The 55,075-nt window shown below is 59.9% G+C and carries 57 protein-coding genes (1 of these 57 cut by a window edge); 25 read left to right on the forward strand and 32 right to left on the reverse strand.

Going from position 1 to position 55,075, the window contains the following annotated elements; translation table 11 throughout:
- The first annotated feature begins 208 nt into the window (after positions 1-208).
- Complete coding sequence (locus tag KBY65_RS05275) at positions 209-520, forward strand: hypothetical protein (RefSeq protein WP_255000762.1); 312 nt, start codon at positions 209-211, stop codon at positions 518-520.
- A 58-nt stretch (positions 521-578) separates the two neighbouring features.
- Complete coding sequence (locus KBY65_RS05280; RefSeq protein WP_094559980.1) at positions 579-1,103, forward strand: LexA family protein; 525 nt, start codon at positions 579-581, stop codon at positions 1,101-1,103.
- A gap of 147 nt (positions 1,104-1,250) precedes the next feature.
- Here KBY65_RS05280 and KBY65_RS05285 read toward each other — a convergent pair whose 3' ends face one another.
- Both KBY65_RS05285 and KBY65_RS05290 read right to left on the reverse strand, forming a co-directional pair.
- Positions 1,251-1,409, reverse strand: coding sequence for a hypothetical protein (locus KBY65_RS05285; RefSeq protein WP_158217038.1), 159 nt, complete (start codon positions 1,407-1,409; stop codon positions 1,251-1,253).
- Between the two features lie 20 nt (positions 1,410-1,429).
- Positions 1,430-1,753: a hypothetical protein gene (locus KBY65_RS05290; RefSeq protein WP_143592853.1), complete on the reverse strand. Its 324-nt coding sequence runs from the start codon at positions 1,751-1,753 to the stop codon at positions 1,430-1,432.
- A 390-nt stretch (positions 1,754-2,143) separates the two neighbouring features.
- Here KBY65_RS05290 and KBY65_RS05295 point away from each other — a divergent pair, with 390 nt between their 5' ends.
- Positions 2,144-2,323, forward strand: a complete 180-nt coding sequence (locus tag KBY65_RS05295) for a ribbon-helix-helix domain-containing protein (protein ID WP_094559932.1) — start codon at positions 2,144-2,146, stop codon at positions 2,321-2,323.
- 151 nt (positions 2,324-2,474) lie between these two features.
- Positions 2,475-2,861 (forward strand): hypothetical protein, encoded by a 387-nt coding sequence (locus tag KBY65_RS05300; RefSeq protein ID WP_255000764.1) that lies wholly within the window; start codon positions 2,475-2,477, stop codon positions 2,859-2,861.
- Positions 2,862-3,073: 212 nt separating this feature from the next.
- On the opposite strand, the gene KBY65_RS05305 is transcribed toward KBY65_RS05300, so the two are convergent.
- A complete protein-coding gene (locus KBY65_RS05305) occupies positions 3,074-3,553 on the reverse strand; it encodes a transposase family protein (RefSeq protein WP_255000765.1) in 480 nt (159 codons plus the stop codon).
- A gap of 300 nt (positions 3,554-3,853) precedes the next feature.
- Here KBY65_RS05305 and KBY65_RS05310 point away from each other — a divergent pair, with 300 nt between their 5' ends.
- Positions 3,854-4,558, forward strand: coding sequence for a hypothetical protein (locus KBY65_RS05310; protein WP_255000766.1), 705 nt, complete (start codon positions 3,854-3,856; stop codon positions 4,556-4,558).
- Here the strand turns inward: KBY65_RS05310 and KBY65_RS05315 are convergent.
- From KBY65_RS05315 to KBY65_RS05360, 10 genes are all read right to left on the reverse strand, one after another.
- Positions 4,553-5,722, reverse strand: coding sequence for a YcaO-like family protein (locus tag KBY65_RS05315; protein WP_255000873.1), 1,170 nt, complete (start codon positions 5,720-5,722; stop codon positions 4,553-4,555). The two genes, KBY65_RS05310 and KBY65_RS05315, sit on opposite strands and share 6 nt — an antisense overlap.
- A 49-nt stretch (positions 5,723-5,771) precedes the next feature.
- Complete coding sequence (locus KBY65_RS05320; RefSeq protein WP_255000767.1) at positions 5,772-6,959, reverse strand: TfuA-like protein; 1,188 nt, start codon at positions 6,957-6,959, stop codon at positions 5,772-5,774.
- Positions 6,956-9,043, reverse strand: coding sequence for an ATP-binding cassette domain-containing protein (locus KBY65_RS05325; RefSeq protein ID WP_255000768.1), 2,088 nt, complete (start codon positions 9,041-9,043; stop codon positions 6,956-6,958). Before KBY65_RS05325 ends, KBY65_RS05320 begins: the two co-directional genes overlap by 4 nt.
- Before the next feature lie 29 nt (positions 9,044-9,072).
- Positions 9,073-11,172 carry a cysteine peptidase family C39 domain-containing protein gene (locus KBY65_RS05330; protein ID WP_255000769.1) on the reverse strand — a complete coding sequence of 700 codons (2,100 nt, stop codon included), beginning with the start codon at positions 11,170-11,172 and terminating at the stop codon, positions 9,073-9,075.
- The gene (locus tag KBY65_RS05335) at positions 11,172-12,578 is read right to left on the reverse strand and encodes a hypothetical protein (RefSeq protein ID WP_255000770.1); all 1,407 of its coding nucleotides are present in this window, start codon (positions 12,576-12,578) and stop codon (positions 11,172-11,174) included. The genes KBY65_RS05330 and KBY65_RS05335 overlap by 1 nt, the downstream gene beginning before the upstream one ends.
- Positions 12,575-14,089 (reverse strand): TolC family protein, encoded by a 1,515-nt coding sequence (locus KBY65_RS05340; RefSeq protein WP_255000771.1) that lies wholly within the window; start codon positions 14,087-14,089, stop codon positions 12,575-12,577. Before KBY65_RS05340 ends, KBY65_RS05335 begins: the two co-directional genes overlap by 4 nt.
- Before the next feature lie 176 nt (positions 14,090-14,265).
- Positions 14,266-14,856 (reverse strand): transposase, encoded by a 591-nt coding sequence (locus KBY65_RS05345; protein ID WP_409996623.1) that lies wholly within the window; start codon positions 14,854-14,856, stop codon positions 14,266-14,268.
- A 2,319-nt stretch (positions 14,857-17,175) separates the two neighbouring features.
- Complete coding sequence (locus KBY65_RS05350; RefSeq protein WP_255000772.1) at positions 17,176-18,615, reverse strand: radical SAM/SPASM domain-containing protein; 1,440 nt, start codon at positions 18,613-18,615, stop codon at positions 17,176-17,178.
- A 42-nt stretch (positions 18,616-18,657) separates the two neighbouring features.
- Positions 18,658-18,873: a hypothetical protein gene (locus KBY65_RS05355; RefSeq protein ID WP_255000773.1), complete on the reverse strand. Its 216-nt coding sequence runs from the start codon at positions 18,871-18,873 to the stop codon at positions 18,658-18,660.
- Positions 18,874-18,957: 84 nt separating this feature from the next.
- Entirely contained in the window at positions 18,958-19,299 is a 342-nt protein-coding gene (locus KBY65_RS05360) for a hypothetical protein (protein ID WP_254988253.1), read from the reverse strand.
- 111 nt (positions 19,300-19,410) lie between these two features.
- On the opposite strand from KBY65_RS05360, the gene KBY65_RS05365 reads away from it, so the two are divergent.
- A complete protein-coding gene (locus KBY65_RS05365; RefSeq protein ID WP_255000775.1) occupies positions 19,411-19,713 on the forward strand; it encodes a sigma factor-like helix-turn-helix DNA-binding protein in 303 nt (100 codons plus the stop codon).
- Here KBY65_RS05365 and KBY65_RS14040 read toward each other — a convergent pair.
- Both KBY65_RS14040 and KBY65_RS05370 read right to left on the reverse strand, forming a co-directional pair.
- The gene (locus tag KBY65_RS14040) at positions 19,688-20,011 is read right to left on the reverse strand and encodes a ribbon-helix-helix domain-containing protein (RefSeq protein ID WP_409996044.1); all 324 of its coding nucleotides are present in this window, start codon (positions 20,009-20,011) and stop codon (positions 19,688-19,690) included. The two genes, KBY65_RS05365 and KBY65_RS14040, sit on opposite strands and share 26 nt — an antisense overlap.
- Positions 20,012-20,196: 185 nt before the next feature.
- Positions 20,197-20,649 (reverse strand): hypothetical protein, encoded by a 453-nt coding sequence (locus KBY65_RS05370; protein WP_255000776.1) that lies wholly within the window; start codon positions 20,647-20,649, stop codon positions 20,197-20,199.
- A 138-nt stretch (positions 20,650-20,787) separates the two neighbouring features.
- Between KBY65_RS05370 and KBY65_RS05375 the strand changes: the two genes are divergently transcribed.
- The 5 genes from KBY65_RS05375 to KBY65_RS05395 all read left to right on the forward strand — a co-directional run bounded on the left by KBY65_RS05375 (position 20,788) and on the right by KBY65_RS05395 (position 24,317).
- Positions 20,788-21,117: an ArsR/SmtB family transcription factor gene (locus KBY65_RS05375; RefSeq protein WP_255000777.1), complete on the forward strand. Its 330-nt coding sequence runs from the start codon at positions 20,788-20,790 to the stop codon at positions 21,115-21,117.
- An 83-nt stretch (positions 21,118-21,200) separates the two neighbouring features.
- Positions 21,201-22,760, forward strand: a complete 1,560-nt coding sequence (locus tag KBY65_RS05380) for a carboxypeptidase M32 (protein WP_254988251.1) — start codon at positions 21,201-21,203, stop codon at positions 22,758-22,760.
- 49 nt (positions 22,761-22,809) lie between these two features.
- On the forward strand, positions 22,810-23,397 hold the full coding sequence (locus KBY65_RS05385) for an inorganic diphosphatase (RefSeq protein ID WP_094559929.1): 588 nt from the start codon (positions 22,810-22,812) through the stop codon (positions 23,395-23,397).
- A gap of 58 nt (positions 23,398-23,455) precedes the next feature.
- Positions 23,456-24,016 (forward strand): L,D-transpeptidase, encoded by a 561-nt coding sequence (locus tag KBY65_RS05390; protein WP_254988250.1) that lies wholly within the window; start codon positions 23,456-23,458, stop codon positions 24,014-24,016.
- A 127-nt stretch (positions 24,017-24,143) separates the two neighbouring features.
- Positions 24,144-24,317: a hypothetical protein gene (locus tag KBY65_RS05395; protein ID WP_198953848.1), complete on the forward strand. Its 174-nt coding sequence runs from the start codon at positions 24,144-24,146 to the stop codon at positions 24,315-24,317.
- Here the strand turns inward: KBY65_RS05395 and KBY65_RS05400 are convergent.
- The 4 genes from KBY65_RS05400 to rpoD all read right to left on the reverse strand — a co-directional run bounded on the left by KBY65_RS05400 (position 24,302) and on the right by rpoD (position 29,022).
- On the reverse strand, positions 24,302-26,320 hold the full coding sequence (locus tag KBY65_RS05400) for a chloride channel protein (protein WP_255000778.1): 2,019 nt from the start codon (positions 26,318-26,320) through the stop codon (positions 24,302-24,304). The genes KBY65_RS05395 and KBY65_RS05400 overlap by 16 nt on opposite strands.
- Positions 26,295-27,257 (reverse strand): hydroxymethylbilane synthase, encoded by a 963-nt coding sequence (hemC, locus tag KBY65_RS05405; RefSeq protein ID WP_254988249.1) that lies wholly within the window; start codon positions 27,255-27,257, stop codon positions 26,295-26,297. Before hemC ends, KBY65_RS05400 begins: the two co-directional genes overlap by 26 nt.
- 80 nt (positions 27,258-27,337) lie before the next feature.
- Positions 27,338-27,736, reverse strand: coding sequence for a DUF1824 family protein (locus KBY65_RS05410; RefSeq protein WP_254988248.1), 399 nt, complete (start codon positions 27,734-27,736; stop codon positions 27,338-27,340).
- On the reverse strand, positions 27,733-29,022 hold the full coding sequence (gene rpoD, locus KBY65_RS05415) for an RNA polymerase sigma factor RpoD (RefSeq protein ID WP_255000779.1): 1,290 nt from the start codon (positions 29,020-29,022) through the stop codon (positions 27,733-27,735). Before rpoD ends, KBY65_RS05410 begins: the two co-directional genes overlap by 4 nt.
- A 456-nt stretch (positions 29,023-29,478) precedes the next feature.
- Between rpoD and priA the strand changes: the two genes are divergently transcribed.
- The gene (gene priA / locus KBY65_RS05420) at positions 29,479-31,713 is read left to right on the forward strand and encodes a primosomal protein N' (RefSeq protein ID WP_255000780.1); all 2,235 of its coding nucleotides are present in this window, start codon (positions 29,479-29,481) and stop codon (positions 31,711-31,713) included.
- Positions 31,714-31,721: 8 nt separating this feature from the next.
- Here priA and KBY65_RS05425 read toward each other — a convergent pair whose 3' ends face one another.
- Genes KBY65_RS05425 through KBY65_RS05435 form a run of 3 tightly spaced genes read right to left on the reverse strand, consistent with a single transcriptional unit; the run spans position 31,722 to position 34,344 of the window.
- Complete coding sequence (locus KBY65_RS05425) at positions 31,722-32,864, reverse strand: DUF3153 domain-containing protein (protein WP_255000781.1); 1,143 nt, start codon at positions 32,862-32,864, stop codon at positions 31,722-31,724.
- Positions 32,857-33,753, reverse strand: coding sequence for an acetylglutamate kinase (argB, locus tag KBY65_RS05430; protein WP_094559922.1), 897 nt, complete (start codon positions 33,751-33,753; stop codon positions 32,857-32,859). Before argB ends, KBY65_RS05425 begins: the two co-directional genes overlap by 8 nt.
- A gap of 42 nt (positions 33,754-33,795) precedes the next feature.
- Entirely contained in the window at positions 33,796-34,344 is a 549-nt protein-coding gene (locus KBY65_RS05435; RefSeq protein WP_094559921.1) for a DUF2854 domain-containing protein, read from the reverse strand.
- A gap of 16 nt (positions 34,345-34,360) precedes the next feature.
- Here KBY65_RS05435 and KBY65_RS05440 point away from each other — a divergent pair, with 16 nt between their 5' ends.
- Positions 34,361-34,561, forward strand: a complete 201-nt coding sequence (locus KBY65_RS05440) for a hypothetical protein (protein WP_094559920.1) — start codon at positions 34,361-34,363, stop codon at positions 34,559-34,561.
- Positions 34,562-34,585: 24 nt separating this feature from the next.
- On the opposite strand, the gene KBY65_RS05445 is transcribed toward KBY65_RS05440, so the two are convergent.
- On the reverse strand, positions 34,586-35,122 hold the full coding sequence (locus KBY65_RS05445; protein ID WP_255000783.1) for a single-stranded DNA-binding protein: 537 nt from the start codon (positions 35,120-35,122) through the stop codon (positions 34,586-34,588).
- Between the two features lie 47 nt (positions 35,123-35,169).
- On the opposite strand from KBY65_RS05445, the gene KBY65_RS05450 reads away from it, so the two are divergent.
- Together KBY65_RS05450 and cutA are read left to right on the forward strand one after the other, a co-directional pair.
- Positions 35,170-35,973, forward strand: coding sequence for a precorrin-6A/cobalt-precorrin-6A reductase (locus tag KBY65_RS05450; protein WP_255000784.1), 804 nt, complete (start codon positions 35,170-35,172; stop codon positions 35,971-35,973).
- Entirely contained in the window at positions 35,970-36,323 is a 354-nt protein-coding gene (gene cutA, locus KBY65_RS05455; RefSeq protein ID WP_094559918.1) for a divalent-cation tolerance protein CutA, read from the forward strand. The genes KBY65_RS05450 and cutA overlap by 4 nt, the downstream gene beginning before the upstream one ends.
- Here cutA and KBY65_RS05460 read toward each other — a convergent pair.
- From KBY65_RS05460 to KBY65_RS05475, 4 genes are all read right to left on the reverse strand, one after another.
- Positions 36,292-37,281, reverse strand: a complete 990-nt coding sequence (locus KBY65_RS05460) for an adenosine kinase (RefSeq protein WP_094559917.1) — start codon at positions 37,279-37,281, stop codon at positions 36,292-36,294. The two genes, cutA and KBY65_RS05460, sit on opposite strands and share 32 nt — an antisense overlap.
- Positions 37,281-38,594, reverse strand: coding sequence for an adenylosuccinate synthase (locus KBY65_RS05465; RefSeq protein WP_094559916.1), 1,314 nt, complete (start codon positions 38,592-38,594; stop codon positions 37,281-37,283). Before KBY65_RS05465 ends, KBY65_RS05460 begins: the two co-directional genes overlap by 1 nt.
- A gap of 116 nt (positions 38,595-38,710) precedes the next feature.
- Positions 38,711-39,145: a photosystem II protein Psb27 gene (gene psb27 / locus KBY65_RS05470; RefSeq protein WP_094559915.1), complete on the reverse strand. Its 435-nt coding sequence runs from the start codon at positions 39,143-39,145 to the stop codon at positions 38,711-38,713.
- 36 nt (positions 39,146-39,181) lie between these two features.
- On the reverse strand, positions 39,182-41,005 hold the full coding sequence (locus tag KBY65_RS05475) for a proline--tRNA ligase (protein ID WP_255000786.1): 1,824 nt from the start codon (positions 41,003-41,005) through the stop codon (positions 39,182-39,184).
- A 171-nt stretch (positions 41,006-41,176) separates the two neighbouring features.
- On the opposite strand from KBY65_RS05475, the gene KBY65_RS05480 reads away from it, so the two are divergent.
- Both KBY65_RS05480 and KBY65_RS05485 read left to right on the forward strand, forming a co-directional pair.
- Entirely contained in the window at positions 41,177-41,656 is a 480-nt protein-coding gene (locus KBY65_RS05480; protein WP_409996624.1) for a hypothetical protein, read from the forward strand.
- A gap of 349 nt (positions 41,657-42,005) precedes the next feature.
- The gene (locus tag KBY65_RS05485; protein ID WP_255000789.1) at positions 42,006-42,521 is read left to right on the forward strand and encodes an inorganic diphosphatase; all 516 of its coding nucleotides are present in this window, start codon (positions 42,006-42,008) and stop codon (positions 42,519-42,521) included.
- An 8-nt stretch (positions 42,522-42,529) separates the two neighbouring features.
- On the opposite strand, the gene KBY65_RS05490 is transcribed toward KBY65_RS05485, so the two are convergent.
- A complete protein-coding gene (locus KBY65_RS05490; RefSeq protein WP_255000790.1) occupies positions 42,530-43,192 on the reverse strand; it encodes a class I SAM-dependent methyltransferase in 663 nt (220 codons plus the stop codon).
- An 82-nt stretch (positions 43,193-43,274) separates the two neighbouring features.
- On the opposite strand from KBY65_RS05490, the gene KBY65_RS05495 reads away from it, so the two are divergent.
- Positions 43,275-43,637, forward strand: a complete 363-nt coding sequence (locus KBY65_RS05495) for a 2Fe-2S iron-sulfur cluster-binding protein (protein WP_094559910.1) — start codon at positions 43,275-43,277, stop codon at positions 43,635-43,637.
- Positions 43,624-44,001 carry a Spx/MgsR family RNA polymerase-binding regulatory protein gene (locus tag KBY65_RS05500; RefSeq protein ID WP_255000791.1) on the forward strand — a complete coding sequence of 126 codons (378 nt, stop codon included), beginning with the start codon at positions 43,624-43,626 and terminating at the stop codon, positions 43,999-44,001. The genes KBY65_RS05495 and KBY65_RS05500 overlap by 14 nt, the downstream gene beginning before the upstream one ends.
- Here KBY65_RS05500 and KBY65_RS05505 read toward each other — a convergent pair.
- Entirely contained in the window at positions 43,952-45,526 is a 1,575-nt protein-coding gene (locus tag KBY65_RS05505) for a hypothetical protein (protein WP_255000792.1), read from the reverse strand. The genes KBY65_RS05500 and KBY65_RS05505 overlap by 50 nt on opposite strands.
- Positions 45,527-45,695: 169 nt before the next feature.
- Here KBY65_RS05505 and lepB point away from each other — a divergent pair, with 169 nt between their 5' ends.
- A complete protein-coding gene (gene lepB / locus KBY65_RS05510) occupies positions 45,696-46,457 on the forward strand; it encodes a signal peptidase I (protein WP_261356042.1) in 762 nt (253 codons plus the stop codon).
- On the opposite strand, the gene KBY65_RS05515 is transcribed toward lepB, so the two are convergent.
- Entirely contained in the window at positions 46,396-47,718 is a 1,323-nt protein-coding gene (locus KBY65_RS05515) for a dihydroorotase (protein WP_255000793.1), read from the reverse strand. The two genes, lepB and KBY65_RS05515, sit on opposite strands and share 62 nt — an antisense overlap.
- Before the next feature lie 3 nt (positions 47,719-47,721).
- Positions 47,722-49,056, reverse strand: a complete 1,335-nt coding sequence (locus KBY65_RS05520; RefSeq protein ID WP_255000794.1) for a histidine phosphatase family protein — start codon at positions 49,054-49,056, stop codon at positions 47,722-47,724.
- An 83-nt stretch (positions 49,057-49,139) separates the two neighbouring features.
- On the opposite strand from KBY65_RS05520, the gene KBY65_RS05525 reads away from it, so the two are divergent.
- The 5 genes from KBY65_RS05525 to KBY65_RS05545 all read left to right on the forward strand — a co-directional run bounded on the left by KBY65_RS05525 (position 49,140) and on the right by KBY65_RS05545 (position 54,600).
- Positions 49,140-50,540 (forward strand): CPBP family intramembrane glutamic endopeptidase, encoded by a 1,401-nt coding sequence (locus tag KBY65_RS05525; protein WP_255000796.1) that lies wholly within the window; start codon positions 49,140-49,142, stop codon positions 50,538-50,540.
- Positions 50,541-50,606: 66 nt separating this feature from the next.
- Positions 50,607-51,080: a hypothetical protein gene (locus KBY65_RS05530; RefSeq protein ID WP_233128524.1), complete on the forward strand. Its 474-nt coding sequence runs from the start codon at positions 50,607-50,609 to the stop codon at positions 51,078-51,080.
- A gap of 9 nt (positions 51,081-51,089) precedes the next feature.
- Complete coding sequence (locus tag KBY65_RS05535; protein ID WP_233128523.1) at positions 51,090-52,877, forward strand: peptidoglycan D,D-transpeptidase FtsI family protein; 1,788 nt, start codon at positions 51,090-51,092, stop codon at positions 52,875-52,877.
- Positions 52,878-52,993: 116 nt separating this feature from the next.
- Positions 52,994-54,163: a transaldolase gene (locus tag KBY65_RS05540; protein WP_255000874.1), complete on the forward strand. Its 1,170-nt coding sequence runs from the start codon at positions 52,994-52,996 to the stop codon at positions 54,161-54,163.
- A gap of 59 nt (positions 54,164-54,222) precedes the next feature.
- Positions 54,223-54,600, forward strand: a complete 378-nt coding sequence (locus tag KBY65_RS05545; protein ID WP_094559904.1) for a Crp/Fnr family transcriptional regulator — start codon at positions 54,223-54,225, stop codon at positions 54,598-54,600.
- 28 nt (positions 54,601-54,628) lie between these two features.
- Here KBY65_RS05545 and KBY65_RS05550 read toward each other — a convergent pair whose 3' ends face one another.
- Positions 54,629-55,075 carry the 3' end of an NAD(P)/FAD-dependent oxidoreductase gene (locus KBY65_RS05550; protein WP_094559903.1) on the reverse strand. The gene runs 711 nt beyond the window's last position, so only the last 447 of its 1,158 coding nucleotides appear in the window; the start codon falls outside the window, past its right edge — the gene reads right to left on this strand; its stop codon occupies positions 54,629-54,631.

Genomic DNA, 55,075 nt, shown 5'->3' on the forward strand with positions numbered 1-55,075 from the left:
CACCACGGCGAAAACGTCCGTCGGGGATGGCCTTGAGAAAGCTGATTAGGTCGTTGGAATCAAGCTGATCAACTGCTGCGCCTGGGATTTGGGGCATGGAGGTGAGCCATTCCCGCCGACCAAAGCCGATGCTGTCAGACCCCGCCAGCACTCCGTAGACACACTTTTAGGCGGCCCTGCGGCGGCGGGGCAGGCTCTCCCGGTTCCCTTGGCCTGGCCTTTGGAGCCGATCACCCCTGGCGAAGTGGTGCTGTTGCGGCTGCGACCCGAGCAGGCCCCGGAGGGGGCCTTTGCCCATGTGCACTTGGTGGGCGCCTCCGCCGAACGGATGGCGAGCACGTCCGCCCTGATCCGCTCCCTCGCTCAGAGCTCCCTGGCCTGGTTGGCGGCCATCGAAGCGGCCCTGGAGGCTGAGGATGTGCCGTTGGCTTGGACTTTGCTGTTTTCGCCGCAGCTGCCCGATGCTGCCGATCTCACGGCCCTGCGGGCTGAGGTGGTGCGGCGGGGCTGCGGCGACTGACGCCCGGCCTTGGTTCAGCTGTACTATTGCACCTGTTGTGTTGCGGAGGGTGGCGGCCATGGCCTATGCCCCCACCAGCGATCTGATTTGGTTGGGCCCCTTGCGCCAGGGGGATGGGCCCCTGCAGCTGCCCCTGGCGGTGGAGTCGGTGGCGGCGGGGTTCCCGAGTCCTGCCGACGACTATGTCGAGGCGGCTATCGACCTCAACGGCATTCTGATGCCCCGCCCGAGCTCCACCTTTCTGATGCGGGTGGATGGTGATGCGATGCGCGGCGACGGCATCCATCACGGTGATCTGCTGGTGGTGGATCGCAGCGTGGCGCCGCGCTCAGGCTCCACCGTGGTGGCGGTGCATGAGGGATGCTTTGTGCTGCGTCGGCTTGAGGGACGTCCCGCCCAGTGGTGTCTGGTGGCGAGTGATGCAACGATCGCCGCGATTGCCCTGCAAGGTGAAAACCCAGATCTGCTGATTTGGGGTGTGGTGATTCATGCGGTGCACCACCTCTCCACGCCGCTGTCGGGATCGCGACGGCGAGGTGCCGTTGCTGGAGGCTCACCAGAAGCCCTGGGAGTGGAGCCATAGCCCCAGCAGTCCCATCGGCACAAACACGGCACCGAGGATTTGCAGCTTGACCGTGCGAGGGGAGGGTTGCTTTTTGGGTGGCATGGAGGCTTAGGGGTGGCCGCAGGTGTAGGAGGGGTGGCCGCAGGCGAATCAACCGGAGTCCAGTTAGCTGAGGGCTTGCTGGAGGAGGCTGGCGAGCTCCTCGAGTTGGTCGTGGTTCAGCATCCAGTCTCCCTGGCCGTCCTTGGTGATGTGCTCAGCTTCCAGCATCCAGCCGTCTTCCAGCTGTTCCAGAACGAAGTGAAGGGATTGGTGGCGAGACATGGCGAAGGAAGGGGGGCGGCTCACGCCGAAGCAGAGAACAGAATCGGGCGGTAGGTGGGCTTTGCGGAGGGTGACAGGCTCCACTTCACCCGGCAGGTAAAGGTGCCGTATTCCCCCCTGATGGCCGTCGAGACGCGCATGGCCGTGACCGTGGCGTTCGGGGGAATGCGGGATTGGGCCTGGTTGCAGGAGTTCACCTCGGAGATGCAGGAGCTGTATTCGGCGGTGCCGCTGGTGGGAGTCTTCTGGGCGGCTGTTGGTTCGGCCTGGACCAGGCCAGGCTGGAGTAGGGCGGTGGCTGCACAGAGGGCGAGCAGCCGGGGGCCTACAGCGATGGGGCGCATGGCCAGAGAAGAAGGTGCATCCGTCCTAGCTGAACATGCCCTGATGTGCCTCTGGCGGCAGGCCGTGCGACTTGCTGGTCGATAGCGCTGGACTGGATTCTGCTGACCAGCTTGGCGGTGGCTTACCGCCATCCTGACTGATCCCGGTTTTCCGGTAGTGGTTGCTACAGCGATTGTCTGGTTTTTGGATTTGGGGGTCAAAGCAATTCATCCGGCCTGATGCCGAGCTTTGGATTGATCCAGATTTCGAATAGTTACAGGATAAAAATACACGAGGAACCGCATGTAGCCCTGCCCTGTTATGCCATGCGGGATTGCTGATCTCTAATTATATTGAGCTCTTGCACTCAGTCTGAGCTGGCTATAGGGTTAGGTGTCTTCCGCATACAGATGGCTGGCTTTGATCGTGATCAATTTGCATTTCTGAAGCCCAACAGACTGTCGGTCACGGTTCCTTTTTCTCTCTATGTCGCTCTGGAGCGGCGGGCCACGATGGAGGGTCGCTCCCTGTCCAATCTGGCGGCCTATCTGCTCGAGAATTCCCTGGGCGGGCCACCGGCCAAGGGCTGACAACCTGGCTGACGGCCTCTGGCGATTGGGCCCTTTCTGCGGGGCGTGCGGCAGGTTTGCGGTGGAGTGGCCGCACGGCAGGCCAGGCCGGTAGATGGGCCCCATCCTTGGACCGGACCGCTGCTGGACGGGCCAGGCAGGAGAACGAGACATGGCCTCCATGGCGGCAATCGAACGCTCCGCCACGGTGCATGCAGCGGCGGCCGACTTGGCTGGCACCCTGACCCGGCCCAACCGTTGCCGCGGGTTGGTGATCTTTGCCCATGGCAGTGGCAGCAGTCGCTTCAGCAGCCGCAATCGTCTTGTGGCGGATCGGCTCGTGGAGGCAGGGCTGGCCACCCTTCTGTTTGATCTGCTCACGGCCGAGGAAGACCAGTGCGATCACGGCAACGATTCTCTGCGTTTTGACATTCCCTTATTGAGCCAGCGTTTAGCGGGAGCCATTGACTGGTCCCTTCAACAGACCGAGCTTGAGGGCTTGCCCGTGGGCTTGTTTGGCGCCAGCACCGGCATCGCCACAGCGGGATCAAGTTCGTGACGCCCCATCAGCGTCACAACGGTGATGCCGTGGAGATCTGCCGTCACCGGGCTGTCGTCTACGAACAGGCACGCCAGAGGTATCCACGCCGCTGGTCACGATCAGTCCGGTGCTGGCGTCAGCCGGAGGTGGTGTGGATCAACCCGCCGCCGCCAGAAATCGAACTCGAGCCAGCTACGTTGTCGATGGCTGCCTGAACAGCAGCAGGGGCGTCATCTTTTCTGGCAGTTACCGCTCAAGCCCCCGGGTGTACTGACGAGAGGGGTGGCATCTTTCCTGAAACCGGGGGCGCCACCACCGGTTGTAGGCACGATCGACCCTCGCAAGGTCTTGCCGGCACACACCAGCTGATCGAGATCCGCTGCGCCACCCGGAATCTGGGCGATCGTCCAATCACGGATCGCCGCGCAAAGGGCTGCCACGTCCACCTGGTGGAAGAAGTAGCGGAACGTGGAATCTGATGGCGGTCGACGCAGCTCCACGCCGAGTGACTCGGTGAGCACAGTGTGGTGGCGGATGGCAAAGCGCTCCAGATCCCGCAGGCTCCGACAACCGCTCAGGATTCCGAGCACGGCCACCAGCAGCAGATACCAAGCCGGAAACCGAACCCCGCGCCGCATCCGCGCGTCTGGGATCGACCTCAGGTAGCTGATCAGATCGAGATCGGTTGCAGCGGAGACGCTTTCAAGCACAAGCAGGGGGCGATTCCGCCGACCTCAACCAATGCTGACAGCACCGGCAAGGACGCCTGTGACAGACTTTGAATTAGCCCTGCCCGCTGCTGGAGTCAACCGGCAGAAGTGTGGATCAACAAGCCAACAGAAGAGCCCGAGCCGCTCCTGGCACTACACTTATTCCAGGCCGCCTAAATGGTAGCCAATGAGTGACAACCTTCCTGAAAGTCACCGCACTCGACAACTTTGCATCTTCTTGCAGCCCTTGCAACGTCTTGGGCTTCTATCTTCAATCAAGCCTTTCTTATTGGGTTCTATATGTTTTACGGAAGCAACAAGCATCCAGAATCGAGTCTCACCTGGATTGGCCTCATCGATGGCCTTTATGGAATCAACATAACGCTCATGCTTGTTGGTGCCCCTGGTTATCTAGGTGAACTCATTCGGGCGAATGCAGCTGGAGATATTAACGATTCTTCATCGTTAAAACTTGCTTGTGAGTACCTCTTTTTTTTAGTCATAATTGCACTTGTATCATTCGACCTTTGGGGACTTCATTCACTCTCTGCGAGGTCTGACTATATTCTGAGGAAGAGAGCATCAATACTTAATCTTACGAGTTTGGCATGCAATGCAGTGATCACACTTTCCTTCCAGATAGCAATGATTAGGAAGGTAGACCTTGCGCAAGATTCGAAGGTATTTATAGGGACTCAGCTAATAGACTTCTTGGCACTTATGTCTCTTGCCACTGCATATACAAGCCATGTATTTCTATTGCGCACTGCCAGGCATGCTCATTCAACAGCAAATGGATCAGAACTAAGTGCCATTAAAGTACATGACGCATCAGTCCATGCCTTTAAAAGTGCAGCGATATTGCTGAGTGCTTGCACCTGTAGCATAATCAATTTTAAGGCAGGGTTCATAGCTCTTGGATGTGGCATAGCATATATATATATATCATTGACGAATATATTAACCCTAAGAAACGCGAAAGAAGAGATGGCTAAATGGCTATAAAGATGTTCTCAATCTATGTAAAGCGCTTCTGAGGCCAGAGAGTCTAGGAGTAAATTGCACAGATCTATTAAGTGGAACTGAATGACGATGAGAGTATGACTGCAAGCCGGGTACAATTACACGAACGACCGATATTTCTTCTACCTCATGCGGGAAGACAAACTCAAAAGCATCTAAGAATCCTTTCTGGCGTAAACGCCGAAGTATATCATCTACAGCGTCAAAGGATTTTAAAAACTCATTACTCAGTGGAGAATGATTTTCGCAGATTAGTCGCTCAAGATATTGTTCATTGATATTCATCTCAGACAATGAATGAAACTTTTCAAGAGTAAGGTCATCACGGGAACCAGCAATAATGACAGTCCTCGACTGTACTGCTTCTGTGATTGCTCTATTTATTGCAATTTCATCAGAATGGTGGCAGCCAAGGCCTTCGGCGAAACGAATTGTTGTGTCATATGGAGAGTAGATTGCGGCACGATATACAGGCAGGCCAAGATCTGAAGCACGATCAAATAGATAGAGCTGGAGGCCTGCCTCATGAATGGCATTAACAAGACCTATTGTGCTTGAATAGCTAATAGTATTAAGATCAATACATGCATCTTTTACCATGCCCCTGCGAATAAGTATCTGCCAAGAAATGACAGCATCACGTTCGATAAGTTCATATAAAGCCGAAAGCCTTGCTTCGTCCTGACTAAAACCTGACGCCAGACCATTAGAGCCCCAAACAAAGGTATTAAGAGGATCTCGTATGAGATGATGAGAAAGACCAACTGAGGCGGCTGGAACATATTTTGTTTTACCTGTATACATGTTTCTACAAGGAAGCCAACTAAATACTGTATCAACATTAAATACACTCGACTCCAAGACTGGAATGTACTCGAGATGCAAGCTTAAATCCTTGTTAATCGTAGAATATGGTGCATGCAATAGAAGTTCGGATGGAAAGTTTTCAGCAACATCTGTTTCAATAGACTCCATTATTGCAGATACAGCACTATCAGCATGAGTAATACCTTTACCACAAGATACAACCAGCGAGAAAGCACGTGGACGGTAAGCTGTATATACAGGAATGCTGAGAAAGTCAAGACCAGTAATATTTGCCACCCTAGTGATCCCATAGGTTTTAAGCCTTGGCAGGAGTAGCATAAGAGCTTCGCTGGAATGAAGCTTTCTCCAATTGTTGGAATAAGCACTATCAGTTGTCAAGTCCTACCTCCAGACACTTGGAAACGATATCCGCAAACTCAGCATTCCCCTCACTCAGACACGATAAAAGACTGGAAAGCTGATTAGAACCAACATTATGAAACTCGTCGAAAACAGATGAAATTACACCAAGATCGGAAAGGGCTTTTTGAATACCAAGCATAGCTGAGTGATTTGCTAAACTAGCATAAAGTGTAAATAAAGTCGCCAGATACGTACTAAGCCTATCGACTTCGGCATGGTCATTTAGAGGTATACTCGGAACTCTCGGAGCTAATAAAATAACAATCTGACGGCATATGCCGTAAAGGTTAGGACTAGGCTTAATACCCAGAGTTCTTGAGAACTGGAGTGCAGCCATGAGGTTAAGTGAATAGAATAAATCAATCAATGAAGCTTCTCTTTGGGGATATGATGGGGTATAAGAGACACTACTATCGCCAGCCTTGACATAACGTCCAGGGTCTGAGTCCATAAAAAAGTTGATCTGATGGGTTCCAAGCGAGATGGTGTCAAGCTTCGGAACATTAGTGAGTTTATAATCATCTAACAAATTAGGCAATGTTCTGACAGCAAGAAGTGCATCATTCATTTTCCAGTCGACGATTAAAGATGAAAGATTTGGACAAAGCTTGCGGACAGTCTCATTTGAATCAATTATCTTAGCTGTACGTTCTGAGAAATGGATTGAAGCTATGGAGCGAAGGATAGAGTCAGCATCAGAAGGCGATATCTTATTAGTGTTAGCCAGATCACTAAGCGTAAGTCTTAGATTAACAAGAGGAATCGATAGGGGCTCGTAAGGAAAAGAATCAGAATGCAGAATAGCAACTTCATCATCTGAAGTTAATGGGTTTGAAGCAAAATAATCGTATACTTTACCAATGCCAACCATACCGTAATCGGCAAGCTCGGCAGCACGTAGAGCCCCCATTGAAGAAGCACCAAACACCGGAATACCTTGCTTCAGTGCATAGATAATCTCTTTATGGCGAACTGACAAAGTCGAGTAGAAATATCCATCAAGAATAAGAATGCAAGATGGGCGCGGCAGGGAAGCTGAAAGCAAGAGGCTCAAAATATCTGCTGCACGAATCGGTGGAAGCACAGTAACATAAGATAAACTAACTTTTATAGCTTTTTCAGAAATTGACGGACCTGCGAATACGTATATCATTTGATTACAAGTTCACAAAGATCAGAATCGGACCTGTTTCCGGCTAAGACAGTAGTTATAGAGTTGGCACCCAAGAAGGTCAGTATTGAAATCTTCATATCCATAGAAAGAGCAGACATAGAATTGTCAATCATCAAGATGGTTGGCTTACGAGACACTGCATTAGCCAAAGATAACAGTTGGCGCTGGGCAACTGAAAAACACCCAGCTCCAGGAGGAATGGGTGTATCGAGACCCATCCTAAGACCTTCTATCAAGCTTGTTAGATGAAAACTCTTTATAAACTCGATAAGCTGGTCATCAGATTGAGCTAGTGGTCCATTAAATATCTCACCTAAAGCACCAAATGGGACGAATGGAGACTGTGGCGCAAGAGAGACTTGCCTTCGAAGAGATATTATATTTATGGTATCAATACTATGATTGCTATAGAAGATATGTCCTTGTGAAACTGGATAAAGACCAAGACAAAGCTTAAATAAAGTACTGCAACCGGATCCAGATTCCCAATCTAGAAAGTGAGATTTACCAGCCTTAATATCTATAGTGATATGGTTTAATACTGGCTCAAGATCTTTTGCGTAAGAAAAGACCAAGTCTACTATATCAATATTACCAGTAAGTGGCACATCAATGTTCGAAGGGTTGTAACCCGACTCAATTGGTGCAAAAATTAAAGGACGCGATCTCTTCCAATAAGCGAGAACATTTACGAGGCTATTAGCTATAGTAATTGTACCCGAAGATAGATTAGTTGAAAAAAGAGTCAGGGCTGAAGTGTATCCCAGTATAGAAAAAAGTTCAAGGGATAAGCCAGATGACTGTATATTAATGGTCGGAAGGATAGCAGCAAGGCTCACACAAAATGCAAGAGACTGAAAAGACTTTGACAATAAGTCAATAGAATTATCACGGGTTCTATAGTTCATCGTGGCTGCTTGAGCCTTGCTCAACAGCTCCACGAAACCCGACTCCCATTTAGGTACAATACCACGAGCACTCAATTCGGGAAAAACTGATAAGAACTGGTACGTATAACCAGAAATTTCAGCAGAAATGTCTAGGCTTTTTGCAAGTATTTTACCACCTTGATTTGCCTTGATGACAAGTATAAGCATATAACCTATGATCAGGGGAAGAACCGCTACCGTCGCGGTGGCCGAATAGCCAAACATGATAAGTACATAGACGAATGAAGACAGGAGATTTACCAGTGATATTATATTAGAACTGCTTAGCAGAGTTCGAATCTGACTGATCGCAGAGGCACGAAGCATTAGGTCGCTGTTGGTATATTCTGATAGTTCCGATAACTCTATTTTCATAAGTCTATCCCAGACTGAGGTCTGCGCACGCTTATCAGATTCTGTTTCTAGTTTGTTTACGAACTGAGATTGTATAAAAAGACTTACTGAACTGACAATGCCTAACAGCAAAGAAAGAGCGCCGATCTGATATGCATAACCTTCATCACCAAGAGAAATTACATTTGATGTAACATATACAGTAAGCGATGGGAATAATAATTGAAGACTACAGCCAAGGAGGGAGAATAAGATTACATACCCAAAATCAGAACGAAACTCATTGAAAATAAACGAAATGAACGAACCAATTGAGTTTACTGTGTAAGGAAGCGAAGGATATACCTCAAGAAAATAAGCATATTCGCTGACGGTAATGCTCATTGGCTTGGAAAAGACAATAAGACTGCTGTTATCCGTATTCTTGCTGATTCTGTATTTGTTGGTTACAGTTTGCAATCTGAAAAAAACATCATGATAAGAGTCATCTAGACCTTGATGGGATGGTATTCCGATTAGCACTCCGAAATCAAAAGTATCAAAATGATTTTCAGGAAAAACCATCCTAAATCTTATAGCATTTGCTTCAAGAATATCTTCAACAGAGGCATTATCCGAAGGAACAATTAGTTCAGATTCTGGAACTGCTTTTAGTAGAGAAAGGGCTTTACAACAGGTTGCGAGAGGATATGCTCTGTAATCAATATTTGAGATATCTTTCCCAGCATCTAAAAATGACTTGTACTGTAAAAGAATAGAGCTGTCAGAGTTTGGAGGCACTCCCGATGGATTAAGTGAGTGTGTCATAGCTAGGAATTAGGTGTTGAAGATAGACGATTTAAAGAAGTTAAATCTAGAATATAATCACAAGCTGCACCATCAGCGCCATCTAAAACAATGAACAAGCAGCAATAAAGACTCCTGAACCTCTCAAGATGTATAAACAACTCATCTCGATTTAATTGATCAAAGCAATTATCTACTATTAATATTCTTTCTTTTGATGCTGAGGCATAAGCTCTTGCAAGAAATATTCGTTGTTGAATAGTAATGCTAATAGAGTTTCCACCAAAGTCCAGTCTAGTCGCTGCAGATAAAGACTTAGAGCCTCGCGAAGACGTCAATAATCCTGATTGTCGCAAAGCATTTATACTGTTTTCGTGAGTTATACTGTCGTCTTTCAGTACTATATTGTCCAATAGAGAACCTTCAATAATAACTGGTTGCTGCGGAAGGTAAATACAACCAAGGCAGTTTGAAGATGAAGAAAAGCCATCTTTGCTTTTCCACATTATTTCTCCATCAGTAGGCTTGTAGAAACCCACTAACATCTGCAGTAAAACGCTCTTCCCAATTGCAGGTGGACCTATAATTCCTATAACCCCGGAAAGCTCAGTCTCAAACTTGAGTTTATTAAAGACCTTGTTATTTGGCGAAAATTCAAATTCAACATCCTCAAAAACTAAGGTCGAAATGTTAGAACCGCAATCTTGCGGGTTAATGGTTGATAAATCTTTATCATCAGAAGCAGCGTCTGGAGCTTCGAATACATCTTTTATTCGATCAACCGGTGCAGCTATTTCCTGCAGAGAAGCTAAAATGCTAGGTACTGAAATGATACCAGAGCTTATCATGCCCATCAAGTATGAAACGCTTATAAAGTCACCAAGTGACATAGAATGATGGATAATAAGAATTGGACCCAGAACAAGAAGTCCTACATTTAGAAAGTAGAAAGCGCTATTGGCAATTAGCCCTATAACACTCAAGCTATTTGAAACTGATATTTGAGAGTTAACGAAGTTTGTATAGTAACCTGCCCAAGTGGCAAACCGTTGATTTTCAAGACCTGCAGTCCTTACCAGATTGATTTCGGAAAGAGTCAATAGAGCGAGGCCTTGCTGTTTACCTGATTCGATTGAGATAAGCCTGTTCTGATTGTCCACAGAAAGATTTATAGTTATTGCAAAATAAAATGTAATTACTACAACAAAAAGACAAAACAACCCAATCTGCCAACTGGCAAACATCAAGAATATTATGACAAGGACCGTTGATATCAGCGTCGCAATCTGCGCTGAGAGTTCATAAATAAAGGTAGAGACACTTTTTGAGGGAACCATTATACGAGTTGCAAGCTCAGTAACCTGGCGATTTGCGTACCATGTAAATGGTCTACTGACCATAGAGCGGAGAAACTCTACCGTCTTAGTGATAGATGAAATATATGCAACCTGACTAGAAATGCGAAATGATAAAAAATTAACAGCTGAAATGACTCCCGAAAGCAGAAATAGGAGCCATAATAAAGGAAGTGCTGCAAGAAACTCGGCTTGTCCAAGAATAGTGTCAATAAAATATGATGTAATCTGAGCAGATAATACGGAAGGAACTACACTAGAAACAGATAACGCAATGACAAGATGAACTGGCTTTAAAGATGAACCAAAAAAGAACTCAAACAAAGATCCATTAGTGATTATGTTGGGAGACGTGTAGTTACCCGTAAAACTTGGGTCAACTGGTCTTATGACGACGCCAGTAAACTGGTTTGTAAAATCTAGTTCGGCCAGCTCTCGTCTTCCGATTGCAGGATCATTAATAAAGAAAGTCTTCTTACGTGTACCTTCATATACAACAAAATGATTTGAATTCCACCAAATTATACATGGTGGAGTGACAAACCAAATTTTTTCCTTCTCAATACGTGAAGCTTCTAGCTCAATACCAAGTAAACTTCCAGCGCGTTTGATATCGCCAATAGTTGAGCCGTCCCTTCCTATACCAATTGAAGTGCGTACCTCTTCTAATGTATGTTTCTGCCCATAAGAGTCAAGTATCATTTTTAAGGATGCTGCCCCGCAATCAGCGGATTGCATCTGTAAGGTTGTGGGTACGGCTTTATACATTAATTGATGCCTGTAAAACTTCTCATAAAAGGCAAAAGAAGGCTTGCAGGAGCAATATGGTTAGATATAATTGTAACAGATGCCGGAGTTGATATCGGTATCTTATAGTTAGGACCTATTGATGTATTCCACTGATATCCCGAATATGTCTTCGCGGATCTCAGCTTAATTGTAGCTATAAACATCGTACCCGACTGCTTAAAAGCTTCATCTGTTAGACTCTTGTATCCAACTATTGCACTTGCAGAATCGCTTGCAATTGAGACAGAAGATAAACCCTTTATAGTTCCCATGATTGAGCCGAATTGATTTGTATCAACATTACTTGGATTGACTAGTACTTCCATTCCAGAACGCAATCCTTTAGCAGCACCCGGAGGTATAAATGCAGTAATGATATCTAGACCTGAAAGATTTCTTTTGTAGCTTACGAAGGCTATTGTCTGACCTGCTTTAGCTTTAATTCCAGACCTGACAACTTTTGCGATAATTATACCTTTGTAGGGCCTTGTTACAAAAATGGGTTGTGCAGCGTTGGCTACACCTGTATTAAGGGTTACTTTATTCTGTATAAGTTGACTTTGTGCCTTTTTCAGTTCAAGAACAGAATTCATGTTTTGCGTAGAAGCATTAAGCAGATCTTGTTTCGCGCTTAATACTTGGGTCCGGGGAACTATCCCCTGTTTTTCTAGCGCAATTAACTCGCGTTGTTGATGCTTTAGCTGCTTTACGATATCACTTGACGAGGAGGTAACATCAATGTTCATATTCATCTGACGTTCAACTGCAGACTGAGATAGCCTATAAGTGTTAGCGGCTTGCCCAAGGCTTGCCGCAGTAATAGGATTAAGTATGTAAGCAAATGGGACGCCCCCGTTTATCAACGTTGAATCGAGAAGATTAGCATTCTGAAATTCATCTTCAATTTCGCGATCGATACCAACGCGAAGCAGAGCACGAGGCTCACTAATCGATAGCTTTGTGGCTCTGCTATAGAAGTCAATGAAATCAAGCAGTAAATAAGAGTTTGTGTTGGAGAAACTACCTTTACTTGCAAGAGTCGATGAATCAACTAAACCAGAAGATAATGTCTGATTGAATTGAATAATTTCATTGAGTACTGATGGCTCTAAATCATCATAGAAATATACGTTACCGTCACTTTCAGCTTTAACCTCAGTCAGAGTTTCAGGAGAAATAAATACTGCTGGAGCCTTTACTGTCTGAGGAAGAGATCCAAGAATTGACCAAATAATCAATCCTCCGACTGAACCGAAAGAAAGTATTGAAAATAAAAGTGTTGGGGGGGTTATTATCTTTACAACTTCATTTAGTTTTTCGGGATTTACGCTTCCACGATGAATCTCTGGCTTCGAGTTAGAAGTCCTCTTAATTTGTTTATTCATTGATCTTTGTTAGACTGATTGGTGTACTCGACAAGCTGATTATCTGACGCAGAATCTAAAAATCTACTGATAATCTGTGAGGTATTCGGCAGGACTGGATAACTAATAACTTGCTGTGCTTGGAAATAATTGACCGCAAAGCTTGCCTCTGTCGTTACTTTTGTATTCATTGCAGCAAATGTATTTTGTGCACTTGTTTGCATATCAAGATAAGTACGGAAACCTGCTTTGTAGGCGATCTCAATCAGTTTACCTGCTCTGACGGCGTCTTCAATACTTCCTTGTGCTACAGAAATATTTTGCCTAAGAATCCTATCGTTAACAAGTGAATATTTGTAAGTCTCTACAACGGACTGCATTGTCTGCCTAGCAGAAGATTTAAAGCCTTCGGCTGTGGCAAAGCTTGCTTTGGCTTTGGCATAGTTCTGACCGCCGTCGTAAAAATTCCAATTACCTGAAAGCATAACAAAGTTTGTGTATGCATTTGAATATTGGCGTCCCGGTTGAGAAGAACTCTGACCGAGAATATTACCTGTTTCATTGGTTAGTGAGGCATTTGCAGACAAGCTAAATGTAGGCAAATATGTACGCATCAGACTCTTTCCTTGAAAATAGGCTGCTCTTTCACTCTGCAAGAGGGCAACGTATGAAGGATTGCTCCGAAAGAGATTGAGGATGGAATCTAAAGTGTCGTCCAGTGATTTTTGGGCGAGTTCGTCATATGAGACTTGATATTCGCGTAAATTGCTCGGACTATTGCAAACTGGCTGCGATGTTAAAGTATTAATAACTTGGAGCCTTGATTCTACACTTGTCAGGTTTGTCAGGTATGAATTTCTATATGACGCATACTGTTGCCTCATGCTTATCTCATCAATTAAGGAGCGCTGACCAGCTAGCCTTAGGGCAGTGATAACTTCTAATTGTTGCTTGACAGAAGAGAGGACCATCCAAGATGTACGGACTAAATTTGCAGACTGGACGAGTGAGATGTAATTATTAATACCTGATGCAACTGACTGGAGCATCTCGGCCGCAGTATTGTACTTGGTTGATTTGTAAGTATAATCTTGCGACCTAATAAATGACTGCTGCGAGAGATTAAAAAAATTCCAGTTAATACTCAGAGTTGGTTCGTTGCTCAAATACGATGGATTGACATACGAACTGTTGGACCCTCCGGCGAAGACACCGGTCTCAGGATTGTAATTATAGCTTCCTTCGAATGTAGCGGCAATGGACGGAAGGAAATACCGCTGAGCTGACAGAAGCTGCTTATACGAGGCAATTGTATCAAATATATTCTGAATGTTGCTTCCGTTTGTTGCAATGGAGCTGGCAAGAATGTCAAAGTCTCTTATTGTTCCATCGAACTTCAGCGCAATGCATTGCTTGGCGCTAGAAATTTCCCCGATGGTGCTATTCTGTGCTGTAACCGGTTGGGCTGTAGCATAAAAGATACACAGTGCATTGAACCCAGCGATTGCGATGCGCTTTATTGACCTTATCATGGGGCTTTCAAGTCGCTGATGATGGAGTAATGTATACCAGTTAGTTTTATGTCTTTTGGTTGCACAATAAATTCAGTTGTGCTACATATTCCCATGCGTCACCCCCGAGAGGTACCCGATGGTTGCCAAACTAAACGCTTTGGGTTTCGGTTTTGTATGTAAGTCGAATCAAGCTGTTAGCGGCCGTCGGCATTGACGCCCATGGCGATCACAGCAGCTCTGGAGCAGACCTGCTGGCCCAGGCCAAGCCGGCCGTGGAGGTAGGTGGCATCGAGGAAGACGTAGGCGTAGCCGCTCTCCTGCAGGGGCCGGTTCAAGAAGGCCTGCACCAGCACATCGATGCCTGCGCAGATGCGGCTCACCTCGGACTTGGAGATGCCACTTCCAGAGCCGAGGGAGGCCACCAGGGCATCGACTTTGCGGGTGGAGATGCCACCGATGTAGGCCTCCATCACCACGCCATAGAGGGCCTGATCAACGCGGCGGCGTGGTTCGAGGATCGAGGGAAGGAAGCTGCCCGCCCGCAGTTTGGGGATCTGTAGGTGGATGTCGCCCACCTGGGTGGTGAGCAGTCGGGGCCGGTAGCCATTGCGGTAGCCAAGCCGGTCGTCGCTGCGTTCATGGCGCTCCGCGCCGAGCACGGCGGCCACCTCCAGCTCGATCAGCTGTTGCAGTTCGTGGCGCACCAGCTCAGGGATCAGCTCCCCAGCAGTGCTGCCATCCAGTAGCGGCGCCAGGGCAGAGGCGCCAGAATTAGTCGTGGGCATGGTTCGTCTGGTCTGAGGTGGTACTCGAACCAGGGAAGCGGGCCTGCCCACCCCTTGCAACGACTGGCGTCTGAGGAGCGGTCTGCCAGCCCCGGCTACGCCGGGGCTGGGCTCTCAGCTTTTACACCAATAGAGGGGACGCGGCTAATTCATCCGCCATCAAATTTCTACGCTGAGACCGATGTCAAGCCCTCGTTGACCAGAGCTTCCCTAGTTAGTCGCCGCTCAGAATCATAATTTCGCAATATTTAAATTCATCCAATACAAACTCTATATAAGTGATCCAACACAAGATACCCCGCCCTCCTCTATCTGTTGCTATTGGCGGCGCATTGCGCATATTTGTGGACAACTATGAACTCAGTCCATAATAGAGAGAAGGAAGACCGCTTAAAATAGCGTAATGCCCACGCCTATACAAGATTATATCAAAATTCACTACTCCCGTACGTAGCCTTACATCTAGCTGTTGTCTGATGACAACTTATCGAGCTACTATCTCCCCCCTGCGGATAGCCATAATTAAAATTTCATGTAATTTACAGAATTGATCCCCTATGCCTTTGACATGGTACCGACGATTAAGGTAGTATTGAGGGTATGTTGGCTTAATCTGAAGGGATGACTGCGAAGCATGGGGATATAAATACCGTGATTTCCCAATTACAGCTCGATGATCAGACAATTAATGAACTTCTAAGATTTGTTCCACGACCTCTCGTTAAGTCAAGAAGGCCTTTCAAGGGATATACTAAGTCGCGTCAGACTGATATCATTTCTAGCAATATGACTGCAGGAGAATACTACCCAGTCGAGGCTACATTTCTTCCAGACCAGTTTTGGTCTCAATGTCTTGATCTTATATCCAGCTCCTTCCATCTAGATATTTCTAACCTTTCCGGGGTCCGCTGCCAGCTTAATTGTATTCCTTTTCACGCTCTTTATCATCCACTATCGATAGCCCCTCATTCTGATAGTATCAGCAGGAATGTCGATGTTGCAGCAGTTAACATACCTCTATCTTCCCAGATGCCATTTCAGACGGCTTTTTGGTCTCATAGAGTCTGGGGAACAGGCCTGGATAATTTTGATTTGCTGGGCGCCGAACATAAAAATAGCCTCATCGATGACTGCGGACCATTCTCAGCGTCAAGACTACTCGCAATACTTGATGACAATCCTGAATTTACCACGAGTAGCGAAATTAAACTAAGGGACTGGACCCTTCAAGAAGTAGTAGAAACAAAGCTCGGCGAACTTTGCGCTTATAATGGTCGCACTTTTCATTCCCCATACCTTCTTCGCTGTAAAACCAATACATCTGCTTTTATCGGTCCGTTTAGTGACTTAAGAGTATCGTTGGCAATATTTATCATCTTCTCGAGAGCAGGTAGATCTGGCTACGCTTCGTACGCGCAAGACGAATGGCTTTCGGTTGAGCTCCTACATCACAAAGTCAAAAAAAGCCTGCTTCAGCTTGACAACTCTTATTCTACCTACAAGTCATAATTGCAATTAGTAATTATTTCGGGCGTGCACCCAGACGAAAATCTTTTTACAGCCCATCTCGCATCATGGATGGAGAGAATTATCGGGATAATTGTTTGTCGCAATCTCTCAAAGGTATCTCGGTATTCATTGTACCCACAACACCCCGAAAGCGGGAATCGCCTTTATCAATACAACGGACTTTACTTTGATCTTAATCGAGTGTTCACTACGCAGATTCAGGCCAAAGTACGCGATCTCTCCAAAGCGGTAACTGTACTCGACTCCTTCTCTGGATTACCACGCCAGTTCGCTCAATATTACATTGATACTTCTATCTCTCTGGGAATAGATGTTCCATCCATCTCATTCGGATCTCAATCGGATTATAATGGATTCTTTGGGTTTACCAATGTCAACATCAGGGAGATATGCTCTGCTGAGGTCAGGCGGCTAGGTGATGAGATACTTTTAGGATGTCCAGCTAGTGAAAAGATAGTTATAATCGACGCCCATGCTGGAATGGGCAAAGAAGGATGTATTAGCGCAGTGTACTCTAAAGAGCATTCTGCAAATCAATCTAATGGGTTCTTTTGTGAAGAACTCCAAAGATACATCTATTTAAAGAAAGGTGTCCAATCCATTCTGCATGTCCTCGAAGTGGGGATCCAATCGACAGAAAATCATTTTAGTAAAGTACTTTACGAGATCTATTTCACTAGGAGGCAGCTCGCTGGTAAATACATTAGTGTAAAAGCAAGCGAGCAGGATCGTGATCAAATATTGCCTTCTAGCTTATTCAATGGCCAACAGATTAAGGAGGTACTGGACTTAAGTTGGCTTAACGCCTTTAAGGCTAACGAGATCAGGAACCTGAATACAATCAGAAGGATATTCGAAGCTTAGTGAAGATAGTTTCGTAGGCGACAGAGTCTCATCCCAATCATCTTTGCTGACTAAACCATTGTTAATAGCTCTACGAAAAAGATGCTCATTAAAGCAAAGTTTAGATGTTGGACAATGCATTCCCATGTCTTCGTGTGGCTTTGAAACGAAATGAAGAGGGCAGCCACCACGACAAGAACCAACAAGCCGACACTTCTTACAATATTCGTCATTAAAAGCTGTCCATGAGTTCCATTTACGAAATGTATCGGATTCTTTTGCTGCATCAAAGTCGGATACATCCCCTAATTTAAAAGTTGGATTTGAGATTGGAATGTAACACTTAAAGAGATCCCCGTATGGATTTATGGCAAAACTGTTGTGACGAGTCACCAGACAGTCGCCCATATGCTCATCAATATCAAGAGCCGCTTTGATATGATGACTGTCGAGGCATCGAAGGAAGGAGAGCTCAGCATCTGCATACTCTTGGTATTCAGAAATGATATCTGTCCCGACATCACCAGCATCCTCAAGCTGACTATTCGATGGATCATAAACCAGGGCAAAATACATCGAAAATCTTTCACATGGAATCTCACGTCGACTAATATCTTCAACTAACTTAGGAATGCCATCAATATTGCGCTTGCTAACGTTCACCCTGACAACTATGTTCATGCTTGTAGCTGCAAGGACGTCTTTAACGTTGTCAAGAATCTTGTTGTACGATCCTGTATGCTTACTTGGAAAACGACTGCTGTCGTGAGAATCAACATAACCATCCATGGATATCTGAGCATTTTTGACTCCTGCATCCAATAGCTTCTGGGCTTTTTCAGGACTCAAAAGGTAACCGTTGGATAGTACTGAGGATGAATAGTAAATCTTTTGGGCCTTGCAGAAGCCTTTGAACTGGGTTGAGAATTCAACTATCTCTTTAAACGCTAGGAGTGGTTCTCCTCCATACCAAGAGATGTGAAGCTTTCTTAAATCTTCATGACGTGAAACATACGACAGAACCTTCGAGACCGTTGACTGATCAATTTTTTTTGGGTCCTTGTCTAAGCCCTGATTGCAATATGAGCACGAGAAATTGCACCCTTCGGTCATCATCAGTGTTAAACTCATTGACCTAGAAAATATCTTCTTGTCAGCGAGATCAGAATTGATTAGATGTTGATACTGCTTTGGTGCAGATTCGCAAACCATCCCTTTGCTCCTGAGCATCAGAAGCAATGGGTCGTATATGCTGTCAAACTGACAGGTGTTTAATTTGGCGAGTTCTAAGGGATTTAGGCGTAGCAACTGCTGCGTAGCTGAATTGTAGACCAATGATTCTCCATGCTTTAGGGGAACCTTGACGTTGAAAAAAGATGTTTCCATAAAAAAGGGCGCGCGTTTAGAGCGCGCCCATACTTGGGAAAATCAGACAGCAGCAACAACGTCGTTGAAGTAACAGGAGCCACCACCAGCAGCGTCAAGGGACGCATCAGTATGCGCATGATCGTCAAGCTCTTCGCGGGTCACCTCATGACCAAGCGACTGGGCATGTGAGATGATCTCGCTTGGAGTGGACGCCTTTGTATCAAGACGTGCGTCAGGATTGGCTTGCAAGTGGTCGATGTAGGTTTTGAGAGACATGATTGAGACTCTTGAGACTTAATGCGTCCAGAACTGACGCATATATGCATTATAGGAGGTAGCGCCCAGGGCTGATTCAAAGTCTTAATCCGGGCCGGGCTCTGGTTGGCGCCGCGCCATCGCCAGCAGCGCCTTGATGTCATGCATCACCGCCTGCATGCCGGCTCGGATCGACTGGAAACCGGCCAGCCTCAGCAGGTTCATAGCCGCGGTGCGCAGCGTGCCCATCGCGCCGGCGCCATTGCCCCGGTAGCGGTGGGAGTCCTCATGCAGCTGTGTGTCCCTGATCCAGTGCCAGCCCTCAATGCTCCAGCGGTCGCGTACCAGTCTCAGCAGGGCTTCTGGGGTGGTGCGTAGGCTCGTGAGAAACAGGTGGGTCGCCTGAAAGGGCTTGCCGTCACGGGTGCCGCTGGCCGTGACTTCCATGATCCAGCTGGTGCCGACGGAGGAGCATTCAAGGTCGAAGATGTTGTTAGGATTAGCGGTGAAGATGAGAAGCGAGTTCCCCAGGCTAACTTATTGTTGTATTACAATAATATGGTTTCGCTTGGCCAAGGCGTGTCGGGTGCGGAGGGCGGTGAGTTGACGCTAAAGGATACGATTCCTTCGGTCGATAAAAATGTGGTAGCTGACGATTATGCTTGGCTTGAGCGGTATGTAGCCCAGCTTTCCCCGTTTGAAATACAGGTGTTAAGCCTTCGGTTTTTGAGTGACAAAAAACTGTCACTCGTGGATGTTTCTCGCTTAACGGGGAAAACCAGGCATCATGTTCAGGTTGTCGAAAGCAGAGCGCTTGGAAAGTTAAGGCGAAATGTTATGCCCGCTTTGAATCCTGATTGAAGAGTCGGCATCGGCACCTCTCGGTTTTTGGCCTTCTGAGGTGCCCGTTGGGGGCGGGATTGATGCCGAGCAGCTGCTTGGCCTGCACCGCGCGGTGCCCGTTGCCTTCGAAGCCTGAAGGCTGAGCCATCGCGGGCTGTTGTTCCCTCAAGGCGTCCTCCAGCAAGAAGGCGCAAAGGTTGGAGACGGAGCGGCCTTCGTTTTCGGATCGGCTCAGCAAGGCCTCATGAACGTGGTAGCTCAAAGTGATCGAGATCCGGCGGGGCTGACGCTGAAGAACGCGAAGACGGTTGTTCATTGTTTCGTTCCTCTAGGTGAAGCGTGATGGGTTTCTGGTGTATTCGATGTCACATCCGTGCATGTGCCATCTGCGTCGTAATAGCACTACTCTTTGAGCCCTCCTCGCGGTTTGCGCTCTAACCGGTTCGGTTCCGATGTGGCCTGCCGCAGTGGCGGCGCAGAGCTCAGCAAAGGGCCTCAGTTTCAAGCGTCCCTGCGCCACCAGCGCCAGCCCTCCACGTTGATCAGCAATCCGAACACCGTCAGGGCAGCCATCAGCACGATCTGATCAGCACGGGCATCGGGCACAAGGATGTCGGCGACCAGATGGGGCACGTTGGTGACCGAGTAGACGATGCTGAACCAAAAGTGCAAACGTCGCCAGGGCCGCCAGCGCAATGCCGGTTCCGATGCGGTGTCGGCATAGCTGATCAATACAACCGCGATCAGCGGCAGCAGGAAGTAGCCGAGCATGGCGCCGAACAACAGCGGTAGGGCGCTGGTGGGGAGCTGGCTGTGGATCTCAGGCGACTGACCGTGGAACAGAGGCATCAAGCCCAGATCCACATGGAACAGCATGGCCAGCATCCAGGCGATCCACAGGGTGATCAGCCGCTGGGCATGGTTGGTGGCTTGGCGCATGGCCTTTGCCCGCATGCCGGGCTCTTGCTTGGGTTCAGTGTGGGGCGGTTGCAGCTCAGCCGGCTGGTTTGCGTCCGAGCACCTGATCCACGACGTCGCTCCTTCAGGATCAGCAGCCTGCTGCATAATGTCTTTATTGTCATACTCACTTTCATGGCTGCCTCCGGCTCCATGCCCTCTCCTCAGTTGCTGGAGGAGTACAGCCAGTTCTTCCGACTGCTGAGTGAGCCGGCCCGCCTGCAGTTGCTCTGTCAGCTGAAGCAGGGGCCGATGGATGTGGCCGCGCTCATTGAGGCCACCGGCTTTTCCCAGTCGCACATCAGCCGCCAGCTGGGCCAGCTGCAGCGGGCCGGCCTGGTGCGGTGTGAGCGCGATGGAGTGCGCACGATCTGGACTGCAGAAGGCGAGCTGGTCAACGATCTCTGCACCCTGGTGCAGACCCGGCTGAAGCAGCGCCTAGAGGACCAGCTCTCCCAGCTGTAGTCGGCCTGAGCCTGCTGCTTGGGCGGCTGGTGGGTAGCCGTTGGTGGGGGCCATGCTTGATGCGTCATCGCCCCGTGGTCTCAATGGCTCCATCCGATTCGGCCCTTGCGCGTCTCCGGAGCCACCTGCACCAAACGCGCCTGCTGGGCTCGATCAGTAGTGCCCTCTACTACGACCAGAACACGGTGATGCCCGCGGCTGGCGCCGCTTGGCGGGGAGACCAGCTGGCCCTGTTGGCCGGCCAGCTGCACCAGCGCCAGAGCAGCGCGGAATACGCCGAGCTGGTGGCAGCGGCTGAGGCCGAGCTTGACGTCGATGCGCTGCCTGAGCGCCGCCGCAACCTGCAGCTGCTGCGGCTGGAGCTGGAGCGTCAGCGCTGCCTCGATCCAGCCCTGGTGGCGGCCCTCGCCAAGGCCCAGTCGCGCGGCAATGCCGTCTGGCAGGACGCCCGCGCCCGCAACGATTTCGCCGCCTTTGCCCCGGCCCTCCAGGAGCTGATTGGCCTGCGCCGCCAGCAGGCCAGCCAGCTCGCCGCCGCTGAGCCGGTGGCCCGCAGCCCCTGGGAGGTGCTCGCCCAGCCCTTCGAGCCTGAGGTGAGCAAGGCGCGGCTGGACGAGTTGTTTGCGCCGCTCAAGGCTGAGCTGCCAGACCTGCTGCAGCAGGTCGCGGGACCGCCCTCAGTCGAGCCAGTCTCCGCCAGCCGCGGCGCTGTTGAACCGCTGGATTGGCCTGAGGCAATGCAGGAGGAGCTCTGCACCGCATTGCTTGAGCGCTGGGGCTACGACCCAAGCCGCTGCCAGCGCTCCCGTTCTGCCCATCCCTTTTCCTGCACCGTGGGCCCCCAGGACTTCCGCATCACCACCCGGGTGGTGCCGGGCCAGCCCCTCTCGGCCTTTCTGGCCACCGCTCACGAGTGGGGCCACTCCCTCTACGAGCAGGGGCTGCCACGCTCAGGTGATCACTATTTCCCCTGGCCCCTGGGGGAGGCCACCTCGATGGGGGTGCACGAATCCCAGTCGCTGTTTTGGGAATGCCGCGTGGCCCGCAGCCGCGCCTTTGCCGAGCGCTGGCATCCCCGCTTTTGCGCGGGGCTGTGCAGCGCGCCGGCCAGCGATCCCTGGGGCGGTGCCCAAGGCTTCTGGCGCGCCCTCAACCCGCTCAAGCCTGGCCTGATCCGGGTGGAGGCCGATGAGCTCAGCTACTGCCTGCACATCGTGCTGCGCTACGAGCTGGAGCTGGCCCTGCTGGAGCAGGACATGCCGGTGGAGGCTCTCCCTGAGCAGTGGAACCAACGGATGCACAACCTGCTGGGCATCCAGCCGGACAGCGATGCCCAGGGCTGCCTCCAGGACATTCATTGGGCGGAGGGCCTATTTGGCTATTTCCCCAGCTACGCCCTCGGCCATCTGATCAGCGCCCAGCTGGCAGAAGCCATGGAGCAGGAGTGGGGTGATGGCGCCATCGAGGCGGCGATCGGCGCGGGCCAGGAGAGCCGCTTGCACGACTGGTTGGCCCAGCGGGTCTACCCCCTGGGCCGAAGTGTCGATGCCGAAGGGCTGGTGGAGCAGGTGAGTGGTGCCCCTCTGAGCGCAGCCCCGTTTCTCCGTTATCTGCGCCACAAGCTCGAGCCGTTTCAGGCCTGATGACCCCACTTCTTAGGATGCGCCCCGATTCCGTTTTGAAGCCGCGCCCATGGCGAACATCGACCACGCTCCCAGCCGCACGATGCTCAACCTGCTGCACGTGCTGCCGGCCTTTGCCGATGAAGCCGAGCTGCGTCTGAACGCCATCGTGGAGCTCAACTCCATGACGATCAACAAATACGAGCTGATCACGGAAACCGGCCACCTCAAGCTCGACCGCGTCGGCTATTCATCCCTGGCCTACCCGTTCGCCTACGGCTGCATTCCCCGCACCTGGGACGAGGACGGCGATCCCCTCGACATCGAAATCGTGGGCGTGACCGAACCCCTGGTGCCCGGCTCCCTGGTGGAGGCCCGCATCATCGGCATCATGACCTTCGACGATGGCGGTGAGGTGGACGACAAGGTGATCGCCGTGTTGGCCGATGACAAGCGCATGGACCACATCACCAGCTACACCCAGCTCGGTGCCCAGTGGGTGAAGGAAACCGAGTACTACTGGGAGCACTACAAGGATCTCAAGAAGCCCGGCACCTGCAAGGTGAACGGCTTCCTTGAACCCGCCGAGGCCGTGCCCATCATCAAAGAGTGCGAGCAGCGCTACCGCGACACCATCGATGCCAAGTTGGTGAACTGAGCCAGAGCTCGAAGCCGGCGTTTTCAGGCTGAGTTCGAAGTTTGCGCGCGAATTGCCGATGACTGCCTCCTTCAAACCCCTCTGGCTTGCGGCTGCCGCTCTCCTGGTGGCGCCGGTCTGGGCCCAGGACAGCCCTGTGCCCCCGTCGGTTCAACCGACAGCGTCCACCGCCACGGCTGTTCCTGGGCCTCAGTCAGCTCCCGCCCCCCAGGTCAGCACCCGTGAAATCGTGTTGCAGCTGAGCAAACGCACGATCAGCCTGCGTGAAAACGGCAAGGTGATCAGCAGTTGGCCCGTGGCGATCGGCGATCCCAGCACGCCCACCCCAGTGGGCCGGTTCACGGTCCAGAACAAGGTGGTCAATCCCAAGTACCAGAGCACCAAGAGCGGCAAGATCAACGCCACGGTGGGACCCAATGGTCCCCTGGGCGACCGCTGGCTGGGGTTCCAACAGAGCGGCCCGAACCAATACGGCATCCACGGCACTCCGTCTGCCTGGTCGTGGACGGTGACCTCCCGCGCCGCTGTGACCAACGGCTGCGTGCGGATGCTGCACGAGCATGTGCGCAAGCTGTTTGATCTGGTGGATGTGGGGACGCCGGTGATTGTGCAGCGCTGATCGGTTTAGCGCTGATCGGCCTAATGGAAAACATTCTGGAGATCGACAGCTCTCCGGCTAAACGTCGCATCAACACAAGTACTTTGTAAGGCCTCATCGAGGCCATGGGCCTCCCGCGGCCCCGTTCATGTCCCCGGCTTCCTCGTCCCACCAACCTGCCGATCCCCAGGCCAGCACCACGCTCAAGTGGGCCAGCGATGGGGAACTGTCGTCCCTCGATCTCGAGCGGATCCTGGAGCGCTTGTGTGCCGTCGATCCGGCAGCCCAGCCGCTTACCGGCGCCCTTCAGGCCCAGTCCTGAGCTGACTGCAGGTGCCGTGCCAAGGCCCGGGCCATGCCATCGCGACTGGCCAGACCCCGCAGCGCTTCGACGGGGAGGCCAGGGTTGGGCAAGCCATGGGGGAGGGCCGCCGCCACGGCCGCCGGCACATCGAACACCGGCACTTGGCGTAGGCCATTGGGGGTGAGCTGGTCCTCAAGCTGGGCCATTTGGGCCGATAGGGGCAGCCACACCAGATCACCGCGGCGGCAGTCCATCAGGCTGGGCATCAAGGCCGCGCCACTTGGGCTGCGCGAGGGCTCGGCACTGAGGGCCCGTTGCAGATCCGCCAGGGTCACCAGTCCCACCACCCAGGCCCCGTCGGCCACCACCAGGCAATGGCCGTGGGCCTCTACCAGCTGACGCAGGGCCAGGTGGGCCGGCAGCTCAGCCGGCAGCACCAACGGGGCTTCCGGCTCAAAGGCTTCCCCCACCGGCAACGCCGCCAGCTGGCGACGGCGGTGCTCCTCCAGGGGATCGGGGCCCAGCAGCCCAGGATCCGCTAGCCCCTGCCAGCGCTCCACCAGGGCGGCGCTGAGGCCGGCCGCCGCCATCAATGGCAGCACGATGCGGATGTCGCGGGTGAGCTCAAACAGCAGCAGCAGCGCCGTCAGTGGTGCCCGGGCGCTGCCCGCCAGCACGGCAGCCATGCCCACCATCGCGTAAGCCGGCGGTTCGGCCACCGGCAGATGCAGGCCGCTGGCGCCGAGCAGCTGGCCGTAGCAGTTGCCCAGCACAGCCCCGAGAAACAGCGAGGGTGCAAATCCCCCTCCCACGAAGCCGGTGGCGTTGCTGATGCCGGTGGCCAGCAGTTTCACGCCCAGCAACACCAGCAGGGTCAACAGCGGCACCCCGCCGTCACTGCCGAGCAGGGCTTCGATCGTGTCGTAGCCCACCCCCAGCACCTGGGGAAACACCAGGGCCATCAGGCCCACACAGGCTCCGCCCAGGGCAGTGGGCAGGCCAGGTGGCAACTGGGCTAGCCAGCCCTGAAGCCGTTCACTGCGGCCGGCGGCCAGCAGGCTGATCAGGGCCCAGGACATCAAGCTGGCCACCAATCCCAGCCCGAGATAGAGGGGCAACTCCAGTGGCGAGCGCACCTCGTAGGCCGGCAGCCGCAGGATTGGTGTGTCGCCGAGCAGCAGCTGGGTGACGAGCGAGGACGCCACCGCCGCCACCAGCACGGCCCGCAGGCTGGGTCGGCCCTGGACGGCGCTGAAGCTTCCCTCGAAGGCAAAGAACACCCCCGCGATCGGGGCCTTAAAGCCTGCCGCTAGGCCGGCGGCCACCCCGGCCGCCACCAGAGCTTTCTGGCTCTGGGGGGAGAGCCCGCCGCGCAAGGCCACCCAAAGGCCAAGGTTGCCGCCGCTCTCCACGCTGGGGCCCTCGGGGCCGAGGGAGGCGCCGCTGCCAAGGCTCAGGGATGCGCCCAGCAGGCGCTGAAGCGGCAGCCTGGGCTGGGCCGGCATCGCCCCATCCGCCATGGCCATCAGGCTGGGTAGTCCCGGACCGAGGTCGCCGCCGTAGCGGCGCAGCAGACCCACGGCCAGCCCCCCCAACGTGGGCACCACCACCACCGGCCAGAGGCTGATCCAGTCGGGGAGCGACGAGACGGGTAGGGGCAGCGGCTCGGGCGCTGCCGGCGGTGGCGGCAGAAAGCCCAGACCCCCCAGACCCACCTGCAGCAGGGCCCGCAGGGGGGTGCCCGTATCTGGGGGCAGGGCGGGCAGTTCGGGCGGGAGCTCGGGCGGCTGGCTGCGGCCGACGGTCAGCAGGCCCTCGACGAACGGGCCAAACAGCCCGTTGTTGATGAAGCCGAGCAATTCATGGAAGCCCACCACGGCCAGCCCGGTAAGCACGCCCACCAGAGCTGCCCAGGCGAGCAGATTCCACTGGTACGGGAGGGCGCGGGCCTCGGCTTCTGCCGGGGCCTGGTTCTCAGCGGGTTCGGATGTGGTTTCAGGCTTCAGGCCGGACCGTTGCAAAGATCTCCTCCAGGATTTCTCCTGCTCCCTGGGCTTTGAGGGTGTGGGCCAGGGCAATGCCGATGGCCTCGGGATCCGCCTGGGGGCCGCGGGCCTCATCGCGGATCAGGCGCTGGCCATCGAGGCTGGCCACCATGCCGGTGAGGATCAGCTCGCCGGTGTTGTCGGGGCCGGCAAAGCGGGTGTTGACGCCGATCGGCACCTGGCAGCCGCCTTCCAACTCCCGCAGGAAGGCTCGCTCCGCCAGGCAGCGGCGGGCGGTGGGGGGGTGTTCCAGCACCTTGATCTGCTCCAGCACGGTGCTGTCGCCCTCGCGGCACTCGATGCCCAGGGCCCCTTGGCCCACAGCGTGCAGGGAGATGGAGGGATCGATCAGCTCGTGGATGCGGTCGCCCAGCCCCAGCCGCCCCAGGCCGGCCGCCGCCAGGATCAGACAGTCGAATTCACCGGAATCGAGCTTCTCCAGGCGGGTGATCACATTGCCGCGCACGTCCTTGAAGGTGAGGTGCGGATAGTGGTGGCGAAGCTGGGCCAGGCGGCGCAGGGAGCTGGTGCCCACCACGGCACCGGCGGGCAGGGTGGCGAGTGTTTTGTCGTTGTGCTTGGCGTGCACCACCAGGGCATCGGCGGGATCTTCCCGCTCGGTGATGCAGCCCAGCATCAGGCCTTCAGGGAGGTTGGTGGGCAGGTCCTTGAGGCTGTGGACGGCGATGTCGGCCTGGTCGACCAGCATCTGGGCCTCGAGCTCCTTGGTGAACAGTCCCTTGTCGCCGATTTTGGCCAGGGCCACATCGAGGATCTTGTCGCCCTGGGTGGCCATCGCCTCGATGCTGATCTCCAGGCCGCTGTGGGCCTTGGCCAGCTCATCGCGCACCCAATGGGTCTGCACCATGGCCAGTTGGCTGCGGCGGGAGGCGATGCGCAGGGGATTGGCCATCGGTGCCAGATAACAGCCGCCCAGCCTAAGGACTGGAGCTCTCGAGTAACGCCTGCGCTGTCACAAAAGCGCGGGATCGCTCAGGCGGCAAACAGATCGAGGGGGAAGGGCCCCCAGGTGTCTTCGGCGTCGGGATTGACACTGCTGTGGCCAGTGATGAGAAGCCCTTCCCCCAGCCCCGTTTCACGACGCACCAGAAAGCGGCCCGTGTTCTGGTTGGCCTTGAGAAACACCGGCCCCTCGATGGCCTCCAGGGCTTCGCAGGCCGGATCCAGCTCCAGGGGGCTCCAGCCCAGGGCCGTCTCCAGCTGGCGCAGGCAGGCCAGCGCCCTGGCCGCTGTGGGAGCCATCACCCCCACCGTGAACCAGTCACAGGCGGCAAGACAGGGCTGCAGTTCCGTCAACAGCGCAGCACGCTCAGGGGCCTGAAGCATCGGCGCGCTGCGCAGCTCCCGCAGGGCCGTCAGGCCCTCACTCACTTGATGTACTCCTTGAGCACGCCGTTGCGGTTGGGGTGGCGCAGCTTGCGCAGGGCCTTGGCCTCGATCTGACGAATCCGCTCGCGGGTGACATCAAAGATCTGGCCGATCTCCTCGAGGGTTTTCATGCGGCCGTCATCCAGGCCGTAGCGCAGGCGCAGCACGTCGCGCTCGCGGGGGCTGAGGGTGGCCAGCACGCCTTCGAGGTCTTCGCGCAGCAGGTTCTTGGCCACGTCCTGCTCGGGGTTCTCGATGTCGGCTTCGATGAAGTCGCCGAGGCGAGAATCCTCCTCCTTGCCGATCGGCGTTTCCAGGGAGATCGGCAGCTGGGCGCTCTTGGCGATGAAGCGCAGCTTCTCGATGGTCATCTCCATCGATTCGGCGATCTCCTCCTCGGTGGGCTTGCGGCCGAACTCCTGGGAAAGGGTCTTGGTGGTTTTCTTGATGCGCGAGATCGTCTCGTAGAGGTGCACCGGCAGGCGGATGGTGCGCGACTGGTCGGCGATAGCGCGGGTGATCGCCTGACGGATCCACCAGGTGGCGTAGGTGGAGAACTTGTAGCCCTTCTCGTGGTCGAACTTCTCAGCGGCGCGGATCAGACCGAGGCTGCCCTCCTGGATCAGGTCCTGGAAGCTCAGACCCCGGTTCATGTATTTCTTGGCGATCGACACCACCAGTCGCAGGTTCGACTGCACCATCTTTTCCTTGGCCCGGCGGCCCAGCATCAGCCGGCGGCGGAACTTGATCGGTGGCATCTCCACCAGAACCGCCCACTCCCGGTTGTCGGGCTGGCGGCCGTTGTCAGCCTCGAACTGAGCAGCAATCTCCTCGAGCTGCAGCAGATCAGCGATCTTGCGGGCCAGCTCGATCTCCTCGTCTGGGCGCAGCAGCCGGATCCGGCCGATCTCCTGCAGATAAACGCGGATCGAGTCTTCCGTGTAGACACCCTTCGGGCCCACCTTGATGCTGGCCAGGGCTTTGGCAGCCTTGTTGTCCTTTTCGGCTACCGCGGCGGCGAGGGCTGGGTCTGCCCCGTCGGCGGCGGGGGCTGCATCCGCAACGACAACCTTGGCTTTGGCAGGGGCCTTGGTGCCTGCAGCCTTGGCTTTGGCTGGGCTGGATTTAGCGGTTGTGGTTTTTGGGGCGGCAGACTTGCTGGAGGCGGCCTTGGGCTTGGCAGCAGCCTTCTTCGCTTTGGGCTTCACAGCCACCTCTTCACCGGCCGCCGTGGCCACGATCAGGATTTCCGGGGTTGCTTTCAGCTCGGCAGCGGCGGCGGGGCTCATGGGATACGGAAACGAAGAGAGACAGAGCGTTGGGGAGGAAGCGGGTTTCCAGGGATTGCCCGGCGGCATTCAGCACGACTGCACAGTCGAACGGGGTTGGAAACGGCGATGGTCGGTCGGGTGGCTGGACTTCGAGAGGCCTCAAGGGTTTGAGGAGAGTCGACAGTGATGTTGAACAGCGGGGTCTACGGGACACCTCACGACAGAAAACGACCTGATGGAGCAAAAAGGTCGGCGGCGGAAGCCTGATTGGATGGCCGAAGCCAGGAAATTGGCTGGAGCCAAAAAATTGGCTGGAGCCAAGCAGTGCTGTCAGGGGTGGTCGCAGACCAGGAGGCCGAATGGTGGGAGGCTGGCTCCCGGGGTCTCTCTTCAGGTCTTCCCGCTGGACGGAATTCTGCTCGGTTCCGACGGCAGCCATTGGACTGCCCAACAGACACATTCTATGAATGGGCTGTGACCTTTGCAAGCTCGACGCCCCCGTGGCTGCAGATCTGGCTTGAGGCCGGCCGCGAAGGCCAGGTCTTTACCTATGCCAACAGCGCTGAGACCCCTGCTGGCATCGGTGATCTGGTGCGGGTGCGTCTGCAGGGCCGCCTGCACACCGGGCTTGTGGTGGAAGCGCTCGATCAGCTGCCGGCCAGTCTGAGCGGCAAGACGATCCAACCGATTCTGGCGATCTGGCAGCGGGCCGCCGTCGATCCCCAATGGCAAGGGTTGATTGAGAGCGTGGCCGAGTCGTGCCACACCAGCCTGTTCAAAACCCTCAAAAGCGCCCTGCCCCCCGGTTGGCTCGGCCAGCGCAGCCAGGGGCCAAGTCGCACCAGCCGTCCAATCTGGTTGGTGGAACGCTCTGCCGCGCCGCTCCCCATCCAGCCCATTACCCCCCGGCAGCAGCAGCTGTTGGAGCACCTGGAGGGTCAAGCCGCTGCGGTGCCCCTGCGCCAGCTCTGCGGCGAGGCGGGCTTCAGCCGGGCTGTGCTGAAGGGCCTGGAATCTCGGGGGTTGGTGGTGCGGCGCTCGGAGTCGGAGCCGGGCAGCAGTTCTGCGGGCCTGCCGGCTGCCGCCTGGCCTGCTCTCACCGAAGCCCAGGCCGCTGCGGTGCACGCCCTGGCCGGGGCGGATCCGGGCGCTGAATTTCTGCTCTGGGGCGTCACCGGCGCCGGCAAAACCGAGGTGTATCTGCAGGCGGCTGCCCGGGTGCTCGCCGCGGGGGAGGGCTGCTTGCTGCTCACGCCGGAGATCGGCCTGATTCCCCAGCTGCTCGACCGTGCCCGTGAGCGCTTTGGCTCCCGGGTGGTGGAGTTTCACAGCGGCCTCGCCGATGGCGCCCGGGTTGCCACCTGGCGCCGCTGCCTCGAAGACGAGCCGGTGGTGGTGGTGGGCACCCGCTCGGCGATCTTTTTGCCGATGCCACGCCTGGGCTTGATCGTGCTGGATGAGGAGCACGACAGCTCCTACAAGCAGGACAGCCCGATGCCCTGCTATCACGCTCGGGATGTGGCTCGGCAGCGGGCCCGGCGCAGCGGAGCCCGGCTGGTGCTTGGCAGTGCCACCCCATCGCTGGAGAGCTGGCTAGCGTGCCAGGGGCCCCAGGCCTCCACCCGCCTGCTGCGGCTACCGGAGCGGATCGGAGCCCGGCCGCTGCCTGCTGTGCGGGTGATCGACATGCGCCATGAGTTGGCTGAGGGCCACCGCCGCCTGCTCAGTCGGGCCCTGATGGGGCGGCTTGAGCAGCTGCAGGAGAAGGGAGAGCAGGCCGTGGTGCTGGTGCCCCGCCGCGGCTACCGGGCCTTCCTGAGCTGCCGCAGCTGCGGCGAGGCGGTGCTGTGCCCCCATTGCGATGTGGCCCTCACGGTGCACCGCTCCAAGGGTGGCCAGGAATGGTTGCGCTGCCACTGGTGCGATCACCGCGCCGAGCTGGGAGACCGCTGCGGCCACTGTGGCTCCACCGCCTTCAAGCCCTTCGGGGCCGGCACCCAGCGGGTGATGGAGCAGCTGGCCGCCGAGCTGGAGGGTCTGCGGTTGCTGCGCTTCGACCGCGACACAACCCGGGGCCGAGATGGTCACCGCCGCCTGCTCGACCGTTTTGCCCAAGGTGAGGCCGACGTGCTCGTGGGCACCCAGATGCTGGCCAAGGGAATAGACCTGCCCCGGGTCACCCTCGCTGCGGTTCTCGCGGCGGATGGGCTGCTGCATCGCCCTGATCTGCGCTCCTCGGAGCAGTGCCTGCAGCTGCTGTTGCAGCTAGCGGGCCGGGCCGGGCGCGGTGAGAAGCCGGGGGAGGTGCTGGTGCAGACCTACAGCCCGGATCACCCCGTGATCCGCCATCTCGTGGATGGTCGCTACGGGCAATTTCTGCTGGAGGAGAGCCAGTTGCGTCGCCAGGCCAGCCTGGTGCCCTTTAGCCGGGCCTGTCTGCTGCGCCTAAGTGGCCCCACGGCCAGCGGCACCGCCACGGCGGCAGCGGCTCTGGCGGAGCGGATTCGCGGCGACCTCGAAGCGGCCGGTTGGCTGCTGATCGGTCCCGCCCCGGCCCCGGTGGCCCGGGTGGCGGGCAAGAGCCGCTGGCAGCTGCTGTTGCACGGACCCGCCGGCCAGCCGTTGCCCCTGCCCAGCGAGGCCGTGTTGCGCCAGGGGCTGCCGGCGGGGGTTGGGCTGGCGATCGACCCCGATCCCCTCACCCTGTAAGGGGTGGCTTAGGCCGGTAGCTCGGGCAGGCCGAAGCCCAGCAGCCGGCGCAGGCGCTCCAGTGCCAGCACCAGGGCCAGGCCCGCTGCGATCAGAAGGCCGCCCAGCCCCAATCCGCTCCAGCGCCAGCAGGTCAGCTGCAGGGTGTTGCGAGCCCCGAAGCGCAGCGGCCAGCGCAGGGTCTGCCGGCCTGGAAGAGCCTGGGCCGGCTCCGGGCCAGCGCGCTGCACGGCCCTGCTGCCGGCGGGGCTCAGCTCAACGGCGGCGCTGAAGCCCGGCAGGGGTTGCACCTCCCGCAGGTCTACGGCCAGCTCGAGGGTCTGGTGCACGCCCACCAGCCAGTTGCGCTCCTGCAGCGCGAGCTCCGGAGCCGGCAGGGTCACCCCGGCGAGCTGGGCCGCATCGCTGAGGTTGCGGGCCAGCAGCTCCAGGGCCCGGGGTGCCGCCAGCACCTGGCTCTGCAGCCGTTGTTGCCAATCCCCAGGGCCCGGTGACGCCGCGCCGGTGGGGGCAGGCCGAAAGCCCTGGCTCTGCAGGAGCTGGCTGAACTGGCGCCCCCAGGGGGGCGGCTGCGCGCCATTGCTGATCAGTGCATGGGTGATCTGCAGCCGGCCCGGTCCCTTGAAGTTGAGCTCGGTGCGCACCTCCATGCAGCCGCCGAGCAGCACCGTGAGCAACAGCAACACCACCGCCAGCAGGGCAAAGCCCACCGGGGCCCGGGTGGGCCCAACGGGCGGTGGCGGTGGCGGCGGCGGTTTGTTGGCGCGGCGGCTGCGGGCCAGTTGCTGCATCTGGCTGCCCATCGCTTGGGCTGAGCCCAGATCAGGCAAGGTGATCGACCAGTCGCGGGGCCGCTCCAGGGCGGGGGCTTCCAGCACGGTGAGCAGGTCCTGGGCCTGGGCCCGCAGGGTGGCATCCCGGCAGCGCTTGATCAGGCGGCAGCACACCATGGCGCGAGTGTTGTCACCCTGGCCCATCCAGGCCGTGGCCAGCAGCAGCTGGATCTCGGCCCCTGCCTGGGTGGTGGAGGGGTGTTCGCGGGTCAGGGGCTCGAGCAGCCGCACCACCCGCCCGTAGTCACCCCGCTCCAAGGCCGCGCGAGCTGCGGCCAGCTGTTCCTCCAGGGACGCATCCAGGGGCGCATCAGCCATGGCAAGCGCGTTGGCTGCCCACCACCATCGTGCCGATGCCCGCGTCGGTGAACACCTCGAGCAGCAGGGCGTGGGGCACACGGCCATCAACGATGTGGGCCGCCGCAACCCCCTGGGCTAGGGCGCGGATGCAGCACTCGGTTTTCGGGGTCATGCCGCCCTCTACCACGCCGTCGTGGATCAGCTGCCGGGCTTGCGAGAGGCTGAGCTGGCGGATCAGGGAGCCGGGGTCGTGGCGATCCTGCAGGATCCCCGCCGTGTCGGTCAGCAGGATCAGCTTCTCGGCCTGCAGTGCGGCGGCCAGTTCGCCGGCCACCGTGTCGGCGTTGATGTTGTGGGCCTGCCCCTCGCCGTCGGCCGCCACGCTGGAGATCACGGGGATGTAACCCGCATCGAGCAGAGGGAACAGCACGGAGGGGTCCACCGCCGCCACCTCCCCCACCAGGCCATTGGCCCCATCGGCGTAGGTGCGGGCCCGCACCAGGGAGCCATCGCTGCCGCACAGGCCCACGGCCCGCCCGCCCACGCGGTTGAGCCCGTTGACAATGTGTTTGTTGACCCGGCCCACCAGCACCATCTCCACCACGTCCATGGTTTCCGGGGTGGTCACCCGCAGGCCGTTGCGGAAGGCCGGTTCGATGTTGAGGCGGGTGAGCCAGTCGTTGATCTCCGGCCCGCCGCCGTGCACCACCACCGGTTGCACGCCGACGGAGGCCAGCAGCACCAGGTCGCGGTAAACGGCATCGCGCAGCTCGTCGCGCACCATGGCCGCACCGCCGTACTTGACCACCACCCGGCGGCCAGCAAAGCGCTGGATGTAGGGAAGGGCCTCACTGAGGACCGACACCCGCAGGGTGTCCTGGCTGCTGATCAAGGGTTCGGAGCTCAAGGCGGGGCGCAGAAACGACGGGGAATGGGGAACAAGCAGGTCTTAGCTCGCTGCAGCCGCGGGCACCAGGGCGAGGCTGAAGCTGTCGCGGCGCTCCGGTTGAATGTCGGCCTGAAGGCCTGGCCCGAAGAAGCGGCCGAGGCGGTCGGCGCGGGCCTGCCAGCGCTCGAGGGGCACCCCCTCACAACGAAACCGCAGTCTGAGTCCGTAGCGGCCGTCACAATCCAGCTCTTCGACGCTGATCAACTGGGGCGGGGCGTCCTCATCCCAGAGCTTCAGCACCTCCAGCGAGCTCTCCAGATGGGCTTTCTGGCCGTAGCGCCAGCGGTCTACGTCGGCGAGCAGCTTGCGCAGCGGTTCGCTCTCTGGGAGCTCCCGCAGTGCCTTGTACTGGGCGGCGGGGGTGAGGCGCTGGGGGGGCGGCAGCTCTGAAGATTTCAGGGCCAGACCGCCCAGCAGGATTGGAATCCCGTAGAAAATCGTCGGCAGGCTGAGGTTGGGGATGTCGGTGGCGTAGGCGATCGAGCCGATCACCGTGAGCACCGCTCCCGCAATCGTGACCAGGCTTCCGGGGGAAAGGAGTGCTTGCATACAGCCATCTTCCTGTATGCCCATGGCCCCCGAAGCCTCCAGCACGGCCACTGAGCCCAGCACAGCTGCTTTGATCGACGCCCTCAAGGCCGATCGGCTCTGGCTGTTGCGTCAGATCGATGCCGGCCGTTGGCCCCAATGGCGGCTCGACCTCGCTGCCCTGGAGCGCGAACTCGGTCAGCTGCTCGACCAGGCCAGTGAGCGGGTGGGCGAGTGAGCAGGTAGGCCGGTAGGGCTCAATTCAGAAGGGAATGTCGTCGTCGTCGGGCAGATCGGGCACCAGCGGCGAGGTGTTCCAGGTGGGGGGCTGGGCAGCCGGCTGGGCTGCGCTGGGGGGCGCCGTGCTGGGAGAGGCGCCGCCTGGAGCTGGTGCCATCCCGGAGCCGGTGGCGCGGCGCACCGGCGGCGCAGTGGCACTGGCGGCGGGGGCCGTAGTCGCGGGGGAGGGGGTGCCAGGAGTCATTCCGGAGGGTCCAGCATCCAGGGGGTGGAGGCGGGCCAGGGTGAATTCGGCGCGCTTTTCCTTGACCCCGTCCTGCCGTGTCACGGTGTTCATGCGAAGGCGGCCTTCGAGCATCAGCCGCTGGCCCACGTGCACGCTGTTTTGCAGCTCCTGGGCCAGATTGCCCCAGCCCACCACCTTCAACTGGCCCGGAGGATCATCGGGACGCAGACCGTCAATTTGGACGGCCATTTCCGCCACCGGCGTCTGGTTGTCCTGGGTGTAGCGCACCTGGGGCGCTTCCAGCACCTCGACCTCGAGCAGACAGTGATTCACTCCCCGGAAACCATTGGGCGACGCCCATCCTGATGCACCGACCCGAGATGCACCAGGATCGCAGCTACCAGGTCTGCCGGCGCCTGTGGTTGGTGGCTGGCACCGGCGAGGGCCCCGAGCTGGCCGAGAGGCTGCTGGCCCTCGGCTGGCAGCTGACGGTGAGTGTGGTCAGCGCGCCTGCGGCCCTGGCCTACCGGCCCCACCCGGAGCTGACCCTCAGGGTCGGCGCTCTCGGTGGAGAAGCGGCTGTGGAGGCCGAACTGACGGCCGCCGCATCCAGCGGCCGCCCCTACGCGCTGGTGGTGGACGCCAGCCATCCGTTTGCCTGCCAGGTGAGCCGCCAGCTCATGGCGGGTTGCGCCCGTCAGAGGCAACGTCTGCTGCGCTTGCAGCGCCCCACTCTTGAGGGCCCGGCCACCTTGCTTCCAGCGCTGGAGACTCTGCGGGCTGTGCCGCTGGCGGGTCAGCGCCTGCTGCTGGCCATCGGCGCCCGGCAGTTGGCGGCAGCCGTCTCCCTCAGCCCCGGTGCCCTCCACCATGCCCGCCTGCTGCCCAGCGTCAGCTCCCTGCAACAGGCCATGGCAGCGGGCCTGACAGCTGAGCGGGTTGCCTGCCTCAGGCCCGGGGCGGCGCTGGCCGTGGAGCGGGCTCTGGTGCGTCGCTGGCGCATCAACACGGTGTTGGCGCGCCAGTCTGGCGGCTCCACCGAGGAGCTCTGGCGCAGGATTTGCTGCAGCGAGGGTCTGAACCTGCTGCTGCTGTGCCGCCCCCAGGAGCCGGCCGGGGTGGAGAGCCTCGATGCAGCGGCGCTGCTGGCGACACTGGCTGGCTGGACGCCCCCCCGCCCATGACGGACGCCAACACCAACCAGCCCTTGCAGCTGGTGCTCACCACCGAGGCCAGCCCAGAGCGCGCCCGGGCCTTGGCAGCGGAGCTTCTGGAGCGGCGCCTTGTGGCCTGCGCCAGCCTGTTGCCAGTGCAGTCGCACTACCGCTGGCAGGGGCAGATCACCTCCAGCGAGGAAGTGCAACTGCTGCTCAAGACCAGCCCCGAGCGGCTGGAAGCCCTGCGTGAGGCGTTGCTGGCGCTGCACAGCTACGACACCCCGGAGTGGATCCACTGGAGCGCCGTCAGCGCCGGTGCCTATGGCCAGTGGCTGGTGGAGAGCCTCAGCCCAGATGCTGGGCCACCAGGTCCTTGAGGGATCCCTGGGGCCGGGGGCCGAGCTGGGTCACCACCTGACCAGCGCAGAGTGAGCCGAGGCGACCGCAGGCCTCCAGGTCCTGGCCCTGGGTGTAACCATGCAGGAAGCCGGCCGCATACAGATCGCCGGCGCCGGTGGTGTCCACCAGGGGGCCGAGCCGGAAGGGCACGATGGCGTGGCTGCCCTGGCCATTGAGGATCACCGAGCCCAGTTCGCTGCGGGTCAGGGCCGCCACCTTGCAGCGCCCCCGAACCTGGTCGGCGGCCTCTTCAAAGCTGTTGGCTTTGTAGAGGGCCGTGATCTCCATCTCGTTGGCAAACAGGATGTCGACGTGGCCATCCACCAGCTCTTGGAAGCTGTCGCGGTGGCGCTCGACGCAGAAGGCATCGGAGAGGCTCAGGGCCACCTCACCGCCATGGGCGCGGGCCACTTCGGCCGCGGCGATGAAGGCCGCTTTGGCCTCGTCGCTGTCCCACAGGTAGCCCTCGAGGTACAGCACCTTGGCCTGGGCCACCAGGTCCAGATTCAGATCGGCAGGATCGAGGCCCACCGACGCCCCTAGGTAGGTGCACATGGTGCGCTGGGCATCCGGGGTAACCAGGATCAGGCAGCGGGCCGTGGACGGCCCCGTGGTGGCGGCCGGCGTGTCGAACCGGGCGCCGACCGAACGGATGTCGTGGGCAAAGATGCCCCCCAGCTGGTCGTCGCGCACCCGGCCGATGAAGCCGGCCCGCCCGCCCAGCTGAGCCACCCCGGCGAGGGTGTTGGCGGCTGAGCCCCCGGAGGTTTCCAGGCCTGGCCCCACGCTGGCGTAGAGCGTTTCGGCCTGGTGCTCATCCACCAGGGTCATGGTGCCCTTGGTGAGCTCGAAGTTGTCGAGCAGGTCGTCGTCGGCCTGCACCAGCACGTCCACGATGGCGTTGCCGATGCCGACAACGTCGAAATGTTTGGTCATCAGACGCTCAGCAGGGCTCGCTTGGGACCGTGGATGGGGTCTTCCACCACGATGGTCTGGTCGCGGTTGGCGCCCAGGGAGACGATCGCAATCGGCACTTCCATCAGGTCGGCCAAAAAGCGCAGATAGCTCATCGCCGTGGCCGGCAGTTCTTCGAGGCTGCGGCAGTTGGCGGTGGAGGTCTGCCAACCCGGCAGAGTTTCAAAGATCGGCTGGCAGCGGGCGAAGTCTTCCGAGCTGCTTGGGAAGTACTCAATGCGCTCGCCGTTGAGCTCGTAGGCGACGCACACCTGAATCTCATCGAGCTCATCGAGCACGTCGAGTTTGGTGATGGCCAAACAATCGAGACCGTTCACCTCCACGGCGTAGCGGCCAATCACGCCGTCAAACCAGCCACAGCGCCGGCGTCGACCGGTGGTGGTCCCGAATTCGCCGCCGCGGTCGCAGAGGTGATCGTTGAGGCTGCCTTCGAGCTCGGTGGGGAAGGGACCCTCACCCACCCGGGTGGTGTAGGCCTTGGCCACGCCAATCACCCGGTCGATCAGGGTGGGACCCACGCCGGCACCGATGCAGGCGCCGCCACTCACCGGGTTGGACGAGGTGACGTAGGGATAGGTGCCATGGTCGAGATCGAGCAGGGTTCCCTGGGCACCCTCGAACAGGATGTTCTTGCGGGCCCGGGCGGCTTGGTGAATGGTGCGCGTGCAGTCGACGACGTGGGGTGCCAGGCGCTGGCCGTAGGCCACGTATTCGGCCACCACCTCCTCAAACACAAGCGGTTCGAGCCCGTAGAGCTTCACCAGAATCTCGTTCTTCTCGGCCAGCGGCCCGGCCAGCCGGTCGCGCAGGCGGCCTTCGTCAAGGATGTCGAGGATGCGGATGCCATTGCGCTCCGACTTGTCGGCGTAGGTGGGGCCGATGCCCCGGCCGGTGGTGCCGATCCGACGGTCGCCGCGGCGCTGCTCCATCGCCTGGTCCAGCAGGCGGTGGTAAGGCATGGTCACGTGGGCCGTGGAGGCCAGCTGCAGGCCCTCCACGCCAATGCCGTTCTCGGCCAGCATGTCCAGCTCGCCGAGCATCACCTTCGGGTCCACCACTGTGCCGGAACCGATCAGGCAGACGGTGTCGGGATAGAGGATGCCGGAGGGGATCAGGTGCAGCTTGAGCACCTTGTCGTCCACGACGATGGTGTGGCCGGCGTTGACCCCGCCCTGATAGCGCACCACAACGTCGGCGGAGCGGCTGAGAAGATCTGTGATCTTGCCCTTCCCCTCGTCGCCCCACTGTGCACCGATGACGACAACGTTGGCCAAGGACGCAGCGGCCCGCAGCCGCTTCTGAGCACAATGCGAGAGCCTCTCAGATCGCGGTGCCGTTCGTCAAAGTCGGAACGGCACGGCTCGCTGTCCAGGCGCCGAGAACCAAGTGCTCAAGCCCCCCGGACGACGTTGGTTTCGGCCTTTTTCAGCTCTTTGCTGATGCGCACCCTGAGGGCTTCAGGCACCGGCCGATTCGGGTAGTTGGTGTAGTGGCCGGCCAGGGAGTTGAGGGCGGTCTGCATGGTGGTGAAGGAGCCGAGGCCGTTCACCGCGCTGCGGGGGCGGTAGCGGGCCATGTAGCCGTTAATCAGGCTGCGGGCTTCGGTCTCAGCTTCAGCGCGGCCGGGATCATCAGCCCCCAGGTTGAGGGTGGCCAGGAGGCTGTCAGCAACCGCCACGGTGTCGTCGACGTAGTTGCCCGTGAGCCCGCCACTGGAGGAGCTGCAGGCCGTCAGGGTCAGGCTCAGGCAGAGCACCAAGGCGATCGCCAGCCGCGAGATCAGCAGCCTCAGCCGCTGGCTGAAGGGGGCGAGCACAGCGGCCATGGGTGGGATGCAAGTGATTTGATCCTAGAAGCCGCCTCAGAGGAGCCCCTGGCGCTGGCTCTCCAGGCTGGGCAGCAGGGCCGCGAGCAGCTCGCTGGCGGGGAGCTCCCGCTTGTCGCCACTGGTGCGTTCCACCAGTTCCACCAGGCCGGTTGCGGCGCCGCGGCCTACCACCACCCGCCAGGGGATGCCGATCAGGTCGGCATCCTTGAACTTCACCCCAGCCCGCTCGCCGCGGTCATCCAGCAGCACGTCCACGTCGGCCTGCTGCAGCTGGCTGTAGAGATGTTCGCCGAGGTTGGATTGCTCAGGGTCGGCCCCGTTCGCCACCACCACGATCACCTCAAACGGAGCGATCGATACGGGCCAGCAGATGCCGTTGCCGTCGTGGTGCTGCTCCACCGCCGCCTGGGCCAGCCGCGAGACCCCGATGCCGTAACAGCCCATCCACAGGGCTTCCTCAACGCCAGCTTCGTTGGTGAAGCGGGCGTCGAGGGCTTCCGAGTATTTGCGGCCGAGCTGGAAGATGTGGCCCACTTCAATGCCACGGCTGGCCTCCAGCTGCTGGCTGGGATCGTGCTGGCAGCGATCTCCAGGTTGGGCGGCCCGCAGATCCACGCTCTCGGGAGCGGGGCATAGCGATCCCCAGGCAGCCCCCACCAGGTGGCTGTCCATCGTGTTGGCCCCACACACAAAGGCCTCGAGCGCGGTGGCGGTGGGGTCGGCGAGCCGCAGGAAGCGCGGCGACCAGCTGCGGGCGGCGGCCAGGGCGCCATCGCTCAGCTGGGGTCCCATGAAGCCGAAGGGGATGGGCTCCAGGCCTTCCTTGGCGGCTGCTTCGGCGCTGAGGGGGCTGATGTCCAGCAAGGCGCCGTGCTCGGCGGAGCCTCGGGCGGTCACCGCATTGGCCAGCTTGACCTCGTTGAGCTGTTGATCCCCCCGCAGGCTCACCAATAGGGGCTGCTGGTGGCCGCCTTCGAAGCGGGCCAACAGCAGCAGCACCTTCACCGTCTGGGTGGGATCGAAGCCATGGGCGGAGCAGAGGTCTTCGATGCTGCTCTGCCCAGGGGTGGCGAGGGGTTCACCCTGCCCACCGGCGCGCACGCCGCCCAGCAGGGCCACGGCTTCAGGTGCCAACGACACGGCCCGTTCCTGGTTGGCGGCGTAGCGGCCGTCGCCGCTGGCCAGGATCAAGTCCTCGCCTGCCTCGGCGGTAACCATGAACTCCTGGCTTGCGGATCCGCCGATGGCACCGCTATCGGCTTCCACGGCCACGGCTCGGAGGCCGCAGCGGGCAAAGATGCGGCGGTAGGCCTGGTCCATCTCCGCGTAGGTCTGCCGCAGGGAGTCTTCATCGGCATGAAAGGAATAGGCATCCTTCATGATGAATTCCCGTCCGCGCATTAGCCCGAAACGTGGACGGATCTCATCGCGGAATTTGCTTTGAATCTGATAGAGATTCACGGGCAACTGCCGGTAGGAGCGCAGCAGGTCGCCGGCCAGTGCCGTGATCACCTCTTCATGGGTGGGTCCCAATCCGAGCTCTCGGCCCTGGCGATCCTCCAGGTGAAACATGATGCCCTCGCCAGCGGTGTAGCCGGCCCAGCGGCCACTGCGCTGCCATAGCTCTGCTGGCTGCAGCTGGGGCAGCAGAGTTTCGAGGGCACCGGCCCGATCCATCTCCTGGCGCACAACCCGGGACACCTTCTGGAGCACCCGCCACATCAGCGGCAGGTAGGCGTAAATCCCAGAGGCCACCCGGCGGATGTACCCCGCACGCAGCAACAGCTTGTGGGAAGGGATCTCGGCCTCGGCCGGATCATCGCGAAGCGTCACCAGCATTAGGCGGGAGACGCGCATGGCCGCAGATTTCAGAGGATCGCGGAACCTATCACCGACCCAAGCCCAGGGACGCAGTCGTCAGGGTGACCATCGCTGCAGCGGAGCCTCGCAACCGCTGCTAAGGTCTACGCCCAATCCCAGTTGTCCTAGGTCCGTCTCATGTCTCTCCACCCCGGTGCCGCACATGCAATGGGGTTGGGTGCAGCGGGATTAGGTCAGAAGGTGGCACTACCGCAGGAGGAAGCCGCTTCAGCCGGATCTGTGGAAGTGGGGTCGGAAGCCAGCGAAGGTTTGATCGGTATTGATGAGGTTCAGAAGGCTCTCAATCGATCCCGCGCCTCGGTCTACCGCTACACCAACACCGATCCGCGCAATCTCAACCCTCCGTTCAATCCGCGCAAGCTGAATCCGGAATACCGCAGCGATCAGAAGGATCCGCTGATGTTCCACCCCAACGAGGTGGCTCGCTTCGCCCGGGACGTCCTGCGGATCAAGGAGGTCACGGTGGAGGTGCTCAACTCCCCCTCCACAGCCACCCAGCAGTTGCTCGGTGCCATCCTCGAGGAGTTGCGTGTCATCCGCACCCGTCTCGATCACCTCGACGGTCGCCCAGCCGACCTCAGTGCCCGTCGCGATCAGCACGATCAGGGTGCCCGCCCCGCCGCCTGAACAAGACCGGCCGCCTGGCGGAACTCGCCTGGCGGAAAAAGTGTCAGAATTGTTGAAGTCTCTTGTGTCGTTACTGGTGGATGAGGTGCCTGCACCCTCCACAGCCCCATGGATCGTGTTTCCCGAGATTCCCCGTCGACCCTCAGGTCCATCAGCAGGCCCGACTGCCCCACGCCGATTCAGTTGGCCAGTCAAGAGCCCTTGGGCGACGATGGGGATGACCCTTTCAGTCCGGGCCCCCAAGCCCTACCGCTGCTCCTGGGCAGCCTGATTGCCTTGGCCACAGCCGTCGTGCCACTGACCACGGTGGTAACCGGCCGATCGTTAAACCCCATCCCGCCGAGCTTCGATGGATCTGCGCCATCTGCCGGCCTCCCCGGCGCCTGGGCTGGTGAACCTGGCGGTGGAAATCCCCGCCGGCAGCCGCAATAAATACGAATACAACGAGCAGGCGGGGGTGATGGCTCTCGATCGGGTGTTGCACTCGTCGGTGCGCTACTCGTTTGATTACGGCTTCGTTCCCAATACCCTCGCCGAGGATGGTGCCCCCCTCGACGCCATGGTGATCATGGAGGAGCCCACCTTTGCGGGCTGCCTGATTCGCGCCCGACCGATCGGCATCCTCGCCATGGTCGATTCCGGTGCCCACGACGGCAAGTTGCTGTGTGTGCCGGAGGCCGGCTTCCGTCACAAGGAAATTCGCTCGATTCGTCAGATCGCACCCAACCAGCTGGAGGAAGTCGCGGAGTTTTTCCGCACTTACAAAAACATGGAGGGTCGGGTCACCGACATCAACGGTTGGCTGGATGTGGAGGCGGTGCCGGCCCTGCTGCAGAGCTGTATCGAGGCCGCCAAGGCCAGCTGACACTGGCCTCAGGGACGGCGCTGCAGCAGGAAGCCCTCGTAGCCGAGAGCCTGGAAGATCCGGGCCGGGTCGCTGAAGCCGGCCGCGTTCACCAGGGCGGTGAGCCGGGCCTCACCGATGGGGTGGAGCCCCTGGGTGAGGGGCTCCAGGTCGTGCGGCTCCGCCTCCAGCCCGCTGGCCCGCTGAAAGCCCAACCAGGCCGCGTCCACCTGGTTTTGCAGAGGGGAGCGTTCCGGCGCCATCAGATCCACCAGCACCAGCTGGCCGCCCGGCTCCAGGCTGCGGGCCAGGGCCGTGAGGAAGGCCAGCTTGGTGCCGTCATCCGGCAACGACTGCAACACCAGCACCGACAGGGCCCCGGCGAAGCAGGCATCCGCCTGCAGCTCCTCCACCGTGGTTTGACGCCACTGGATGCCCTCACTCCCCAGGCGCTTGTGGGCCGCGGCGAGCATCTCTGCGGAGGGATCAATCGCGGTCAGCTGCCAGTCGGGGCGCTGGGCCCGGGCTTCCACCAGCTCAGCCCCCGTTCCGCAACCTGCCACCAACACACCGGCACCGGTGCGGCTGGCCAGCGGTGAAGCCGCCAGCAGGGCCACCGCCAATCGGGCCAGGCTGGCGTATCCCGGGATCAGCTGCTGCACGATCAGGTCGTAGCCGAGGGGAGCTGACAAGGCTTGAAGACGTGGACTCTGATGCTAGGCATCGGGACGGGCGTGGCTTAAGTTGGGCGGCGCACTTTGCCCCAGCTCGACCGTGCCCACCATCCGTTTTGAACAGGAAGGCCAGCAGGTCGGTTGCATCGAGGGGGCCAACCTGCGCAAGGCCGCTCTTGATGCGGGCATCAACCCCTACAAGGGACTCAACAACGTCAACAATTGCGGTGGCCTCGGCCAGTGCGGCACCTGTGTCATGGAGGTGGTGGAGGGCATCCAAAACCTTTCCCCCCGCAGCGATGTGGAAGAGGTGTACCTGGCGGATCGCCCCGCCAACTTCCGCCTCAGCTGTCGCACCACCGTCAACGGCGACGTCACCGTGCGCACCCGGCCCACCAATGCCGTGGGCAAAGGGTCCAACAGCCTGGTTGGGGCGCTCAAGTCCTTGATTGGCAGGGGCTAGGCCGCTGAAGCTCTACAGCTACCCGCGTTGCAGCACCTGCCGTAAGGCCATCGCTTGGCTGGCCGCCCGACAGCTGCAGCCTGAGATCCTCGACATCACCGAGCAGCCCCCAAGCCCTGTGGAGCTGGAGCAGGCCTTGGCGCAATTGGGGCGCCAGCGCCTGTTCAACACCAGTGGCCAGAGTTACCGCGCCCTTGGAGCTGCTGCGGTGCAAGCCCTCGACGATCAGGCGGCCCTCGCAGCTCTGGCTGCTGATGGCAAGTTGATCAAGCGGCCCTTCCTGATGACCGACGCCGGCCGCATCCTCACTGGCTTCAAGCAGCCGGAGTGGGTGGCGCTTCTAGAGGCCCAGGCTCCGGGTTAGGTGCCTGCACGTCTTCGGGTTTGACCGGGGCGGTGATCAATTGATCCAGCTCTTGGATCAGGGCCTCGATGCCGGCCCGGTTGATCTGGCTGAGGTAAGTGCCCTTGGCGCCATCGATCAGGGCGCAGAGGAGCTCCTGGGAACGCTCCAGGGCGGGCCCGCTCTCAAGGGCCGCCGCTAGTTCCTCCCAGAAGCGATCGATGAAGCGCTGCAGCAGGTCCAGCTGTACATCGTCGCGGCGAGAGAGTCGATTGCCGGTGTTGCGGGAGAGCTCCAGCAGGCTGTCGACCATGCCTGAGGCCAGCTGACGACTGATGCCGGTTTCCACCTGCAGCAGGGGTTGCAGTTGGCGCAGCGGCGGCGGCACCACGGTGCGATCAAGGCTTTGGCGCAGGCTGTAGCCCAACAGCCCCTGCAGCTCCGGGGCCAGCCGGGGGGCCACCCGGCTGAGCAGCAGCGGCGCCCAGATGCGCACCAGCTCCACCAGCGCCCGCTCATCGCTGCTGCTGGCCACGCTCTGGTGGCTGCGTAGGGCACGCAGCCGTTGGGGCCAGCGCCGCGAGCGGATCACCCCCTGGGTGCCGTCGAGGATCTGCAGCGACAGCACCTCGAACAGCTCCACCGCCAGCAGTGCCACCACGCCGCGACTAACCACGGCCCGTAGCGGCTCGAAATTGACCAGCCCCGACGTCTGCAGCCGCTCCAGCACCGGCACCACCCGCAACCAGCGCCAGAAGGGCAGCAGCAGGGGCAGGTCACTCCAGCGCCGCAACAGGGCATCGCCCCAGCTCAGCCCCGGCAGGCGCCGCCGCAGCCGGATCAGTCGCAGCAGGATGTCCAGGGCGAAGACGCTCTGGAACAGCAGCAGGTCGATGCGCCAGAAATGGTCGGTGGGGCGACCGTTTTCATCGATGGACCGCCAGTAATTGGTGGCCACCAGCGGCAGGATCTGGCCGTTCCAGAAGCGGCGCTCCTGGATCCAGCCCTTGCTCTGGATCCAGACCGGATCCAGCAGCACGGCGGCTGCTTGGCGGGCGGAGTCGCGATCGGCCCGCTGCCGTATCCGATTTTTGATCTTTTCGAGGGTGCCGGAGGCCTCCGAAGCCAGGAATGGGTTGCTGTCGATTAGCTGGGCGGTGAGCTGGGCCTGACGGTTCAACAGGGTCACCTGGCTCGCCTGGGGGACCTGGCCGGCGGGTAGAGCCTGTAGGGACAGATCCAATTGGCGAAACTGCTCGAGGTAGGCCTGGGTTTCGCGATGGGGTTCGATGCCCTTGATCGGATCCACAAGCGGTGTGACATCGGGGATCACGGTGAGCGGCACCACCAGCGGCACCGAGGGGATCGGGTAGAGGTTGCGCTGCAGCCAGAAAGTGCGCAGCGGCACGTAGGTGATGTCGAAGGCGACCCACAGCAGATTGACGCTGGCCCACGCCGCCACAAAGCGATCCCAGCTCCGCGCCCAGCGCCCTGATGACGCCGCCCTTGAAGCAGCTGTTTGAGCTTGCCAGCGGGGGCGCGCCATGGAGCCGGGCGGGTGGTGGAGTGCCTAACCTGCCGAGTCTGGCCAGGGGACCCTGACTCCGCAGGGCCCGGGGGCCTTTGCGTCAACACAATGATGCGGCCGGGCCTGCTTGGGCTCTGCTTCCCCAGCGTCCTCCCGTTTCTGAAGGCCCCACCTGTTGAACAGCCCGTTGAACACTCCCGAAAGCCTGGATCAGCCCTCCCCGTCGCCGGCTGAGCCCCCCGCCGAGACTCCCGCTCAGGCCCTTGCGGAGACACCTGAAAGCCCCTGGGCCTTCTGGCGCAGTGTGGTGATCACCCTGGCCGTGGCGTTGGGCATTCGCCAGTTTCTGGTGGAGGCCCGCTACATCCCGTCGGGTTCGATGCTGCCAGGGTTGCAGCTGCAAGATCGCCTGCTGGTGGAAAAGCTCAGCTACCGCCAGCGCGCTCCCCGCCGCGGCGAGATCGTGGTGTTCCAGTCTCCCCACCATTTCGACCCGGTGCTCTCGGCTGGTGCCAGCCGCAACCCCTTGCGCTGCCTGGTGGTGAATCTGCCTCTGATCGGCAGTCTGCCCGGGGTGGCCAGCCCCGCCTGCGATGCCTACATCAAGCGGGTGGTGGCTTTGCCGGGCGAGCGGGTGATGGTGGATCCCAGGGGGCATGTGTTCATCAATGGCCAGCGGCTGCCCGAGCCCTACGTGCAGAACGACTGCCCGGTGGACAGCCAGGGGATGGGGCCCTGCCGCACCCTCAATGCGGTGGTCCCACCAGGCCATGTGCTCACCCTGGGTGACAACCGTGCCAACAGCTGGGACGGACGCTTCTGGCCAGGGGGCCCTTTCCTGCCCCAGGACGAAATCATTGGCCGTGCCTTTTGGCGCTTTTATCCCTTCAACCAGACAGGGGCGCTGGGGGTGACAGGCTCCAGTGATCAGCCGGCGTCAAGCCGGTAGCGCGCACCCCACCCTGGATGGTCCGGCCTCCCAGGGGTTGGTTGGCTGCGTACGAGAGCGAATGGCTTGGTTCCCAGGCCCATTGCTGCTGCGGGTCGAACAGCAACCAGCGGCGCGACCCCACGCGGAGCTGTTCGGGCGGCAGCCCCAGCAGCGCGGACCCGCCCCAGCTCAGGGCCTGCCAGAGTTGCTCCACTGGCCAGCTGCGGCGGCCCACCAGCTCCTGCCAGAGCAGCGGCAGCACCAGTCCGCGGGGGGCGCCGTGGCCGGCCAGCCCAGGCCGCCGCTGGTCGAGGGGCAGCAGCTGCTCCTCCGCATCAAGCGGCAGGTGATGCACCGCCACGGCGGTGAGCACGCCATCGGCCAGGGCGGTGATCAGGGCGTGGCGATCGTCCGCTGTGCCCAGGGAGGGGTGCAGCCGCCAGCCCTCAGCGGTGGGATCCAGGTTGCTGCTGTCGGCCAGCAGGTGCCACCAGCTGACGCTGGCCAGGGGGCGGTGCTGGGCCGCCCGCAGCAACGCGACACCTGCGGCGGTGGAGAGGTTCATCAGCCGCAGGGCTGCCTCGGAACGGCTGGCGGCCAGGGTGAGCAGGCTCTGCAGAGGCAGGGTTTCGCTCAGCACCGGATCCGGCGGCCAGCCGGCCCGCAGGGCGTCGACGCCCTCGCGCACGAAGCCTCCACCGGTGAGGCTCCCATCCCTGGGTGCCACCAGCACGGGCCGCGGGCCCATCTCGCCGAGCAGCAACCCCCGCTCCAACAGGGCCAGGGGGGGCAGCTGGTCGTGGCAGGCCAGCCCGATGGCCCCTGCAGTGATCTGATCGGCGTGGGGGGCCAGCTCCTGATCGGCCCCCTCCAGGCTGAAGCTGCCCCAGCGCTCCAGGGCCAGCGGCTCCAGTCCGGGCGGGTTGAGGTTGAAGCTGAGGTTGAGGCGCTCGGGCCGGTCCCGCCAGGGGCTGGACCAGGGCAACAGGGCCACGGTGCCGTAGCCCCCCGCCGCTGCGGCGGCAGCCAGGCTGGTGAGGTTCTCAGCCCGCCCATCCCAGGGCTGCTCCAGCGCGCTGTGGGGATCCACCAGCATCGGCGCCAGCAGCCACCCCTGGGCAGCCGTGGGGGAAAGCCCGAGGGCTTCGGCCTGCTGCCCGGCCGGCTCTCCCCAGCTGAGCAGGGCACCGCTGGCATCGATCAGGGCATCGGCGCGGTGGAGGGGCTGGCCTGGCCCTGTGAGCAGTTGAACCTGCTGAAGCCAGAGGGGGCGCGTCAAATTTCAGAGCGCACCGGCGGCGGTGCGGTCCAACACGCCGCCTAGGTGTGGGGTGAGGTTCATGGCTGCCACCAGCGGGCGCCCGCCGGCTCCTTCGGGGTAGTCGATCACGGTGACGCCACCGTTGCCCTGCTTGATGGCCCAGATGTCGGCGGGCTGCAGGCCCAGCAGGCCGCAGAGAATGGTTTTGTTGACGGCGTCATGGGCCACCACTAAGGCGGTTTCGTCGTCGCTGAGGCTGGCGGCGATGCGGGCCCATGTGGCCAAGGAGCGGTCCCAGACCTGCTGCAGGGTTTCCCCCTCCGGCATCTGCACCGTCTGGGGCGCCCGCTTCCAGTCTGCGAGCAGCTGGGGCCAGCCCTCGGCGATCTCCTGCTCAAGCCGGCCTTCCCAGAGCCCGTGGCCGATTTCCACCAGGCCGGTGCTGCTGGTCAGGGGCACGCCAGGGTGGGAGGCCAGGATCGCTTCGGCGGTCTGACGGGGGCGGGCCATGCAGCTGGTGTAGGCCCGGTTGATCGTGACCGGCGCTAGGAAACGACCAGCTGCTTCGGCCTGGGAGCGCCCGGTGGCATTGAGGGGAATGTCGATCTGCCCCTGGAAGCGGCCTTCGCGATTCCAGTCGGTTTCGCCATGGCGCACCAGCAGCAGGCGCGGCCCTGGCCCCTTGGAGGGCAGGGGGTCGCCAAGGTGGGCCAGCCCGTTGAGGGATTCCACCTGCACTCCGCCGCCACTGAGGTTGAGCACTGATAGGGAGCAGTTGTCGACCCGCAGCCGGCGGAAGCCGGACAGGGGCAGATCCAGCAGCGCCAGCAGCAGGCAGCGCAGGATGGCGTTGTGGGCCACCACCAGCACCGTCTGGGGTGGACCCTGCTCGTCGGTGATTGCAGCCCCATGGCGCTCCAGCAGCTGCTCTCGGAATTGCTGGGCCTGGGCCATCAGCTCCTGCAGGGGCAGGTAGGTGTGGCCATCGGCCCGCTGCAGTTCGAGCCGTTCCGGTGCCAAACGCCACTGCCGCTCTAGCTCGGCGTGGTGCTCGCGCAGCTCCTGGCGCAACAGCCCGCTCCAGGGGGCCAGGTCAATTTCCAGCAACAGCGCATCGGACGTCGCCACCAGGCCCTGACCCTGCTCGGCCAGCAACAGCTGGGCGGTGTCGGCGGCCCGGCGCAGCGGCGAGGTGTAGGCCGCCGTGAAGGTCAGATCCCGCAGCGCGGCCCCTGTGGCACGGGCCTGGGACTGGCCGGTGTCGGTGAGGGTGGAGAGATCGTCGCGGCCCTGGATGCGGTGCTCCACATTGAAGCTGCTCTGCCCATGGCGCACCAACACAATCCGAAGGGGCACGGGCTTGACGCTGCTCTCCGCCCATCGTATGGGAGGGGGTGTGGGCAGAATCGCTCCACTCGTAAGCCCCGGAGGGCCTGCGCTTGAACGCCAGCCCCCCCCCGCAACCCCGTCCGAGCGCAGGGTGGACTGCTGGCCTGGCCCTGCTCAGCCTGGTGCTCAGTGGCTTGCTCTGGCTCAATGGCCTGGTGGACAGCCTGCAGCGCCCATCGGTGGGCAATGCCCTGGAGCTGCGCCAGCGGGAGCTGACGGCCCTGGCGGCCCCTGCCCTGCCCGCCAACTTGCGCCCGCTGCTGGCCGGGGATCAGCCGCTCCAGGCCTTGCAAAAGGAACTCCTGCAGCAGGTCAACGACGCCCCCCTGCCCCCTGCCCCCGAGCAGCAGCTGCAACTGGCTCTGCTGCAGGGTCAGACGGGGCAGCAGCAGGCGGGCCGGCAACGGCTGCTGGATCTGCAACAGCAGGTGCCTCCAGAGCAGCGGCCCCTACTGGCGGCCCTGCTCGCCCCGCCTGCGAACCGTGCCCCTGGGCCGGCGGAGGGGCTGTGGGCGGGCTGGCACCCCTCGCCCCTCACCCGTGCCTTGGCCTGCCAGGCCCTGGGCGGGAGTGTCGACGCCTGCAGCGATCAGCCGGCCCAGCGGGCGGTGGTGCTGCGCCTGTTGGGCACGGGGGTGGTGCCGGTGCTGTTGTTGCTGCTGGGCATCGGCCTGCTGCTGCGCGAGCTCTGGCTGCGCTGGCGCGGCAAGGCCCAGGCCCGGGCGCCCCTGCAGGGGCCACCCCTGACCCTGGCGGAGGCAACGCTGCTGATCGCCGGTGGCTTTGTGGTGGTGGGTGAGTTGTTGGTGCCGCTGCTGCTGGCTCCCCTGCTGCAGGGCGGACTCGGGCCGCTGGCCGCCCAGCCCGCCCTGCAGCAGGGGGTGTTGGTGCTGGGCCTGTACCTCGGTTTGATGGCGGTCCCGCTGGCACTGCTCTGGGGCCAGTTGCGGTCCCACGGTCCGCGGCCCCTAGGAGGCTGGCTGCAGTGGCACTGGCGACCACTGGGCGGCACCCTGCGCCGTGCTCTGGTCCAGGTGCTGATGGTGCTGCCCCTGGTGGCCCTGACGGGCTGGCTTCAGGAGCGGTTGGTTGGCGATCCTGGCGGCAGCAATCCCCTGCTCGAGCTGGTGCTGACCAGCGCCAACCCCCTGGCCCTGCTGTGTTTTGCCTTCACGGCCCTGGTGCTGGCACCACTGTTTGAGGAAACCCTGTTCCGCGGCGTGCTGCTGCCGGTGCTGGCCCAGCGCTGGGGCGGCCTCTGGGCCGTGCTGATCAGTGCCCTGGTGTTCAGCGTTGCCCACCTCAGCATCGGCGAATTGCCGCCCCTGTTTGTGCTCGGCTTGGGCCTGGGCTGGCTACGGCTCCAGAGCGGCAGGCTGGGGGCGAGTGTGTTGATGCACAGCCTGTGGAATGGCCTCACTTTTGCCAATTTGCTCTTGCTGGCAGGTTGAAGGCTCCAGTCCCCTTGCTGGTTCGCATCAGGGGTGGTTCAATCGCGCAGTGCTCGGGCCGTCCCTTTGGTTGCCTCCCTCTCGCCCCGGCAGGCTCCCGAAAGTCGTCTGATGGCGGGGAAACACGCCAGCCGACGGGCTCAGCGGCGCACCCTTCAGCTGATTCAGGGCTCCCTCTCGGGCCGCAGGTTGGAGCGCCGAGCTCCCTGGATCAGCAACCTCCACCGCGCCACCGACGGCACCCTGGCGGGCCTCGGCATCTGCATGCTCGCCCTCAGCGCCCTGACCCTGCACTGGCAGAACCGCTGGGGTGTGAGCTACCAGCAACTGGAGGCCTCCCAGGTGTTGGAGCACAAGCTGCAGGAATCGTCGGCGCTGCTGGAACAGCACCACCTGGGCGCGGTGAAGCGCCCGGGCTGGCTGGTGCCGACCAGCAGTGAAAAACTGGTGTACCTCCCGCCCCCTAAGTCCGCTTCCCTCTCCGTCGGTTTGCCCCTGCTGAGCAGCATTCAGTTGCGTCAGATCCGCTCGGGTTACTGATTCATGTCGATGACGTCCAGTCGTCGCCGCGGTCCCAGCCGCAGTCGCAGCAGTTCTCCCCAGCGGGTCGTGGCGATCCAGCCGGTGCCCACCGGTCGTTTGCTGGCGGTTTACGGGCTGTTGTGCGCGGGCCTGGTGGGGCTGGCCGTACGGCTGGCCTGGTTGCAGGTGGTCGATGCGACCAACCTCCAGAACCGCGCCCACGCCATCCAGACCCAAACCACCAAGCCGATCGGCAAGCGACGCACGATCGTTGATCGCAATGGGCGCCTGGTGGCCCTTGATGAACAGCGCTTCACCCTCTGGGCCCATCCCCGTTATTTCAATTTCCCGGGCGACGACCCCCAGAAGATCCGCAGCGTCGATGAGGTGGCCAGCAAGGTGGCGGCGGTGTTGGCCCTGCCGAAAGCCGGGCTTCTGCAAACGATGGCGGGCCGCCGCAGTGGCATCAAGCTGCGCACAGACCTGGATCCGGAGACGGCTGAGCGGGTGCGGCAGCTGGGAATCAGTGGCCTGGATCTCGAGGCCTACCCCCACCGCATCTATCCCCAGGGCCCCCTGTTTGCCAACGTCGTCGGCTTCCTCAACCTGGAGCGCGTGCCCCAGGCCGGCCTGGAGCAAAGCCGCGATGGCGACCTCAAGCGCCAGGAAACGGCCCTGCAGATGCGCCGCGGCGCCGACGGCACCCCACTGCCCGCTGGCCTGACAGCCGGCTCTCTCTACGGCGACGACCTGCGCCTGCAGCTCACCCTCGATGCCCGGCTGCAGCAGGTGGCCCAGCAGGCCCTGGTCAAGCAGGTCAAGAAATGGAATGCCAAGCGCGGTGCGGCCCTGGTGATGGACGTGCGCAACGGCGAAATGCTGGCGCTGGCTTCCACCCCCACCTACGACCCCAACGCCTTCTGGAAGTTCAACCCCGGTCTGTTCCGCGAGTGGTCGGTGCAGGACCTCTACGAACCGGGCTCCACCTTCAAGCCGATCAACCTGGCCCTGGCCCTGCAGGAAAAGGCGATCCAGGCCAATGGTCGGGTGGCCGACACCGGTCAGCTGACGATCGGGGGCTGGCCGATCTTCAACCACGACAAGCGGGCCAATGGCCTGATTGATTTCCCCACCGTGCTGCAGGTGTCGAGCAACGTGGCGATGGTGAAGGCGATGGCTCAGGTGAAGCGGGACCGCTTCTGGCAGTGGCTGCGCACCTTCGGGATTGATGAAAGGCCCGACACCGACCTGCCGGGGGCGGTGGCCGGGGAACTCAAGCCCCGCAATGCCTTTACCAGCCAGGCGATTGAGCCGGCCGTGGCTGCCTTTGGCCAGGGCTTCTCCTTGACGCCGCTGAAGCTGCTGCAGCTGCACGCCATGTTGGCCAATGGGGGCCGGCTGGTGAGCCCGCACATCACCCGAGGTCTGCGCTCAGGAGATGCACTGGCCAGCGCTCCGGGTGGGAGCGGGATGCCGTTGCTCGATCCCGCCGTCACCCGCACGGTGATGGGCTGGATGGAGTCGGTGGTGGAGAACAGCAGTGGCTTGGGCATCAAGATTCCCGGTTACCGGATCGGCGGCAAGACGGGCACCGCCCAGAAAGCGGAGCGGGGTGTGTACATCCCGGGGGCTCTGATCACCAGCTTTGTCGGGCACCTGCCCATCGACGACCCGCGCTACGTCGTGCTGGTGGTGGTGGATGAACCGAAGGGCGGCAACATCTACGGCTCCACGGTGGCGGCCCCGGTCGCCCGCCAGATCATCGACGCCCTGCTGGTGCTGGAGCGGATTCCGCCCTCGCGCCCCAAGGCCTGACGGCTCGTGTTGCCGTTCCCTCAAGGATCGGTCTGCCGTCTGGGTGCATCCGTCCACACTGGCTAGCGTGATGGCACCCAGGGCTGATGCCCAGCCAGCTCGACCCGTCCCTGCCCATGGCCAACCTGCTCGATCAACTCGCTGCCATGACCGTGGTGGTGTCCGACACCGGCGATATTGATGCGATCAAGCAGTTCACCCCCCGCGACGCCACCACCAACCCGTCGCTGATCCTGGCCGCAGCCCAGATTCCCACCTACCAAAACCTGATCGACCGCTCCCTGCAGGAGTCGCGCCAGGTGATGGGGGCCGATGCCGGCGCCGGCGCGGTGGTACGGGAAGCCCTCGATGAAATCTGCGTCACCTTCGGCAAGGAGATCCTCAAGATCGTGCCCGGCCGCGTGTCCACAGAAGTGGACGCCCGCCTCAGCTACGACACCGAAGCCACCATCGCCAAGGCCCGCAAACTGATCGGCCTGTACAACCAGGCGGGCATCAGCAACGACCGGGTGCTGATCAAGGTGGCGTCCACCTGGGAGGGCATTCGTGCCGCCCAGCAACTGGAGCAGGAGGGCATCCACTGCAACCTGACCCTGTTGTTCGGTTTTGCCCAGGCGGTGGCTTGCGCCGAGGCCGGCGTCACCCTGATCTCCCCCTTCGTGGGACGCATCCTCGATTGGTACAAGAAGAGCACCGGCCGCGACGTCTACCCCGGCCCAGAAGATCCCGGTGTGATCTCCGTGAGCCAGATCTTCAACTACTTCAAAACCTACGGCTACAAAACCGAGGTGATGGGAGCCAGCTTCCGCAACATTGAGGAGATCATCGAGCTGGCGGGCTGTGATCTGCTCACCATCTCGCCGGCGCTGCTCGATCAGTTGCGCCATACCGAAGGGGAACTGGAGCGCAAACTCAACGCCTTTGATCCGGCTCCCACCGAAGCCCAAATCCATCTCGATGAAGCCCACTTCCGCCAGATGCTGGCGGCCGATCCGATGGCCACCGAGAAGTTGGATGAGGGGATCCGCGGCTTCTGCAAGGCGATCGAAGCCCTGGAGGCCCAGCTGGCCCATCGCCTGGCCGAGCTCGAGGGTGGTGCCGCGTTCAGCCATGCCGTGCACGAGATCTTCCTGCTCAATGATCTCGATGGCGATGGCTGCATCACCCGCGAGGAGTGGCTGGGCAGTGATGCGGTGTTCGATGCTCTCGACACCGATAAAGATGGCCGGCTCGCCCCGGACGACATCAAGGGTGGATTGGGAGCGGCCTTGGTTGGTGCTGGCTAGAGCCAGCCTTAACCGGCGTGGGGCACACTGGCCCCATCTCCGTCCGTAGCCGTCGCACCGTGAACGCCCTCGACACCATGCGCGCCCTGGCCAGCAACGGTGAGGTGGTCACTGTGGAGCCTGGGGAGCTGATTTTTGCCTCGGGGGAATCGGGCGATTGCATGTTTGGCCTGCTGGAGGGCTCGGTGCAGTTGAGCTGGAACGGCGACCAGGGCCATGAGCAGATCAATGCAGGCGATGTGTTCGGTGCCGGTGCTCTGGTGACGAGCGATCACCGCCGCTACGGCAATGCCCGGGCTTTAACCCCCTGCCGGTTGCTGGTGATGAACCGCGAAAAGTTTCTGTTTGCTGTGCAGGAGTCGCCGATGTTTGCGATCGAACTGCTGGGCTCGATCGATCAGCGCCTGCGGCAACTCAAGGATTGCACCAAGATCTGAGGCTTGCACCAAGATCTGAAGCCCGCCTTCAGGAGCGCTGGAACAGCAAGCGGCGGATCACCCGTTGGGCGATGTCGCCATAGCCCATCTCACCGGAAAGGATCTGGGCAATGCGCTGCGGTGCGGTGGGGCGCTTGATGCCCAGCTGGTAGCCCACCCGCGGCACCCGGTAGAACACCTGGGCGATGCGTTTGCCCCAGGCCATCGACTCGCCCCATTCGGCCCGCATGCGGCGCGTGTAGCCGGCCAGGGCCGAGGGCTCACCGGCCAACCAGGCTGCGATCGCCTCAGCGGCCCGGCAGCCGCTGATCAGGGCGGGACGCAGACCTTCGGCCAGGAAGGGATCGCACAGCGAGGCGGCATCGCCTACCACCACCAGCCCGGTGTTCTCCCCCTGGCCATGGAGCGGGTGGTGGCCATCCCAGATGCGCAGCTGGCCCGCACGGCGCTCGCCGGCATCGGCGGGCAGGCCCAG

Source organism: Cyanobium sp. Alchichica 3B3-8F6 (genome assembly GCF_024346435.1).
Taxonomy (GTDB): domain Bacteria; phylum Cyanobacteriota; class Cyanobacteriia; order PCC-6307; family Cyanobiaceae; genus Cyanobium_A.

What these genes read in the sequence shown, in the direction of transcription:
- KBY65_RS05535 (WP_233128523.1), top strand. Translation starts at nt 51,090, where the DNA reads ATGACGTCCAGTCGTCGCCGCGGTCCCAGCCGCAGTCGCAGCAGTTCT.
- KBY65_RS05380 (WP_254988251.1), top strand. Translation starts at nt 21,201, where the DNA reads ATGGCTCCATCCGATTCGGCCCTTGCGCGTCTCCGGAGCCACCTGCAC.
- KBY65_RS05440 (WP_094559920.1), top strand. Translation starts at nt 34,361, where the DNA reads ATGCCCATGGCCCCCGAAGCCTCCAGCACGGCCACTGAGCCCAGCACA.
- psb27 (WP_094559915.1), bottom strand. Translation starts at nt 39,145, where the DNA reads ATGGCCGCTGTGCTCGCCCCCTTCAGCCAGCGGCTGAGGCTGCTGATC.
- KBY65_RS05310 (WP_255000766.1), top strand. Translation starts at nt 3,854, where the DNA reads ATGTTTTACGGAAGCAACAAGCATCCAGAATCGAGTCTCACCTGGATT.
- hemC (WP_254988249.1), bottom strand. Translation starts at nt 27,257, where the DNA reads ATGGCCAATCCCCTGCGCATCGCCTCCCGCCGCAGCCAACTGGCCATG.
- KBY65_RS05485 (WP_255000789.1), top strand. Translation starts at nt 42,006, where the DNA reads ATGGATCTGCGCCATCTGCCGGCCTCCCCGGCGCCTGGGCTGGTGAAC.
- KBY65_RS05540 (WP_255000874.1), top strand. Translation starts at nt 52,994, where the DNA reads ATGGCCAACCTGCTCGATCAACTCGCTGCCATGACCGTGGTGGTGTCC.
- KBY65_RS05390 (WP_254988250.1), top strand. Translation starts at nt 23,456, where the DNA reads ATGACTGCCTCCTTCAAACCCCTCTGGCTTGCGGCTGCCGCTCTCCTG.
- KBY65_RS05425 (WP_255000781.1), bottom strand. Translation starts at nt 32,864, where the DNA reads ATGGCTGATGCGCCCCTGGATGCGTCCCTGGAGGAACAGCTGGCCGCA.
- KBY65_RS05395 (WP_198953848.1), top strand. Translation starts at nt 24,144, where the DNA reads ATGTCCCCGGCTTCCTCGTCCCACCAACCTGCCGATCCCCAGGCCAGC.
- KBY65_RS05345 (WP_409996623.1), bottom strand. Translation starts at nt 14,856, where the DNA reads ATGCCCACGACTAATTCTGGCGCCTCTGCCCTGGCGCCGCTACTGGAT.
- rpoD (WP_255000779.1), bottom strand. Translation starts at nt 29,022, where the DNA reads ATGAGCCCCGCCGCCGCTGCCGAGCTGAAAGCAACCCCGGAAATCCTG.
- KBY65_RS05295 (WP_094559932.1), top strand. Translation starts at nt 2,144, where the DNA reads ATGGCTGGCTTTGATCGTGATCAATTTGCATTTCTGAAGCCCAACAGA.
- KBY65_RS05385 (WP_094559929.1), top strand. Translation starts at nt 22,810, where the DNA reads ATGGCGAACATCGACCACGCTCCCAGCCGCACGATGCTCAACCTGCTG.
- KBY65_RS05350 (WP_255000772.1), bottom strand. Translation starts at nt 18,615, where the DNA reads ATGGAAACATCTTTTTTCAACGTCAAGGTTCCCCTAAAGCATGGAGAA.
- KBY65_RS14040 (WP_409996044.1), bottom strand. Translation starts at nt 20,011, where the DNA reads ATGAACAACCGTCTTCGCGTTCTTCAGCGTCAGCCCCGCCGGATCTCG.
- KBY65_RS05505 (WP_255000792.1), bottom strand. Translation starts at nt 45,526, where the DNA reads ATGGCGCGCCCCCGCTGGCAAGCTCAAACAGCTGCTTCAAGGGCGGCG.
- KBY65_RS05480 (WP_409996624.1), top strand. Translation starts at nt 41,177, where the DNA reads ATGGGGTTGGGTGCAGCGGGATTAGGTCAGAAGGTGGCACTACCGCAG.
- KBY65_RS05330 (WP_255000769.1), bottom strand. Translation starts at nt 11,172, where the DNA reads ATGTATAAAGCCGTACCCACAACCTTACAGATGCAATCCGCTGATTGC.
- KBY65_RS05375 (WP_255000777.1), top strand. Translation starts at nt 20,788, where the DNA reads ATGGCTGCCTCCGGCTCCATGCCCTCTCCTCAGTTGCTGGAGGAGTAC.
- KBY65_RS05285 (WP_158217038.1), bottom strand. Translation starts at nt 1,409, where the DNA reads ATGTCTCGCCACCAATCCCTTCACTTCGTTCTGGAACAGCTGGAAGAC.
- KBY65_RS05460 (WP_094559917.1), bottom strand. Translation starts at nt 37,281, where the DNA reads ATGACCAAACATTTCGACGTTGTCGGCATCGGCAACGCCATCGTGGAC.
- KBY65_RS05300 (WP_255000764.1), top strand. Translation starts at nt 2,475, where the DNA reads ATGGCCTCCATGGCGGCAATCGAACGCTCCGCCACGGTGCATGCAGCG.
- KBY65_RS05335 (WP_255000770.1), bottom strand. Translation starts at nt 12,578, where the DNA reads ATGAATAAACAAATTAAGAGGACTTCTAACTCGAAGCCAGAGATTCAT.
- KBY65_RS05290 (WP_143592853.1), bottom strand. Translation starts at nt 1,753, where the DNA reads ATGCGCCCCATCGCTGTAGGCCCCCGGCTGCTCGCCCTCTGTGCAGCC.
- KBY65_RS05435 (WP_094559921.1), bottom strand. Translation starts at nt 34,344, where the DNA reads ATGCAAGCACTCCTTTCCCCCGGAAGCCTGGTCACGATTGCGGGAGCG.
- KBY65_RS05360 (WP_254988253.1), bottom strand. Translation starts at nt 19,299, where the DNA reads ATGGAAGTCACGGCCAGCGGCACCCGTGACGGCAAGCCCTTTCAGGCG.
- KBY65_RS05280 (WP_094559980.1), top strand. Translation starts at nt 579, where the DNA reads ATGGCCTATGCCCCCACCAGCGATCTGATTTGGTTGGGCCCCTTGCGC.
- cutA (WP_094559918.1), top strand. Translation starts at nt 35,970, where the DNA reads ATGACGGACGCCAACACCAACCAGCCCTTGCAGCTGGTGCTCACCACC.
- KBY65_RS05450 (WP_255000784.1), top strand. Translation starts at nt 35,170, where the DNA reads ATGCACCAGGATCGCAGCTACCAGGTCTGCCGGCGCCTGTGGTTGGTG.
- KBY65_RS05320 (WP_255000767.1), bottom strand. Translation starts at nt 6,959, where the DNA reads ATGATATACGTATTCGCAGGTCCGTCAATTTCTGAAAAAGCTATAAAA.
- KBY65_RS05370 (WP_255000776.1), bottom strand. Translation starts at nt 20,649, where the DNA reads ATGCGGGCAAAGGCCATGCGCCAAGCCACCAACCATGCCCAGCGGCTG.
- KBY65_RS05340 (WP_255000771.1), bottom strand. Translation starts at nt 14,089, where the DNA reads ATGATAAGGTCAATAAAGCGCATCGCAATCGCTGGGTTCAATGCACTG.
- KBY65_RS05475 (WP_255000786.1), bottom strand. Translation starts at nt 41,005, where the DNA reads ATGCGCGTCTCCCGCCTAATGCTGGTGACGCTTCGCGATGATCCGGCC.
- KBY65_RS05365 (WP_255000775.1), top strand. Translation starts at nt 19,411, where the DNA reads ATGGTTTCGCTTGGCCAAGGCGTGTCGGGTGCGGAGGGCGGTGAGTTG.
- KBY65_RS05315 (WP_255000873.1), bottom strand. Translation starts at nt 5,722, where the DNA reads ATGCTACTCCTGCCAAGGCTTAAAACCTATGGGATCACTAGGGTGGCA.
- KBY65_RS05355 (WP_255000773.1), bottom strand. Translation starts at nt 18,873, where the DNA reads ATGTCTCTCAAAACCTACATCGACCACTTGCAAGCCAATCCTGACGCA.